Genomic DNA, 52,075 nt, shown 5'->3' on the forward strand with positions numbered 1-52,075 from the left:
GAACGAAGGAGCCCTGCCCGGTGGACGCCGGGCAGGGCTCCTTCGTTCGTACCGGCCGGCTCAGGCCCTCGCGCCGGCCAGCCTCGCCCGGCCCGCCTCCAGCCAGAGGCCGGCCGGCGGACCGAGCCGCACCGCCTCGACCGTCGCCAGCCGGTAGGCCGTCGCCGGAACCGAGTGCGCCAGCATGCCCCGTACGCCGTGCAGTTGGAGCGAAAGCCGTGCGGCCTTCAGCGCGTGCTCCGCCGCCGCCGCGAGGATCTGCGGCGCCGCGGCGGGCGCCCCGGCGTCGCGGTCGTGCGCCCAGGCCGTCTCGTTGAGCAGCAGTTCCCAGCCGTCGGCGTCGCCGAGAAGCGTGGTGATGCGGTGGCTCACGGTCTGGAACTCGAGGAGCGGCTTGCCGAACTGGAGGCGCCGGCCCACATGGGCACGGGCCGTGTCCAGGGCCCGGCTCGCGATCCCGAGGAGCAGCGCGGCCTGCCGCACCCGCGCCGCGTCGACCGCCCGCCGCCGCTGCGCCTCCACGACCGGCACGGGCTGGCCGGCCGCCGCCTCGAACCGCCAGCGCGCCGCCGGAGCGCCGAGCAGCGTGGCCTCCTCACGGTGCACGGTCGCCCCGTCCGGCCGCACCAGGAGCCAGCGGTGGCCCCCGCCGTCGGTGGCGGCCCGTACCAGCGCCATGTCCCAGTCGGCCGCGGGCAGCGTCTCGCTGGTGCCCCACAGCAGCCCGTCACCGTCCAGGCGTACGGTCGTCGGTCCGTGCAGACCGATGCTGACGGCGGTACCCACGCCCTCGTGGATGCGGGACAGCACGTCCCCCAGTCCGTCGACCCCGGCGTCCGCGAGGAGTTCCAGGCACAGTACGGTCTCGCGCAGCTCCGGCACGGTCTCCAGGGCGCGGCCGAGTTCCCGGTTGACCGCGATGTCCGCGGTCAGGCCGAGCCCCATGCCGCCGAGGGGGACCGGCAGCCCGATGGCCGGCACGCCGACCGCGGCCAGTTCGCGCCGCGCCTCCCCGGTATGGGTGAGGGCGAGGGCGACGGCGTCGGCGATCCGGCTCTGGATCGGATCCTGATGCAGGTCCATGGTCAGCGCTGCCTCCTGCCGGCATGGGCGTGATCGTGGTCGGACTCGTGATGCAGGCGGGCGCCTGCCACGATTTCCAGCAGCACCTCGGAGGCGCCGCCGGAGATGGTCATGCCGGCCGCCTCGCGGTAGGCCGCCTCCAGTACCTCGGTGGGCGAGGACTGCGGTCCGCCCGCCGCGACCGGCAGACCCAGGCGCTCCAGGGACCACCACGCGATCTTCTGCGCGGTGTCGGAGTTGTGCCATTTGGCCAGCGACGCCTCGGCGATGTCCGGCTCCCGCTCCTGCAGGCGCTGCAGCGCACGGCTGGTGAGCAGCCGCCCGGCGTCGAGCCGCGCCCAGTGCCGGGCCAGACCCGAAGCCTCGTCCTCACCCGCCTGCCGGCCGCCCACGGCCAGCTGCTCCTCGGCCAGCCGCAGCCAGTGCAGGCCGCGGGCGTAGTAGTCGACACCGCTGCGCTCCGCCGAGAACATCCCGGTGATCAGGGACCACCCCTCGCCCGGCGCACCCAGTACGGCGTCCTCGTCGAGCCGGACCCCGTCCAGGGAGACGTCGTGGAACTGCTCGTCGGCCAGGCTGGGCAGCGGACGGACCGTCACCCCAGGTGCGGAGAGCGGGGCGAGGAACAGGCTGATGCCCTCGTACTGGCTGACCGAGTCGTCGGTGCGGGCGGCGATCAGCGCCACATCCGCGTAGGCGGTCTTGAGGTTGAACTTCTTGCGCCCGTTCACCGTCCACTCGCCGGTACGGGCGTCCTGCTCGGCGCGCGTGACGACGCCCGCGAGGTCGGAGCCGTTGTCCGGCTCGGTGAACAGGATGCACGCCGCGAGGTCACCCGAGGCGAGCCGGGGCAGCAGAGCGAGCTTCTGCTCCTCCGTACCGGACTGCAGGATGAGCGACCCTACAATCTGAACGGAGATGAAGTAGAGACTCTGTGGAACACCACGCTGGACAAGCTCCTCCATCAGGACGACGGTCTCGGTGAAATCACCGTCCCTTCCGCCGTACTCGGAGGGCCACGCCGGGGCGAGCACCCCGTGTTTGCCCAAGTGCCGATAGAGCTCACGGGCATCGCCGTCCATCCCGTCCGCCCGCGCCGCGACCGCATTGACCAGGTCGTCGACGGCAGGCGAGTACAGCACCTCGCGCAGCTCACGGCGAAACTCGTCTGTTGTCCGCAGAATGCTGAAGTCCATGGCCTCACCCTTGTCGAGACTTTCCTCACCGTACTACAGTCAACATAATCAACGAAGACTGTTGATGGAAGTCGACATGTAACCCGAGTTGGGGGAAGGCCGCGATGACACAAGAGAGCGAGCTCCTGCGCCGGCTGCGAAGTCTGCCCGCCGAGCGACGAGAGCAGTTCCTTCAGGGAATCGGCAATGTGGACCGCGGAACCAGGGTGTCGCCCCTCACCTTCCGCCAGGAGCAGCTGTGGGTCTTCGACAAGGTGTCACCAGGCGACAGCCGGTACGCCCTTGCCTTCGCCTACACGCTGCACGGCGACCTGGACCAGGACGCGCTGTCCGCCGCGCTCGACGAGACATTCGACCGGCACACGGTGCTCCGGTCGGTGTTCCCGCACGACCACCCCTCCGGCGAGCAGATCGTACGGGGGAGGCCGGGTGGCCGGCTCACCGCCGAGACGGTCGGCGAGGAGCGGCTGCCCGAGCGCTGTGAAGCCCTGGCCCGTGAGGAACTGCGCCACGGTTTCGACCTGGACGGCGGGCCGCTGGTCCGGCTGCGGCTGCTGAAGGTCGCCGAGGACCGGCACGTCCTGCTGTGGTTCTCCCACCACCTGGTCTTCGACCCCCGGTCCGCCGACGTCGTCCTGCGCGACCTCGCCGCCGCCTACGCAGTGCGCACCGGCGGATCCCCCGCCGGCCGCACCGCACCGCACGAGGACCGGTCGGACCGGCCCCAGTTCGGCGCCTACGCCGCCTGGCAGCGGGAGTGGGCGGCCTCCGAGGAGGCGTCCGACCACTGGAACTGGTGGCGCGGTGCCCTCTCCGGCTGGGAGAGCACCGAGATCGCCCCCGACCGGCCGCGCGGACTCGTCCTCGACCTCACCGCGGGCACCGTGCAGCGCACCCTGGACGAACCGCTCTCCCGCTCCGTCGCCGCACTGGCCGGCCGGCTCGGGGTCCCGGACCAGGACGTGCTGCTCGCCGCCTACTTCGCGCTGGTCGGCCGCCTGACCTCGCGTACCGACCTGCTCATCGGGGTGCCCGGTGACGTCTTCGGCGCCTTCGACCCCGACCTGCTGGTCGGCGACTGCGGCCAGCTGCTGCCCGTCCGTGTCGACACCGACGGCGCCACCGGCTTCTCCGATCTGGTCCGCCTCACGCACGAGGCCCGGATCGCCGCCGACGACCACGGCGGTCTTCCCTTCAAGGAGCTGCTGTCCGCAGCCGGAGTCGAACCGGACCAGGGCAGGCTGCCGCTCGTCCAGATCGGCTTCGAGATCACGCCGCCCGCCCAGCGGCAGGCCGACGCCGGGGACCTCACCATCACCCTGGAGCAGCTCGACACCGGCAGCTCGCCCTTCGAGTTCGCCCTCTCCGCGGAACTCGGCTCCGGTGCACCTGCTCTGAGGGTCCGTTACGCCACCAGCCTCTATGCCCCCGAGACGGCCAGACTCTTCCTCGACCGCTACCTCGGCCAGCTGCGCACCCTCTGCGCCGACCCCGAGGCGTCGTTCACCCGCGCCCCGCTGGCCACCGAGGACGAGCGGCGCGCCATCCTGACCCGCTGGAACGTCCCTGCCGGCGACTCGGACACCTCGGACCCGGACGAGGCGGAGACCGTGCACGGGGTGTTCGCCCGCACGGCCGCCGCCCACCCCGACCGCATCGCGGTCACCGGTCCGCACGGCACGCTCACGTACGGCCAACTGGACCGCCGGGCCAACGCCCTGGCCCACCGGCTCGCCGAACTCGGCGCCGCCCCCGGCGAGCTCATCGGCGTCGCCATGCGCCGCACCCCGCGACTCGCGGAGGCCGTCCTCGCCGTCCTCAAGTCCGGTGCCGCCTACGTGCCGCTCGACCTGGGCAACCCGGCCGCCCGCAACGAGGCCGTCCTCACGGACGCCGGGGTACGCGTGGTCCTCGGGGACGCCACGACCGCGGGTGAACTGCCCGACGGCTCCTGGCAGCTGATCGATCTCGAGGCCCTCGACGCGGAGGAGCGGGATGCCGCACCGGAGGTCCTGACCGACCCGGCCGACCTGGCCTACTCGATCTTCACCTCCGGCTCCACGGGCCGTCCCAAGGGCGTCCTCGTCGAGCACCGCAACGTCACCAACTTCGTCCGCACCACGCAGGAGATGTTCGGTCTCACCGCCGACGACCGCTTCCTCGCGTTCGCCTCCACCGGCTTCGACGTCTCCGTCTTCGAGCTCTTCGGGGCGCTCCTCACCGGCGCGAGCGTCTACCTCGCCGACGAGGACGAACGCCGGGACATCTCCGTACTCGACCGGATCCTCGCCGAGCAGCGCATCACCGTGATCGACCTCCCCCCGGCGATCATGGATCTGCTCGCCCCGGAGAACTACCCCGAGCTGCGGGTCTGCTTCGTCGGCGGCGAGGCCTTCAGCGGCGAGCTCACCACCCGCTGGGCGGCCGGCGGCCGGGCCTTCTGGAACGGCTACGGCCCGACGGAGACCACGGTCACCGTCATCGCCAAGCGGTGCGAGGGCACCTGGCACGCCTCTCCGCCGATCGGCCGCGCGATGCGGAACCACCGGGCGTACGTCCTCGACGAGAAGCTCGACCTGCTGCCCCCGTCGGCCTGCGGCGAGCTCGCCGTCGCCGGCGCCGGCCTCGGCCGCGGCTATCTCGGCCGGCCCGACCAGACGGCCGAGCGCTTCCGGCCCGACCCCTACGGGCCGCCCGGGTCCCGGATGTACCTCACCGGCGACCTCGCCGGCTGGCAGAGCGACGGCGACATCGTCTTCCGCGGGCGGGTCGACCGTCAGGTCAAGGTCCGCGGCGTACGCATCGAGCTCGGTGAGGTCGAGGCCGCGCTGCTCGCCGTCCCCGAGATCGGACAGGCCGTCGCCCATGTGGTGACCGGCCCGCGCGGCGACAACCTCCTGGTCGCGTACGTCGTCGGAGCGCCGGGCGGCCCGCTGCACCTGGACTCCGTACGGACCAACCTGGCGGACCGGCTGCCGCCGACCATGGTCCCCACGTTCCTGGTGCCGCTCGACGACATCCCGCTCACCGCCAGCGGCAAGGTGGACCGCAAGGCGCTGCCCGCCGTCGAGTTCGCGCCGCTGGACGACGACACGGACGACAGCGAGCGCACGGAGACCGAACGGCTCCTCGCCGAGGAGGTGTTCAAGCCGCTCCTCGCCACACCCCGGGTCGGCAACCACGACAACTTCTTCGCCCTCGGCGGCACCAGCCTCCAGGCGATCCGCATCGCACCGAAGGTCAAGGCCGTGTTCGGCGTCGAACTGCCCATCGCCGACTTCTTCCGCAACCCGACCGTGTCCGGTACCGCCCTGGCGGTGGACGCCCTTCTGGAGCGAACCCGCAGCCGTCGGCAGAGCGTCCTCGACGTGCTCGCGATGGTGGAGAACCGCGACGACGAGGAGGTCGCCGCGCTGCTGGCGGACGACGGTTCCGGAGCGAAGACGAAGGGAGTGACCCCGTGAGCGACCAAGGAACGGCGTTCCCGGCCGACGCCAGGACGGCGGTGGACCCCGCGCTCGAGAGGTTCCGCACCGTCGCGCGGACCTCGTGGGTACGCAGGCTCGCCCTGCGCCTCGAACCGCCCGCGCACATCGGCGAGGAGCGGCTCGACGCGGCGCTGCACACGCTGGCCGCGGAGTACCCGGACAGTTTCGCGGCGACCCTGCGGCGGCCCGACGGGTCCCTCGTGGTCGACCCCGACGCGGCGGGGATCACGGTCCGCCGGGTGCACGTACCGGAGGACGCCGCCACGCTCCTCCTGGACCGGTTCGAGAGCGAGCCCGGAGAGCACGAGGACCCCGGCGGCAGCGGCCCCACGCTGGCGCGCGCCCTGATCGCCACCACCCCGTCCGGCCTCCGCCTCTCCCTGGTCCTCGACCGCATGCTCGTCGACCACGCGGACGCGGGCCTCCTCCTGTCCCGGCTCGCCGACCTGTGCGGGCCGGCCCCGGCGGCGGGCCGCGCGTCCGCTCCGGCAGCGGGCCCCGATTCCGTTCCGGCGGGCGAGTACGGGCGGCCGACAGGCGATCAGCTCGCGCGGCTGCGCGAGGAGCTGCTCGGCGTGCCGTTCGACAACGCGCTCCCGCGCCTCCCCGCCCCTGGCGACCACGCCCGCCCCCCGGCCTGGTCGCGCCACCGCTTCGTCCTTCCCGACGACCTCCTCGCCGCGGCCGCCGCGCTCGGCGGTGGCCAGGTCGGCGCCGTGCCCGGGGGCGAGGTGCTCGTGGCCGCGTGGACGCTGGCGCTGCATCGATGGTCGCGGTCGGGCGAGTTGGTGGTCGGGGTGGAGACCGACCGGGTACGGCCGGGGCGCCGGCCCCGGGGGGCCGTGGCCGAGGTACTCCCCGTGGTGACCTACACAGGTGGGCTGCGGGCGGTCGCCGGTCAGGTGGCGGAGGGCGTGCGACGCGGGCTGGGCGAGGCGACGCTGCCCGTCCCGCTGCTCGCCCAGCTCGCCGGGCGACTGGTCTCCGAACAGAGCCCGAGCCCGTACGCCTCCGTCGTCGCCCTGCGCCCGGCGCTGCCGGCCGAGTGGAACGCGACGGAGGCCACCGACCCGGCCACGGAGGCCGAGCTCGAGCTGGTGATCACACCCGGCGGCGCCGCCGAGATCCGCTACCGCTCCGACGTGTTCGCCCGGCGCACGATCACCGCGCTGGCCCGCCACTTCCCCCGGCTGCTGCGCTCCGGACTCGACGCCCCGGACGCTCCGCACCACCGGCTCGTCATGCTGGACGAGCAGGACACCCACGAGCTGCTCCACGAGTTCAGCGACGTCCCCGACCGCTGGGAGCCGCAGGCCGCGCTGCACACGCTCGTGGAGCAGCACGCCCGGCGTTCGCCCGGCACCCTCGCCGTGGTCCGCGGCGCCGAGCGGATCACGTACGGCGAACTGAACGCCCGCGCCAACCGGCTGGCCCACCACCTGACCGCCCGAGGTCTGCGCCGCGGCGACGTCGTCGCCCTCAGCCTGCCTCGCTCGGCCGAGTGGGTCGAGGCACTCCTCGCCGTGCACAAGGCGGGCGGCGTGGTCCTCCCGATCGACCCGGCGGCACCGGCCGCCCGACTGGAGAGCGTCTTCGTCAAGGTGCCGCCCCGGCTGGTGGTCACGGCCGCCGCCACCCCCGCCGCCGGGGTCCTGCCGGACCGCACCCTGCTCAGGGACACCCTCGACGGCGAACTGGCCGCCCTGCCCGACCTGGACCCGGGCCTGGACGTCCGCCCCGACGACCTCGCCTACATCATGCAGACGTCCGGCTCCACCGGCGAACCCAAGGCCGTCTACGGCCAGCACCGGGTGATCGTCCACGCCGGCGCCTCGTTCGCCGACGCGACGCTCCTCGGGCCGGGGGACCGCGGCAGCTGGACGACCCCCACCGGGTTCGGCACCACCATGGCCGAGGTCGCCCGGATGCTCGTCGTCGGAGCCACCGTCCACGTCGCCGAGCCCGGCACCCTCGCCGACCCGCCCGCCTTCCGGGACTGGGTCGTGGCGAGCGGCATCCACTCCGTGTTCGTCGTCACCTCCATCGGGGACAGCCTCCAGCGGCTCCCCTGGCCGCCGGACACACCCGTACGGGTCCTCATCATGGGCGGCGAGAAGCTGCACCGATGGGGCCCCTCCGACCTGCCGTTCGAGGTGGCCGTCGGCTACGGCTGCCACGAGGCGCTGTTCGTCGCCAGCCCGCTGCAGCCCTGGGAGAAGCGCCTGACCGCCTCCACCGCGACGGCGCAGGACCGGCTCGCCCCGCCGCCCATCGGGCGGGCCAACCCCGGGGTCCGGATGCGGATCCTCGGCGACGAGGGCGAACTCCTGCCGGTCGGCGCCCTCGGCGAGATCTGGTTCGGCAGCCCGGAGGCCGCCCTGGGCTACTGGGGGGACCCGGCGCTCACCGCGGACCGGTTCCGGCCCGACGCGCACGGCCCCGCGGGCAGCCGGCTCTACCGGTCCGGCGACCTCGGCCGCTACCGCGCCGACGGACTGCTGGAACACCACGGCAGGACCGACGACATGGTCAAGGTCCGCGGCTGCCGGGTCGAACTCGGCGACGTCGAGGCCGCGTTGCTCTCCCACCCGGGCACCGCGGAGGCCGCCGTCGTACCCGTCCGCTCCGCGGCCGGTGACACCCAGCTGGTCGCCTGCCTGGTGGCCAGGCCGGGCCACGACGGGCTCGCGGGCACCGCGCTGCGGGACTTCCTCGCCGAGCGGCTGCCCGACTACATGATCCCGATCGCCTTCGTCCACCTCGCGGAACTTCCCCGTAACGCCAACAAGAAGATCGACCGCCGCGCCCTGCCTCCCGAGGACTGGACGCAGTGGCGGGTCCGCGCTCCGTACCGGAACCCCGCGGAGGGACTGGAGACGACGATCGCCGAACTGTGGGCCGAGGTCCTCGGCGAGATCCGCTACGGCGCCGACGACGACTTCATGGACCTCGGCGGCGGCTCCCTCGACGCCGGGCGCATGCTGGTGCGGCTGAGGCAGCGGGTGCCGCTGGAGGTGTCCCTGCAGGACCTGTTCCTGTTCCCCACGCCCGCGGCGCTCGCACGGCTCCTTTCGGGCCGCAAGCCGGCCGCCGTCCCGGCCCTGCCGGCCATCACCCGAAGGCGGGCCTCATGACCACGCTCGTCCCCGCACCCGGCGTTCCCGCACCGCCCGTGTTCACCGCCGAATCGCCCTGGGTGCGCCGCGCCGCGCGCCCGGGGCGCCCCCGGCTGCGGCTGCTGTGCTTCCCGTACGCCGGAATGGGCGCCTCCCTCTACCGCTCCTGGCCCGGACTGCTGCCCGAGGACATCGAGATCGTCGCCGTCCAGCCGCCCGGCCGCGAGGACCGCGCGCGCGACGCGCTGCCCTCCGGCGTCGGACCGCTCGCCCGCGCGTGCGCGCTCGCCCTGCGCCCGTACACCACCGTGCCGTACGCGGTGTACGGGCACTGCGCGGGCGCCGTACTGGGCGCGGAGACCGCCCGGGAACTGGTGCGCCGCGGCGCCGAGCCGCCCCGGCTGCTGATCGCAGCCGGACACCGGGCCCCGCACCTGCCGGCCCGCGCGCAGCCGCTGCACACCCTGGACGACGATGCGTTCCTCGACGGGGTCCGCGCGCTCGGCGGCCTCCCCGAACGGCTGCTCGCCAACGCCTCCTTCATGGAGTTCCTGCTGCCGCTGCTGCGCGCCGACTTCGCCCTGTGGGAGACCCATCAGGGCGATCCCGACGCCGCCCCGCTGCCGTTCCCCGTCCTGCCGGTGCGGGGCGACGCGGACACCGTCGTCAGCGAGGCCGACGCCGCCGCCTGGGGCGAGCGCACCACCGCGCCGCCACGGGACGTCGTCCACGTGCCCGGGGGCCACTACTTCGTCAACGACATGACGCCGGAGGCCGTGGCGGCCGTGGTCTCGGCACTGGAGACCGCCCGGCCGCCCCTCGCGCCCACCGACCTGGAGGAAGCCTCATGACCCAAGCCCCGCCGCGGCCCGCTCTGGCCGTGGGACCCGAACCCGTGGTGCCGCCCGGCGCCGCGCGCACCCTCCAGGAGGCGCTCCTCCAGGCGGCCGCGTCCGCCGGCGGACGCGGAACGGTCTACGTACGCGCCGACGGGACGGACGAGCGGCAGACCTACGCCGAACTCCTCGACGAGGGCCTGCGCGTCCTGGGCGGCCTCCAGGAACTCGGTCTGCGGCCCGGGGACTCCGTGCTGCTCCAGTGCCGCGACAACCGCGCCTTCGTCACCGGCTTCTGGGCCTGCGTACTCGGCGGCTTCCTGCCCACACCGGTGGGCGAGGCACGCGACTACACGCGCGAGAACGCCGTCACCCGCAAGCTGCACGCCGCATGGACGCTGCTCGACCGGCCCCTCGTCCTCACCGACCGCGCCCTGCGCGAGCCGGTCCGCTCGCTCGCCGCCCAGTGGGACGAACCGGAGATCCGCGTCCACGCCGTCGAGGAGCTGATGGCCTCCGCGCCGGGACGCGTCGAACCGGTCACCCCCGACCAGGACGTGCTGAACCTGCTCACCTCGGGAAGCACCGGCATCCCCAAGTGCGTCCGTCACGCCAACCGCTCCCTGGTCGCCCGCACCTACGCGGCCATCGACGCCAACGGCTTCACCGAGCACGACGTCGCGCTCAACTGGATGCCCCTCGACCACGTCGGCGGCATCGTCATGTTCAACGTCCGGGACGTCTTCCTGCGCTGCGAGCACATCAACGCCCGCACCGAGAGCGTCGTCGGCCGGCCGCTGACCTGGCTGGACCTGGTCGACCGGTGGAAGGCCAGCAACACCTGGGCGCCGAACTTCGCCTTCTCCCTGGTGAACGAGCACGCCGACGCCATCGAGCAGGGCAGCTGGGACCTGTCGTCCCTGCGCAACATCTGCAACGCGGGCGAGGCCGTCGTCGCCCGCACCGCCCGCCGCTTCGTCCGGCTGCTCCGCCCCCACGGGCTGCCCGCCGACGCCATGGTGCCCTGCTGGGGCATGTCGGAGACCTCCTCGGGAGTCACTTACTCCCGGCTCGACCCCGACGACCCCGCCGTCGGCACCTTCAGCGTCGACTCCGCCACCCTCGACACCCACCTCGTCGAGGTGCCGTACGACTCCGAGCGGGCGGTCACCTTCACCGACGTCGGCGCGCCCGTCGCCGGAGTCGCCCTGCGCATCGTCGACCAGGACGGCCGGGTACTGCCCGAGGGCCACGTCGGACAGCTGCACATCTCCGGCACGACCCTGCTGCGCGAGTACCACGGCAACCCCGCCGCCAACGCGTCCTCCTTCACCGGGGACGGCTGGTTCGACACCGGGGACCTGGGCTTCCTGCTGAACGGCCGGCTGGCCCTCACCGGCCGGAGCAAGGACATGCTCATCGTCAACGGCGCCAACTACCCCTCCCACGAGGTCGAGGCAGTCGTCGAGTCCGTCCCGGGCGTCCGCGCCACCTGGGCCGCGGCCTGCCCCGTACGGGACGGCGACACGGACGGCGTGGTCGTCTTCCACGTACCGGCCGAGCACGCGCCGGACACCCTCGAACAGGACATCGCCACCACCCTCGCCCGGGACATCGGCCTGAACCCGCGCGCCGTGATCGCCCTCTCCGAGGACGAGTTCCCGAAGACCGCCAGCGGCAAGATCCAGCGCGCCGAACTCGCCACGGCGTACGCGGAGGGACGCTACGACACCACCCCGGAGGACGAGGCCGACGGCAGCTGGCTCCTCGAACCCGTCTGGGTGCCCGTCCGGCAGGACCGGCACGAGGGCGGCACGGAACAGGTCGTCGCCGCCCGGCCCCCGGCGGAGGCCCTGCTCGTCTACGCCCCCGAAGGCAGCGCCCTGCCGGTCGCCCTCGCCGACGACATGACGGGACCGGGATGTTCGATCGCCGTCGTCCGGCCGGGCGCGCCCGGCTCCCCGTTCCTCACCGACGGAGCGCTCGGCGTCACCATCGACCCGCTCGACCCCGGCCAGCACGCCCGCGCGCTCGACCACATCGCCGCCGGTCTCGGAGGCGTACCCGAGCACGTCCTGCACGCCTGGGAGTACACCGCCGACCTCTCCGGGACCCCCGATCCGCAACGCGTCGCGACCGGCGTCCTGTTCGCGCTGCGCGCCCTGGCGGCCGGCTCCCCGCGCGCCAAGGTCACCGTACTGACCCGCCACGCCGCCGCCGTCACCGACGGCGACACCGTCGACCCGGGCCGGGCCGCGCTCAGCGCCCTGGTGCGCACCGCACGCGCCGAGCAGACCGTCGGCGCCGTACGCCTGGTCGACATCGCCGCCGACGCCGACGACGCGGCGGCCGTCGCCGCCGTCCGCGGCGCGCCCGGGGAGGACGTCAGCGCCGTACGGGCCGACGGCGTCGCCCATGTGCAGCGGCTGCGGCCCGTGCCCGAGCCCGGCACCCTCACCGTCCCCCGCGAGATCCTGCCTCCCGGCGGCACCGCGCTCGTCACCGGCGGTCTCGGCGGGATCGGGCGCGAGGTCGCCGGCTACCTGCTGTCCGCGCTCGGCGCCCGGCTGCTGCTCACCGGCCGCACCCCGGAGTCGGAGCTCACCGGCGAACGCCGGGCGGCACTGGAGGAGTTCAGGGAACTGGGAGAGGTCGCGTACGCGGCCGTGGACGCGGCCGACGACGCCGCGCTGGAGGCCGCGGTGGCGGCTGCCGAGCGGCGCTGGGGCCGGCCGGTGGACGCCGCGCTGCACCTGGCCGGAGCCGATGTGCGCGACCACTGGGAGGCGCTCGACGCCCATACGCTGGCCGCGGAGACGACGGACGGGCTCGCCGCGATGATGCGGCCCAAGGCGGGCGGCGCCCAGGCCCTCGAGCGGCTCCTCGCCGGACGGCCCGACACGGCGGTGGTGCTCTTCTCCTCCGTCAACGGCTTCTTCGGGGGCAGCTCCTTCGGCGCGTACGCGGCGGCCAACGCGGCCCTCGACGGCTACGCCGAACGCTGGACCGCCCAGGGCCGGACCGTCCGCTGCATCGCCTGGAGCATGTGGGACCGCACCGGCATGAACGAGGGCAGTCCGCTGGCGGCAGCCGCGCGCCACCGGGGGCTGCGCGGCATCGACCCGGCGCGGGGCGTGCAGCTTCTGCTGGCCGCCCTCGCGCAGCCGGCGACCTGTCTGCTCGCCGGACCCGACCCGGCCAACGAGTACATCGCGCCCTACGTCACCGGCGTACGCAGGCGCGGTCCCGCGGGCCCCGTGCGGGCCGAGTACAGCGCCCCCGAGGGCGAACTCGAACGTGAGATCGCCGCGGTCTGGGCGGACGTCCTGGGCGTCGAGCGCGTCGGCCGCGACGACACGTTCTTCGTCCTGGGCGGCGACTCGCTGCGCGTCATGCGGATGATCGGCCGCCTGAACGAACGCTTCGCGGCGACCCTTCCGGTCTCCGCCGTCTACGACCACCCGACGGTCCGCGCCCTGGCGAGCGCCCTGACCTGACCCGACCCGTTTCGCTCCTGCGACGGCGGCACCGATGCCCGGTGCCGCCGTCGTCGTCTGTCGGTGGGGCGACACGCCGATGCCCCCGGCAGCAGGGCTGCCGGGGGCATCGGGTGCGGTGCGGTGCCGCGTCGTCAGGAGACGCGCAGGCGCCGTTCCCACAGGTGCTCGTAGTGCGGGAGGTGGTGCCGGTAGAACGGGCCGAGCAGCGGATGGCCCGGGACGTCCAGCGGCGGACGGCTGGTGACGGCGGCGCTGATCGTGTCGCTGCCGCTCGCGTCGCGGTGCCAGCGGGCGGTCTTCTCCCAGCCGGGCAGCCCGCCCGGACGCCACGACAGGGCATGTTCCAGGAACGGGACGCCGATCGCGGCACAGTATGCCCGCAGCGTGTCCGCCGGCGCCGCGACGAGGTCCGCCGCGTCGACGACGGCCGGCGCGGCGCCCGTCGCCCCGACGACCCGGTCGTGGATCTCGCGGAGCCACGCGAAGCCGATCTCGTCCCGCCCGAGCTCGGGGTTGAGCCCGTAGTGGGAGGCGATCGCCTCCCGCGGGTCGCGCACGATGAAGGTGTGCTGCGCCTCGCTCAGGAAGCGGGCGTCCGCCAGCACGCCCGGGTAGCGGAAGTCGGTCGTGTCCTTGACGAACACCGGCCGCTCCCGGCCCAGTTCGAGCAGCCGCGCGATCAGCTCCGCCTCCGTGCGGCACACCACGCCCTCGATCTCCTCCCGGCCGAAGTCCGTGAGGTGCGAGAACGGCTCGTGCAGGACGAGGAAGTCACCGCGCTCGGCGATGCTGCGCGAGAACACGGTGGACCGGCAGCGCGGCGCGCTCCACAGAATGACCAGCCGACCGTCGCCGTTCACCTTCCCACCCCCTGCAGCAGCTCGTGCACCGCGGACACGATCCGCGTCCGGTGTTCGGTGAGGAAGAAGTGACCGCCGGAGAGCACCTCCAGCGTGAACGGCCCCGACGTCTCCAGTCCCCAACGCGCCATGAGCTCCGGCGGCACCTCCGGGTCCCGGTCGCCGCACCAGGCCGTCACCGGGCAGGCCAGCGGGGGCGGCGAACCGATCTCGGGCTCGTACCGGTAGTTCTCGATGAGGTGGAAGTCCGCGCGGATCATCGGCAGCAGCACGTCGAGGAGTTCGTCGTGGCCCAGGACCTCCTCCGGCGCCGCGCCGTAGTCCCGCAGCATGTCCACGAACCGCTCGCGCGGCAGGTCGCTCACCGGCGACGGCGGGCGGACCACGGTCGGGCAGGGCCGCCCGGACACGAACAGATGCTGTACGGGATATCCACGGCGCTCCAGCCGGCGCGCCGTCTCGAACGCCAGGATGGCGCCCATGCTGTGGCCGAACAGGGCGGCCGGGACGGGCGAGCGGGCGATCGCCGCCGCCGCCAGGTCGGCGGCCACGGCCATGCTCGGAACCGGCTCCTCGGCCATCAGCGCGCCGCGGCCCGGCAGTTGCACCGGCACCAGCTCCACGTCGGACCCGAACTCCTCGGCCCAGGCGTGGTAGTACGTGGCGGAGCCACCCGCGAACGGGAAGCAGTACAGCGCCACCCGAGGCGGCGCACCGGCCGTTCGGCGCCGGCGTTCCAGCCAGCTCGCCGACGTGGGGGAGGGGACGGCGACGCTCATGCGACCGCCCCCGCGCCCGCCGCGGCGAAGGAGCGTGCCGGAGCCGTCCCGGCGCGCGGTGTCAGCCGTACCGGCATGTGCTTGAAGCCGGCCACGAAGTTCGACGCGAGGTGCACCGGTTCGCCGACGAGCTCGACCGACTCGACCCGCTCGGCGAACTCGTCGAGGAACAGCCGCAGTGCGAGGCGGGCGAGGCCGGAGCCGATGCAGTAGTGCGGTCCGACCCCGAACGCGATGTGCCGGTTGGGCCGACGGGCGATGTCGAAGGTGAACGGGTCCTTGAAGACGCGCTCGTCACGATTGGCCGAGCCCAGCCAGACGCTGACCGGGTCGCCCGCCCGGATCGTCCGCCCGCCGAGTTCCACGTCGGCCGTCGCGTACCGCATGAAGTGGCTGGCGGGCGACGACCAGCGCAGCAGCTCCTCCATGGCCGTGCCGCGCAGCTGCGGGTTCTCCCTCAGGGCCCGCAACTGCTCGGGGTGCTCGGCCATGGCCAGGGCCGTCGTGGAGACCACGTGCGGCGTGGTCACGTTGGCACCGAGGAGCAGGCTGTAGCAGTTGAGCATGATCTGGCGCTCGGTGAGCGGCTCGCCCTCCAGGTTCATCCGCAGCAGGATGCCGATCAGGTCGTCGCCGGGGTCCGTACGGTCCCGGCGGGCGATCTCGTCGCTGAAGAAGGAGAACAGCTCGTGGTGCGCCTGGCGCAGGGTGGGCTTGGGCGCCTTCTCCATGTACTCGGGGTCGTCGTAGGCGATGGTCATCGTGGTCAGCCGGGACATGCGGTCCCAGGTCTCGCGGGGCAGGCCCATCATGGAGCCGGTGAAGGCCATGGGGAACATCAGCGCGGCCTGCGCCAGGTCGAACACCTCGCCGTCCAGGGCGGGTTCGAGCATGTCGCGGACGATGCCGCGGATGGTCTCCTCCTGGGCGGCGACGGCCCTGGGCGTCATCACCCGGTTGAGCGGGTCGCGCAGCTGGCCGTGCCGGGGCGGGTCGGTGTCGGGCATCATCTGGTCGGAGGCGATGTCCGGCATGGACAGGTCGATGATGCAGAGCATGGTCCCGCGCCGGGAGGAGAAGACCGAGTGGTCCTTGAGCACCCGGCTGACGTCCGCGTGCCGGGTGACCACCCAGAAGGGCTCCCGGCCGTCGGACGGTGTGAAGTGATGGACCGGGTCGTGGGCCCGCAGGTGGGTCCACAGCGCGTGCGGGTCGCCCTCGGTGTAGTACGTCGAGGCGAGGAAGTCCACGGCCGTCACATCGGTGTCCGCCGGGGCGAACGGCGGTGTCGAAAGGCGCATCTGTTGTCTCCTCCGGGAGGGGCCGGGCGGCCGGTTCAGGCCGAGGCTTCGGACAGCTGATCGAGGGTGGCGGCGAGTTCGGCGACGGACGTGCCGCGGTAGAAGTCGCGGACGGGCAGCTGAACTCCGCGCTCCTGCTCGATCAGCGCGATCAGGTCCATCGCCGAGAGCGAGGTCCCGCCCAGGACGAAGAAGTCGTCGTCGGGGCCGGGGGCGGTGACGCCCAACAGCCGGGCGAACAGGGCGGCGACGTAGTCCTGCGACGCCTGGCCGGCGGACGTGGTCTGCGTGCTCATGAGGGCCTGCCTTCCGATGGGTTTCCGGTCGTGATCGGTGAGTCGGACGGGTACGAGCCGGGACGGGCCCGGGCCGGGTTCAGGGCCGGTCCCGGCGGCCGGGGGCCTGGCGGGCGGCGCCGGGCGGGGCCAGGGCCAGCGCGCGCAGCGCGGCGCCGTGGACGGTCTCCGCGCTCACCCCCGTCGCGGCGAGCAGCCCGGCGTGGTCGTCGACGAGCGTGGGCAACGGGCCCGTCACCGCGACCCGCAGCACGGGCCGGGGGGCGTGGGCCGCGACGACCTGCGCGACCGCGTCGCCGAGACCGCCCTGCGGCCGGTGCTCCTCGACCGTGACGAGCCCGGCGGTCTCGGCGGCCGCGGTCGCGACCGCCGCCTCGTCGAACGGGGCCAGGGTGTGGATCTGCAGCACCCGGGCCGCTATCCCGTCCTCGGCGAGCCGGTCGGCCGCGACCAGCGCGAAGTGCACCGGGAGCGGACCGCACGCGACCAGCGTGACGTCGTTCCCGGCGCGCAGGGTCACGGCTTCGCCGAGCCGGAACGGCGGGACGGCCTCGCCGTGCACCGGGGGAGTCGCCGACCGCCCGAGCCGGAGGTACGAGGGCCCGTCCAGCTCGTGCAGCGCCGCCAGGGCGGGGCCGATCTCCCGGGCGTCGGCGGGAACGACCACCGTCAGTCCGTGCAACGCCCGGGTGACGGCCAGGTCCTCCAGGCAGTAGTGCGTGCTGCCGAAGTGCGCGGCCGAAAGGCCGGCATGGGTGGCCACCACCCGTACGGGCAGGCCCGTACCGACGATGTCGAGCTTCAGCTGCTCGGCGGCCCGGGTCGCGGCGAACGTGGCCATGGTGTGGGCGTAGGGGCGCAGCCCACGTGCGGCGAGCCCCGCCGACACGGTGAACAGGTTCGCCTCGGCGATACCGGTGCTGATGTAGCGCTCCGGGAACCGGGCGCCGAAGGAGGTGTCCAGGCCGCCCAGGTCGGAGTCCAGGCAGAGCACCCGCTCGTCGTCCGCGGCGAGCGTGGTCAGAGCCTCCCGGTACACCTCCCGGGGACCGGCGGGCGCGGGCCGCTGCTGTGCGGGTGCGGCTGCGGACGTGGGCGTGGGCGCGGTCACCGGGCCACCTGCCCCGCGGCGCGGAGCGCCGCAAGTGCCCGCCGGTGCAGTGCCGGGCTCAGCGTCGCGTAGTGGCTCGCCACCCGGCTCTCCAGGAACGGGATGCCGCGCCCCTTGACGGTACGGGCCACCACGGCGACCGGCCGGCCGCTTTCGGAGGGGGTGGCGAGCGCCGTGCGCAGCGGACCGTGGTCGTGGCCGTCGATCTCCCGTACCTCCCAGCCGAAGGACCGGAGCCGGTCGCCGAGCGGCTCCAGGGACAGCGAGCCCTCCGTGGAGGCGGACTGCTGCAGGCCGTTGCGGTCGACGATCGCGGTGAGCCGGGACAGCTTGCGGTGGCCGGCGAACATCAGGGACTCCCACACGGAACCCTCCTGCAGCTCGCCGTCCCCCATCAGGACGAAGACCCGTTCCTCGGCGCCGACTCGGAGCTGCCCGGCGAGCGCCAGACCGCAGCCGAGCGCCAGACCGTGCCCGAGCGAGCCGGTCGCGAACTCCACACCGGGCAGTCCGCGGGACGGATGTCCGAACAGCCGGCTGCCGGGCGAGGCGTACCCGTCCAGTTCGGCCTCGTCGAGCAGTCCGCGGGCGGCGAGCGCCGCGTACAGGGCCGGGGCGGCATGGCCCTTGCTCAGCACGAACGAGTCACCGGGCAGACTCAGTACGTCGAAGTAGAGGACGGCCAGGATGTCCGCGCAGGACAGGCTGCCGCCCAGGTGCGCGCCCTGCCGGCCGGCGGCCATGCCGACGATGCTGCGGCGGATGCGCAGCGCGGCTTCCTCGGTGGACTCCGACGAAGCCTCTTCCGTGGAGGACGGCAGCGGCTCGGTGGTGGTGGGGACGGTCATGCGGCGCTCACCTCCTGCCGGCCGCGGGCGGCCGGGGCCGAGCGCACCATCCGGCGGATCAGGTCGAGGTGCTGCCACACCTTCTCGAAGCCGTCGGCGTACGCGGCGAGCACCGGACCGGAGTCGGGGTCGAGGTGGCGCCGCTGCAGGCACAGGGAGTCGGTGAGCACGGCGTGGGCCACCGGGAACCGCGCGCCGGCCGGGACGTACGGAGCGAAGGCGGGATGCGCCGGCAGCGGCGCCTCCTGGTAACGCGACACCGGTACGCCCTCGGCGCGCAGCGCCCGGTGCAGTGCCCGGCGCAGCGCGGCGGCGTCCTCGTCCGCCAGTCCCAGGGCCTGCGGGTCCAGCCGGAACCGCAGGATGTGCCAGGCGTGTACGGAACCCTCGGGAACCACCGGGACCCGTAGTCCGGGCAGCGCGGCGAGCCGGTCGAGGAAGGCCAGGATCCCGGGCGCCCTGCGGCGGCCGTACTCGTCGAGGCGGGTGAGCTGACTGCGCGCGAACGCCGCCTCCACGGGGCCGATGCGGTGGTTCCACCCGGCGGTGTGGGACACATAGCTGCGGGTACGCCGGGGGTGCGGGTCCTCGCCGAACTGCCGCAGCCGCAGGACGCGTTCGTGAATCTCCGGGTCGTCGGTGGTGAGCAGGCCGCCTTCGCCGCAGGTGGGCAGGTTCTTGCTGGGGTGCAGACTGAAGCAGCCCACCGTCCCCAGTGCGCCGGTGCGCCGGCCCCGGTGGGCGGCTCCGTGCGACTGGGCGGCGTCCTCCACGACCGCGGCGCCGAGCTCGGCGGCGATCGTCCGCAGCGCGTCCATGTCGGCGGGCAGCCCGTGCAGATGGACCGGGAGCAGCGCCTTGGTGCGCGGACCCGCCACGGCGCGCACGGCGTCCGCGTCCATGGTGTACGTCTGCGGGTCGATGTCCGCGAAGACCGGCCGCGCGCCCTGCTGGACCACGGCAAGGGCGGTGGCGTTCATCGAGACTGCGGGCACGACCACCTCGTCGCCCGGGCCCACGCCGATCGCGGCGAGGGCCAGTTGGAGCGCCGCGGTGCCGGAGCCCACGGCCGCGCAGTGCGCGGTGCCGGTGTAGGCGGCCCACTCCCGTTCCAGGCCCGGCACCTCCTCCTCGCCCTCGGCCGTGGCGGTCAGCCGCCCGCCGGCCAGGACCCGGGCCACGGCCTCCTCGTCGTCCCGCGTGACCACCGGCCACCGGGGCGCGGCTGTCTCCGGCGGAACCGCGCGGGGTCCGCCGAGCATCGCGAGCTGGTGCGGTCGCTCCGTCATGCCTGTCGTTCCGTCTCTCTCGGGTCCGTCGGTCGTGGGCGTGTGCGTGGCGCGTTCGGCGGTCACGGCCGGTCCAGCGCGGACTCGACCGCGTGCAGGGCCGCTTCGTAGCTGCGCAGCAGGGTGCGGCCGTGTTCGACGACCTGGCGGGCGGCCTCTTCGGGGTTCTCCTCGCCATGGGCCGCGCTGATGCGAACGCCGGTCCAGGAGTGGGAGACCAGCTCCACGGCGCGGCCCGCCTCGGCGAGACGGAAGCGGCCCAGGCGCCGGGCTGCCTCGGCGAGGAACCGGGCGTGCAGCCCGGCCTCGGCCTGCGCGGGCCAGCCGATGCGGTACGTCCGCAGCAGCGGGGCCGCGCCATCGGCGGCGACGGCGCCGGGCAGGGCGTCGAAGTAGGCGGCGAGGGCCGGCAGGCCGTCCCCCTCCGCGCCGCGCAGCGACTCGACGTTGGTCTTGAGCGCGGTGCGCAGCCATGACCAGGTCGGTTCCGGCTGCGGCCCCTCGAGGCGGACCTCCAGCCAGCGCCTGGCGGGCCCGGACCCGGCGAAGAAGGGATCGCTGCCGTCGTCCGGGTTGGCGGAGGAGCGGCTGCGCTCGAGGACCTCGCGGGGCAGCGGCCCTCGGTAGGCGGGCGGCATCGGGTCGAGGACCCGGTAGGTGCGGGTGTCCGGGTCGTACCCGGTCACCATCAGGAGGTGTCCGGCGTGCACGTCGTGGTAGGCCGGGCGGAACGGCAGATGGTAGTTGTCCACCGAGACGATGGGGACGACTCCGTCGGCGAGTGCGGCGGCCACCTGGTCGTGGGCCTCGGCGTCGTCACCGGGCCGGTGCCACCGCAGGGTCAGCGGGTGGTAGATCCCGAAGGAGGAGGCCAGGTCGTCCCCCGCGGGGTGGAAGAACTCGACGGGCTCGCAGTCCTCGGGCACGGCCCGCAGCCGCCAGCCGCTGCCGAGAGCCTGGAGCGGGTCCCAGCCGCCGAGCCGCAGCACGTGCACCAGGTCGACCTGGAGGCAGCTGCAGAGGTCGTCGTACCAGGCAGGGGAGGAGGTCACGGGCACCGCGCCCGCGTACGGGCCGGTGGGGGTGATGCTGACGGGGCCTTGGATGCCCTCTGTGACGGGGCCTGGAGTGCCCAGGACGGTCATCGGACTCCCTCCACGGTGATGGCGAAGAGGTGCAGGGCGGCGTTGTCGGGCAGCCGCACACTGCGCAGGGGTTCCCGGCGTACGGCCGGGACGCGCACCGACCAGACCTGACCGCCGAGATCGTGCTGGATGTGGTGCGGATAGTGCATGCCGGCCGAGCGGGCCGCGAGCACCTCGCCGAAGTGCCCGGTGGCGGGCCAGAAGTCGGAGACGCGGATCCACTCGGGGTCCACGGCTCCGGAGGCGTAGTGCAGATGAACGGTCTCCTCGCAGCGCCGCTCGGAGGTGACGAGCAGGTGCAGCCAGTCGGCGGCGGTGCCGTCCGGAAGGTGCACGAGCTGGCCGGTGCAGCGCACGTTGTCGGGCGCGACGCCGTCGGGCGCGGAGACGTCGAACTCGACGCCGGAGACCCGGATCCGGCCGGTGGGCAGGGTGCCGATGGGCAGGCTGTTGCCCCATACGTTGAGCCGGCCGTTGCCCAAGGTGTCCGGACCGGTGAAGGCGACGTTGTTGAACAGTTCGGTGAGTCGCAGCGGCAGTTGTATGTGCTCCCTCGCCTCCCTGTTTCTCGCGCCGGTCGGTTCGATGACTTGAAGAGTCACTTCGGTCCCCCTCCACGCACAGAGTGATGCTGACCCCTGAAGTCTACATAGAGTCTCGCTTGACTTTGAAGAGTCTGTAGCTTTTAGATTGAGTCAGTCGCCCGGAGCGGGCAAGATACTTCAAGACTCGATATGGAGTGTGTGATGTCTCTGGACACCATGACCGAACGAGCGGCCTGCCCCGACTGCGGTGCGGGCGTCGATCTGGCCGCGGACACCGAGGTCACCGAGATCGTCGTGTGCACCGGCTGCGCAGTGGAACTGGAGGTCGTCGCGGTGGGGCCCGTCACTCTCGCGCTGGCCCCCGAGATCGAAGAGGACTGGGGTGAGTGACCTGAGCAGGACCGGGGCGGAGGCCGGTACCGGTGGCGGCCGGCCTGTCGCGCTGATCGCCTCCCGGGTGCGCTTCGAGGAGAAGCTGCTGCTCGAAGCGTTCCGGAGGCGCGGCGTGGCGGTCGACGTGATCGACGACCGGACGCTCAGCTACCGGGTCGGCGACCCGGCACCGGCGTGGCGGGTGGCGTGCAACCGCTCCCTCGCCGGCACCCGGCGCCTCGAAGTGAGCCGTATGTGCGAGGCGTTCGGCATTCCGGTGGTCAACTCGGCGTCGACCGTGGCCGTCTGCGACAGCAAGATCCACTGCACGCTGGTTCTGCACGCCGCGGGCCTCCCCGTCCCGGCCACGGCCGTGGCCCTCACCCCGGCCGCTGGTGAGGAGGCGCTGCGCCGGGTCGGGCTGCCCGCGGTGGTCAAGCCCGTCAACGGCTCCTGGGGCCGGGGACTGTGCAAGATCAACGACGCCGACGCCGCCGAGGGCGTACTCGCTCTCAAGGAGTCCCTCCCCTCACCGCAGCAACAGCTCATCTACGCCCAGGAGTTCGTCCGCACGCCCCAGCGCGACATCCGGGTCGTCGTCGCGGGCGACCGCGCCGTGACCGCCGTCCACCGGACGGGAGAGCACTGGATCGGCAACGTCGCACGGGGCGCCCGCACCAGCCGCTGCCCGCTCACCCCCGAGCTCGAGGACCTCGCCCTGCGGGCCGCCAAGGCCGTCGGCGGCGGACTGCTCGGGGTCGACCTGCTGGAGAGCGACGACGGGCGGCTGCTCGTCAACGAGGTCAACAGCGGCGTCGAGTTCCGGGGCGCGGCGGTCGGCGACGAGGCCACCGCCCTCGCCATCGCCGAGGCCTTCGCCGACCACGTGCTGAGCGAGGCCCCGCTGAGCAAGGCCCTGCTGAGCAAGGCCCTGCTGAGCGAGGCCCTCACCGCCGGACCCGTACCGAGTCAGGAGAGCGACAACCCATGAGAGCCAGCATCCTCGGGGGCGCCGGCTACGTCGGAGGCGAACTGGCCCGGCTGCTGCTCGGCCACCCCACCTTCGACCTGGTCCAGGCGACGTCCCGGCGCCACACCGGCAAGCCCCTGCACACCGCCCACCCCAACCTCCGGGGCACGGACGAGCTCGCCTTCACCGACCCCGCTCGCCTTGAGCGCGTCGACGTCCTGTTCAGCGCACTGCCGCACGGTGAGTTCGCCGCCCGGCTCGACGAACTGAGCGAGCGGGCCGAGCTCCTGGTCGACCTCAGCCCCGACTTCCGGATCCACGACCCCGAGGCGGCCCGGCGGCACTACGGCGCGGGCTCCTCCGCCCGAGCCGCGGGCGCCACCGCGTTCGTCCCCGGCCTTCCCGAGCTCTACCGCGACCGGCTGCGGACCGCGGACCGGATCGCGGTGCCCGGCTGCATGGCGACCGCGGCCATCCTCGCCCTGCGCCCCCTCGCGGACGCGGCACTCGTGGACGGCGACGTCCTGGTCGACGCCCGCACCGGCTCCAGCGGCTCAGGCAACACCCCCGGCCTCGCCGGTCACCACCCCGAACGGGCCTCCGCCCTGCGCGTCTACGGGCCCGTCGGCCACCGCCACGAGCCGGAGATCACCCAGCACACCGGCGTACGCGCCCGGATGACCGTCACGGCCGTACCCGCCGTGCGCGGCGTCCAGGTCGTCGCCCAGGTCCGCCCGGGCCGTGCCGTCACCCGCACCGAGGTCTGGGCCGCCTACCGGAAGGCGTACACCGACGAGCCGTTCGTACGGCTCGTCGCGCAGCGCCAGGGCCTGCACCGACTGCCGGAGCCGCGGATGCTGCTCGGCTCCAACCACTGCGACATCGGCTTCGACCTCGACGACGACCGGATCGTCGCGGTCGCGGCACTCGACAACCTCGTCAAGGGCGCGGCAGGCGGAGCCGTACAGAGCGCCAATCTCGCCGCCGGTCTGCCGGAGCGGTCCGGGCTGGCATTCCCCGGCCTGCACCCCATGTGAACCGGCCCATGTGAACGACCCGACGTGAACCACTCCATGTGAAGGGAGGGACAGGATGACACTCGTAGTGAAACTGGGCAGTGACATCGACAGGGACGCCGTCCTCGACGACATCGCCGCGCTCACCGCGCAGGGCACGCGTGTCGTGCTCGTCCACGGCGGCGGAGCGGAGGCCGACCGGCTGAGCGGTCAGCTCGGCCGCACCGTGGAACACCTGCGGTCCGCCGACGGCACCAGCGCCCGGCGCACCGACGCGGCGGCGCTCGACGCGCTGACCATGGCCCTGCTCGGGCGGGTGAAGCCCGCTCTGCTGAGCGGACTGCGCCGACGCGGCATCGCCGCCACCGGGCTGTCCGGCGCGGACGGCGGCACGCTGACCGCGGTACGCAAGACCGCGCTGCGCGTGTACGACGGCGGCGGCCGGGTGCGGATCGTCCGCGACGACCTCAGCGGCCGCGTCGACCGCGTCGACCCCGGCCTGCTGCGCACCCTGCTCGCCACGGGCGAACTGCCGGTGCTGTCACCGCCCGCCGCGACCGAGGACGGCACGCTGCTCAACGTCGACGCCGACCGCGCCGCGGCCGCCGTCGCCACCGCCCTGGACGCCACCGCCCTCGTCCTGCTCACCCGCGCCCCCGGCGTCCTGGGCGACCCCGACAGCCCCGACACCGTGCTCCCCGACCTGGAGGTGGGCCCGGCCGTGGAACTCCCGCCGTCCGTACGCGGCCGGATGCGCCACAAACTGCGCGCCGCGGCGGACGCACTGGCCGGCGGCGTGGACCTGGTCGCCGTCGCCCCCGGCCACGGCCCGGCTCCCGTCCGCGCGGCGCTGCACTCCCACGCCGGCACCCGCCTGCGCCTCCCCGTCACCACCTACCGGAGACCCGCGTGACCACCCCCGAGCCCTGCGTCCCCGTCACCCACGGCGCGGACCACGCCGCCCGCGCGCCGCGGACCCGCCCGCGCGTACCGCGCCGGGGCCCGGGAGGCCATGAGAGGAGGGGGACCGCGTGAACGGGGGCGACGACTATCCGGCGCGGCTGCTGCGCGGACTCGTGGGGATTCCGTCCGTCTCCGGACGGGAGCAGCGGGCCTCCGCGTACCTGGTCGGGCAGATGGAACGGCTCGGCATGCGGGCCAGGGTCGACGCCGTCGGCAATGCCGTCGGGGAGATCGGCGCCGCCGACGGGCCCACCGTGCTGCTCCTCGGACACATCGACACCGTCCCCGGCGACATCGCGGTCTGCCAGGTCGGTGATCTGCTCTACGGCCGCGGCACGGTCGACGCCAAGGGACCGCTCGCCGCCATGACCTGCGCCGCCGTCCGCGCCGCAGCCGCGGAGCCGCGGCTGCGGGTCATCGTGGCGGGCGCCGTCGGTGAGGAGGTGCCCGGCTCACGGGGCGCGCGGCACCTCCTGCGTACCCTGCCCGCGCCCGACGCCGTCGTCATCGGCGAGCCCAGCGGCTGGGACGGGGTGTGCCTCGGCTACAAGGGCCGGGTCGGCGTCGAGTACGAGGTCAGCCGCCCGCCCATGCACACCTCCAGCCCCGAGGAGACCGCCGTCGAGGCGGCCGCCGCGTTCTGGCGGGGGGTCGACGCCTACATGCGCCGGGCCTCCGGCCCGCACGAGGGCGTGTCCTTCGACGCGGCCGCCGCCACGCTGGTGCGGCTCGACGGCGACATCCGGGACGCCGCCGCGTCCATCACCTGCCGGGTACCGGCCGGGTTCGACTTCGACGACTTCCAGCGGTTCGTCGACGACACGGCCGTGCACGCCGCGGCGCGCCTGGACGAACGCGTCCCGGCCGTACGCCGTGGCGTCTCCGACCCGGTGGCCCGCGCCCTGCGCAACGCGATCCGGCTGCACGGCGGACGCCCGGTGCTGCGTCTGAAGGCCGGCACCTCGGACATGAACGTCATCGAACACCAGTGGCCGGTCCCGATGGTCGCCTACGGCCCGGGCGACGCCCACCTCGACCACACCGACGACGAACACATCGACCTCGGCGACCTCCACCGGTCCGTCGCCGTCCTGACCCGGGCACTGACCGATCTGGCCGGCGTACTGCGCCGCACACCGGCCACCACCCTCATCCACGCCTAGCGGACATCCACGCCGAGCGGACCGAATGCGAAGGAGCGCGTCGCCATGGGGCGAGCCGACAACAAGACCGTCATGATCACCGGTGCGGCCCGTGCCCTGGGCCGCTCGCACGCCCTGCTGTTCGCCGAGGAGGGGGCGGACCTGGTGCTCGTCGACCTCGGCCGCGAGAGCGGAGGGCCGTACGCGATGCCGGGCCGCAAGCTTCTGGAGGAGACGGCGCGCGACTGCCGCCGCCTCGGCAGCCGGGTGGTCACCGCGGTCGCCGACGTCCGGGACCAGACACAGGTCGACGCGGCCGTGGCCGCCGGAATCGACGAGTTCGGATCCATCGACGTCCTCGTCAACAACGCCGGACTGCTCGCCCCCGGCGGCGTCATGTCGCACGAACTCTCCGAGGAGGACTGGCAGCTCGTCATCGACGTCAACCTCAACGGCACCTGGCGCTGCGCCCGCGCCGTGCTCCCGCACATGGCCGAGCGGCGCAGCGGCGCCATCGTGAACACCGCCTCCACCGGAGGGCTCGTCGCCTTCGAGATGTTCTCCAGCTACGTCGCCTCCAAGCACGCGGTCGTCGGCCTGACCAAGGCACTGGCCCTGGAGTACGGACGGCTCGGTATCCGCGTCAACGCCGTCTGCCCGACCACCGTCGAGGCCGACCCGGCGCTGCGTACGGAGAGCACCGCGGCCGTCGCCGCGTCCATCGGCAGCTCGCTGGAGGACTACGAGCGCAGCTCCGCCTCGTACCACGCACTGCGCCGCCTGGTCACCGCCCGGGAGGTGTCCGAAGCCGTCCTCTGGCTCGCCGCCGACACCGCCGGCGGCGTCACCGGAACCTGCCTCGTCGTCGACGGCGGCTTCACCGCCCGCTGACCGCTGCCCCCGCACCCACCTCGAAGACCCGGTTCACCCGATGGAGTCCGCCATGACAGACCTGGCCCTGACACTGGACGACGACGTCGCGCGACGGCTCGCCGCCCTCGATCCGCGACGACGTGACCTTGCCCTCCGGCTGCTCGCCGAGGGCGCCGGGGAGGGCCCGCCGCAGGAGCGGGGGATCGGGCGGCGGCCCGCCGGAGCCGCCGGGCTGGCGCTCTCCTACGAGCAGGAACGTCTCTGGTTCATGGACCGACTGGTGCCGTTCCGCGAGGTCTTCCACGTGCCGACGGCTCTTCGGCTGCACGGGCCGCTCGACCCCGACGCCCTGCGCCGCGCCCTGCAGCGCACCGCGCAGCGGCACGAGGCGCTGCGGACCGTGTTCACCGAGACTCCGCAGGGCCCCGTGCAGACCGTGCTCGACCAGGTCCACATCCCGATGACCGTCGACGACCTGACCGAGCACCCCGACGCCCGCCGGCAGGCGGAACAACGCGCCGCCGACGCCGTCCTCGAACCCTTCGACCTGGAGCGCGGGCCGCTCCTGCGCGTCCGCCTCTACCGCACCGCCGCGCAGGAGTGGCTGCTGCTGATCGTGCAGCACCACATCGTCTCCGACTACTGGTCCCTCGGCATCCTGCTCAACGAGATCGGCGCCCTGTACGCCTCGGAGCGCGACGGCACCCCCGCCCCCGCCGCCCCGTCCCTCCACTACCCGGACTTCGCGCACTGGCAGCGGGAGACGCTCACCGGCGAGAACCTGCAGCGCGAACTGGACTTCTGGCGGGACACCCTGGCCGACGCCCCCGAACTCCTCGAACTGCCCCTCGACCGCCCCCGCACCGCGGAGCGCCGCACCCGCGGCCGCTTCCACCCGGTCCGCTTCGCCCCCGCCCTCACCCGCTCCGTACGCGACCTCGCCGGCGCCGAGGGAGCCACCCTCCACCAGGCCTTCCTCGCCGGTTACTTCGCCGCGTTGTCCCGGCACATACGCCAGGACGACATCGTGGTCGGCGTCCCCGTCGCCGGACGCAGCCGCCCCGAAGTGCAGTCGATGATCGGGTACTTCCTCAACTGGCTGCCCATCCGCGTCCAGGTCGGCGACCGCCCCTCGTTCCGCGAGCTGCTGCGTCGGGTCACCCAGGCGTCGAACGAGGCCTTCGCCCACCAGGACCTGCCGTTCGAGATGCTGGTGCAGGCCCTCAACACCCGCCGCAGCCCCGGCTCCACGCCCGTCTTCCAGACCTCCTTCAGCCTGCGCGACGCCCCGCCCGTGCCACCGGCCATACCGGGCACCACCGTGGAGTACGCCGACCTCGGCGGCGGCGCGACGCACTACGACATGATGGCCGAGCTGTGGGCCGAGGACGGCACCGTCACCGGGTATCTCCCGTACAACGACGAGCTGTTCGACGACAGCACCCTCGGATCGTTCTTCGACCGGATGCACCGCCTGCTCGAAGACGCCGTCCGGCGCCCCGACACCCCCGTCGCCGACCTCGACCTCCTCGGCGCCCAGGAACGCGTCCGACTCCTCGGCACGCCCGCCGTCCCACCGGCCGGCGCCGACACCACCCTCCACGAGCGGTTCGCCGCCACAGCGGCGAAGTACGCCACCCGCACCGCCGTCACCTTCGAGGACGAACAGCAGGACTACGCGGCCCTGGACCGCCGCTCCAACCGCTTCGCCCACGCGCTGCGCGCCCTCGGCGCGGGCCCCGGCCGTAACGTCGGCGTCCACCTCGACCGGTGCGCCGACCTGCCGGCCGCCCTCCTCGGCGTGCTCAAGACCGGTGCCGCGTACGTCCCCGTCGACGCCGACAACCCGCCCGAGCGCACCGCCGTCCAGTTCGCCGACGCGAGCTGCGCCGCCGTCGTCACCACCTCCGACCTGGCGGCCCGCTACCCCGACTCCGCCCCGCCCGTCCTGCTGCTCGATGAAGGCCCCGACGAGAGCGGCGACCCCCTCGCCGCCTTCCCCGACACACCCGTGGCCGCCCCCGCGGTGAACTCCGGCGCACCGGCGTACATCATCTACACCTCCGGCTCCACCGGCGTACCCAAGGGCGTCGTCGTCAGCCACGCCAACGCGCTGCGTCTCTTCACCTCCGCCGAGGAGCACTTCGACTTCGGCCCCGACGACGTCTGGACGATGTTCCACTCCCATGCGTTCGACTTCTCCGTCTGGGAGCTGTGGGGCGCCCTGCTGCACGGCGGCCGGCTCGTCGTCGTACCGCACTGGGTGACCCGCGCCGCCGACGAGTTCGCCGCACTCCTCGCCGAGGAACGCGTCACCGTCCTCAACCAGACGCCGTCCTCCTTCGCCCAGGTCAGCCGGATCGTCCTGGAGCGAAGGCCGGAACTCGCCCTGAGGTGCGTGGTGTTCGGCGGCGAGGCCCTCGACCCGACCGCCCTCACCGACTGGTTCGCCGCGTACGGTGACAGCACGCCGCTCCTCGTCAACATGTACGGCATCACCGAGACCACCGTCCATGTCACCCACCGGCGCATCACCGCGGCCGACGCGGCCGGGATCGACTCGGTCATCGGCGACCCCCTGCGCGACCTCGCTCTGTACGTCCTCGACGAGGGCCTGAACCCCGTTCCGCCCGGCGTCCCGGGGGAGCTCTTCGTCGGCGGGGCCGGCGTGGCCCTCGGCTACCTCGGCCGGCCCGACCTCACCGCCGACCGGATGCTCCCCGACCCCTTCGGCACCGAACCCGGCGCCCGGATGTACCGCAGCGGCGACCTCGCCCGGCGGCTGCCCGGCGGTGAACTGTGCTACCTCGGACGCGCCGACGGCCAGGTCAAGATCCGCGGCCACCGGATCGAACTCGGCGAGATCCGCTCGGCCCTCCTCGCGCTCCCCGACATCGTCGACGCCGTCGTCGTCACCCGGGCCGACACCACCGGCAGCGAGCGGCTGATCGCCTACGTCGTCCCGGCCGAAGGGGCGGAGGTCACCGGCCGCGAGCTGCGCAGGGCCCTCGGCCGCGGGCTGCCCGAGTGGATGGTCCCCACCGTCTACGAGACCCTGGACGCGATCCCCCTCACCCGCAACGGCAAGGTCGACCGGCGCGCCCTGCCCGAACCCGGAGCCGGCCCCGACGCCCGGGCCCGGGTCCATGTGCCGCCGGAGACCGACACCGAGAAGGCGCTCGCCGCCATCTGGCAGGAACTCCTCGGTGTACCCCAAGTCGGCCTGGACGACGACTTCTTCCACATCGGCGGGCACTCCCTGATGGTCGTTCAGCTGGTCTCCCGCATCCGCGAACGGCTCGGCCGCGAGGTGCCCATCGCCGGTCTCTTCCAGCACCCAGGCCTGCGCGAGATGGCCACCGAGATCGACACGGGCATCGGCTCCTACGCGGCGGGCGCCGGACTGGCCGCGGACAGCGAGACCGCCCTCGCCGGGATGAGCGAGGCCGAGATCGACGCGATGCTCGCCGCGCTCGACGACGAGTGAGTCCCGGACCACACGACCACGGACCAAGGAGAACCCCCGAGATGCACCCCGTACACGAGCAGTTGCCGCTCACCCCTGTCCAGGCCCAGCTCTGGTTCGCCGAGACCATGGAGGCGGGCCGGACGCTCTACACCGAGTCCGGCGGGCTGCGGCTGACCGGCCCCGTCGACCGCGAGGCGCTGGGCCGGGCGCTGCTCGCCGCCGTCGCGCGCCACGAGGCGCTGCGCACGGTGGTCCCCGCGTCGGACGGCATTCCGGTGATGCGGGTGCTGCCTCCGCCCGACAAGGCCCCGCTGACGTTCGCCAGTGTGCTCGGCATCCCGCCCGAGCACCGGGAGGAGGCCACGCGGGCCGCGGCCACCGACTTCGTGGAGCGGCCCGTCGACCTCGCCGAGGGCCCGCTGCTGCGAGCCATGCTCATCGACGCCGACGACGGGACGTCGGTGTTCGTCCTCGCCTGCCACCACGTGGTGTGCGACGCCGCCTCCGCCGCTCTCGTCCTCGACGAGATCGTCCGCGACTACGAGGCGTTCACCGAGGGGCGGATCTCCGCCGTCCCCGAACCCGCCCTGCAGTTCGGCGACTTCGCCGTCTGGGAGCGCGACACCCGCGACACGGTCGAGAGCGCGGAGCTGGCCCACTGGCAGCAGACCCTGCTGAACGTGCCGGACGTCCTCGACCTGCGTGCGGGCCGCCCACGACCCGCGCGGAAGGGCACCACGGGCGCCCGTGTGGAGTTCCACCTCGGCGACGACCTCGCCGACCGGCTGCTCGCCCTCGCCAGGAGGCACCGTACCTCCGGCTACGTCACGGCGCTCGCCGCCTTCGCCGGGCTCGTCGCCCGCCGCACCGGCCGCGACGACTTCCTCCTCGGCACCATGGTCCCGGGCCGGGACCTGCCCGAACTCGAGCAGGTCGTCGGCCAGTTCGCCAACACCGTACCCGTCCGTCTGGACGCCTCCGCGGACCCCGGCTTCGAGGAGCTCATCGGCCGCACCGGCCGTGCCGTCTCCGCCGCGGCCGGCAACGGCCGGATCAGCCTCGGCCGGATCGTCGAGACCGTACTCCCCGGCGGCGGCCGCTCCGACAGCCGCAACGCCCTCCTCCAGCACCTCTTCCTGCCCCGCATCTCCCCTGTGTCCACGCCACGCTTCGGTGCCGCGGCCGCCGAGCCCTTCGAGGTGGACCGCACCCGCGGCCGACTCGACACCATCACCGAGATCGATCTGGGCCCCGGCCGGCTGCGCGCCTGGGTCGAGTACGACACCGAGCTGTTCACCGCGGACGAGATCGCCCTCCTCTTCACCGAGTACGCGGCCGTGCTGCGCGCCTGGTCCGAGGACCCCGGCCTTCGGCTCTCCGCCCTCCCCGTCACCGCCGTCGAACTCCCCGACGAGGACGACACTCACCGGGACGAGGAGGAGACCGGCCGGGTGCCGGAGGCCGACTCCGTGCTGCTCTCCCTGATCCGCGAGGTCTGGGCGCAGGAGCTGGACGTGCCGGACGTCGGCCCGGACGACGACTTCTTCGTCATGGGCGGACACTCCATGCTGTCCGCGAAGCTCGTCGGCCGGATCGGCGAGACCTTCGCGATACGACTGCCCCTGCGCACCCTCTTCGAGAACCCCACACCCGCGCTGCTGACCGCCGAGATCCAGCGCATGTACCCGGAGATCGACGAACTCGTCCGCAGCGTCGCCCAGTTGACCGACAGCCTGGCCGACACGGAGCCCGCACCGGACGACGCCCGGACGGCTGCCCCACAGCCTCCCGTCGCCGACACCGAGCGGCTCGTCCCGCTCGCCGCCTCCCAGCTCCAGATCTGGCTGTCCGAGCAGAAGAACCCCGGAACACTCACCCACACCGTGCCGATGCTCCTCACCCTGCACGGCCCGCTCGACACCGCCGCGCTCCAAGGAGCGGTCGCGGACGTCGTGGCCCGGCAGGAGGCCCTGCGCAGCACCTTCGTCGAGGTCGACGCCGAACCCCGCCAGCGCATCGTGCCGCAGCTGGACGTGCCCGTCCCGCTGATCGACCTGTCCGGAACGGAATCGCAGGAGGAACGTGCCCGGGAAGCCGCCCGGCTGCGCGAGGAGACCGCCCACACCCCCCTCGACCTGGAGCGCGGCCCGCTGCTGCAGGTCCGCCTGGTCCGGCTGGGCGAGGAGGAGCACGTACTGCACCTGCTGTTCCACCACCTTGTCACCGACGAGGTGTCGATGACGCTGTTCATGCAGGAGCTGTCCGAGTTCTACCGGGCCCGCGTCGAAGGACGCGCCCACCGGCTGCCGCCGCTCACCACCGGGATCGCCGACCTCGTCGCGGACGAGCGCGCCATGCTCGCCGGACCGGAGGGCGAACGCCTGCGCCGCTACTGGGTGCGGCGGCTGACCGGAGCCCGCGAACTGCACCTCGACACCGACCGGCCGCGGACTGTGGACATCGGTCAGGTGGGGGAGTTCCTCCAGGGCTGGGCACCCGGGGAACTGTTCTCCGGCATGTCGGAAGCGGCCAGGAACCGGCAGACCACGGTCTTCACGGTGTTCCTCACCGCCGTCCTCACCGTGCTGCACCGGCTCAGCGGCGAGAACGACATCGTGATCGGCGTCCCCTGCGAGAACCGCACCCAGCCCGGCGCCGACCGGCTCATGGGCTGCTTCCTCAACGTGCTGCCCTTGCGCGTCGACTGCTCGGGAGACCCGTCGTTCGCCGACTTCCAGCGACGCGTCAGCGACCAGCTCCTCGACGCGTACGACCACCAGCGGCTCCCCATCGCCGACATGGTGGACGCCCTGCGGCCGGAACGATCGGGAAGCCGGCAGCCCCTGTTCCAGGTCACCTGCGAACTCCAGCTGGCCATGTGGATGCCGCTGGACCTGCCGGACATCACGGCGGAGTACGAACTCGTCTCGCACGGCACCGCCCGCTACGAGATGTCCTTCCACGGCCAGGCCCGGCCCGACCGCCTGAGCGTGGCCCTCGAACTCAACACCGGTCTGTGGCACCGAGAGACGGGACTCGCACGCATCGAGGACGTCCTGACAGTGCTGCGGCAGGCGACGGCCGAGGACGGCGGCAGCACCCCGCTGTCGGCCTTCATGCCGGGCCGACCCCTGGCCCGCTGACCGCCCAGGTCCGAGACGGGCGGCCCCGCGTCACCGCGCTGGGGCCGCCGGAGGACCCGAAAACGGCGGCGGGGAGGAAGCGGCGATCCCGCGTCCTCCCCGCCGCCGTTCACTCCGGGGCGAGCTTCAGACCGTCCGTACCGACATCGCGTACGACCGGCCGTTGCACGCCTCCAGGTGCCCGATCTCGGCCTCGAGCGCATCCTTCGGCACCTTGGGGCTCTCGGAGAACAACTGCACGTCCACGGCCCCGTCGGTGATCTCCCACACCCCGGCGACCCGTCCCTGGTACACCACGACGGGCGTGATCCAGCCGGACGTACGGCTCACCGCCTTGCGCCGCTCCGCCCGCAGAATGCGCGTGTCGGAGGTGCCCGGCCCCAGCACGTACTGGTCGAACCCGGCCAGCAGCCGTACGTCCTTCGACGGCTTGGCCGCCGCCAGCGCGTCCACGTCCTCGGCACGCATGTAGCACGCCGTCCCGTCCACCTCCACCTTCGCCAGCTCCTCGCCGAGCGAGGCGAACCAGCCGCGCACCGCGGCCTTGCGGTGCGCGTTGCGCGTCAGCCAGGCATCGAAGGTCTCCGGTGTCGCCGGCCCGTGCGCCCCCAGGTACGCGGGGATCACGGTGCGGGCCGCCTCCTCCGGCTCGATCGTCCCGGACCAGCCAGGCACCCGGTCGCGCGGCGAGGCGAAGGTGATGCGGTTGCCCTGGTTCGGGCCGTGACACAGCTTCCCCGTCCAGGCCAGCGGCTTGAGCACCGTCCCCCAGCCGGACGTCAGCTGCGCCTCGAGGGAGGCGAACCTGCCCTGGGCGACCAGGGCATCGGTGAGCTCCTGGCGGGTGAGAGTCCGGCCGGCGAGGATGTCGTCGACGGCCTCGCCGAGGGCCGTCATCTGCGTCGGCGTGACCCCGAACGTCCGCTGCCAGGCGGGCTTCTCCCAGGTCCGTGCCGCCGCCATCAGCGACAGATAGGCCGCCATGTGCTCGGCCGCCACGAGATGCAGCGTGCCCCGCATGACCCAGGTCTTGACCACCTCGCGCGTGTCGAGCGCCTTCTCCACGGCGTCGGCCTTCGGTTTCAGCTGCCGGGTGGCGAGGGCGAGCTCCGCGGACGAGGCCACCTGTGCCTGCACCCCCGCGAGCTCCCGCACCAGCCGCGCGACAGAAGACGTCCGCCGCGGGGCAAGGCTCTGCTGCCGCAGCCGCCAGGCGAGTACCTGGTCCTGAGTCACCTGCATGAGCGCTCCTCGGTATAGGTCGCAGATCGCCTGCCATCCTGCCCGAAGGCCATGCCGGAACGCGTCCCATCCGCTGGAGAACGGCTGGAGTCCCGCCGCCTCAGGGGGTGGCCAGGACGGGGGTGTCGAACGGGTCGTGATGGATGCGGTCCGGCGACGTGCCGCCGTCCGTGAGGGTCTGCCTGGCTGACGTGACCATCGGGGCCGGACCACTGAGGAAGACGTCGTGCTGGTACCACGGTCCGTACTCGGCCAGGACCTCCGGCAGGGACCCCCGGATCCCGGGGATGTACTCGTCGGAGACCGCACCCCTGACCGTCAGCCAGTGATGCCGCTGGGCCATGCGCAGCATGTCGTCCACCCCGTACAGCTCGGCACCGGTGCGGGCGCCGAGGAAGAGGTTCACCTCGTGCCGGCCGCCGCGTCGAGCGACCTCTTCGATGAGCGCGCGGATGGGGGCGAGGCCGGTACCGCCGGCCACGCACAGCAAGTCGCTGTGGATGGCGGCGTCCAGCACCATGTCGCCCATCGGCGCGCCCAGGTGGACGACGTCGCCCACCGCGGCCCGGTGCACCAGAGCGTTGCTGACCGAGCCACCGGGCACGGCCCGTACGTGGAAGGTGAGGGTGCCGTCCTCGCGGGGTGCGTTGGCGGGGGAGTAATAGCGCCACTGCTTGGGATACCAGGGGGTCTCGATACTGGCGTACTGACCGGCGGCATGCTCGTAGGGCAGGTGGGGCTGCAGGGTGACCTCGGCGATGCCGGGCCCGCGGGGGACGAGGTGCACGATCGTGGCGGGCCAGACGGCAGGCCGTTCCTCCGCGTCCTGCTCGGCAGCGCTGATCATGACGTCGGCGACGGTTCCGTACGCCTTGGTCCACGCGGCGGCGATCTCCTCGGTCCAGGCGGGACCGGCGTAGCGGGCCAGTGAGGCGAGGAGGCATTCGCCCACGGCGGGGAAGTGTGCCCGGAGCGCACCGAATTTGCGATGGTCACGCCCGAGATGTCCGCAGAAGCGGACCAGGTTCTCCGGATCGTCGACCAGATCGACGATGCGCAGCAGCGCGCGCAACAGGCGGCCACGCTGGGTGTCCATCCCCGGCGGGAACATCGGCCGTACCTCGGGATGGCGGGTGAAGAGGATCGCGTAGAAATACACCGTCATGTCTGCGGCGAGTGGCTCGACCACCGAGACGGAGGCGCGTATCAGCTCGATCTCGTGGGCCGACAACGGCGCCTCGGCGACCTCTGGCGGGGCGACGGGCTCGGCCGGGGTGGGTGCCGGATCCTCCGGGTACGGGACCGCGGGCGTGTCGCCTGGGCGTCTGATCCGGAATCTCAAGGGACCAGAGCTCCGCCGCCCGGTATTCGAGACGGTCGGAAGCGGGCGGAACGCAGGGTGGCCGCGGCGACGGAGCGACGCCCCAGGTGGGCACTGCGGGCGGGGATTGCACGGGCAGGCATGGGTCCTCGAGACGGGGCGGGAGCATCGAAGCGGACTGAGCAGCTCCGGACGGTACCCGATCACTTGGGTGACTCAGAAGTAGCCTTCGCGAGGGCAACGCGGCCGGCCGCGGCGGCAGCGGTCGCTGTGGCCTTCGCCCCGCTCTAGCGTGGAAGGAGGGGTATCGGTTGCGCTGTACCGAGAGGAGTGGTCGCCATGGCGGGCCGGAGCCGGAGCGAGGTCGAGGCGGAGATCAAGGAAACGTTGGGTCTCGTGCCGCATTTCTTCTCCCGAATCCCCGATGACCTGCTGGACGCCGAGTGGGAGATCTTCAAGAAGATCGAGCTCGGGGAGACGCTCATCCCGAACAAGTACAAGGAACTGATCGGGATCGCGTTGCACTCGGAGACGAAGTGCCGTTACTGCACGCTCTTCCACACCGAGGCCGCGAAGCTGTTCGGGGCCACCGACGAGGAGATCCAGGAAGCCGTCCACTACGCGAAGAACAGCCTCGGCTGGAGCGCCTACCTCAACGGCATTCGCGAGGACTACGACGGCTTCGCTCAGGAACTCGGTCAGATCAAGGACTACCTGGCGTCGAAGGGATGACCATGCAACTCGAGTGGGCCCGGCCAGGCGTCCTGCGCGCGACCGCGCACGCCCTCGAGTTCGCGGCCCTGGTCGCCGCCGCACGGTACGTGGCCGAGTCCGCTCCCTCCGATCTCCCCGAGGAGGCGCTGGAAGAGCTCAGACGAGTCCTCGACGACTACGACACCCAGGCGCGGCGTCTGCATGAAGCCCCGCCCCGCCCTGGCGGCGCCTAGGGCCTGTCCGGCGGATCATGGCCGGGGCCGCGTCGCCCGCCCGAGGCGGTCGGCCAGTCGGCGGGCGGCCGGCCGCGGTCTGCGGGAGCGGGGGGCGGACCAGTTGTTGCTGCGCGATCTCGCCAGGGAGGTCGGCGTCAGTCATGCCGCGCCGGCACTTTCCGGACCGCCAGGCCCTGCTCGACGCCCTGGCCGAGGGCGGGTTCGCCCAGCTGGACTCGGTACTGCGCACCGCTCTGGCGGGCGCGGACGACTTCCATGCGCGCGCACGGGCCGCCATGACGGCCTACACCCGCTTCGCCACCGAGAACCCGGCCCTGCTGGAGCTGATGTACACCAGCAAGCACCGGCCGGGTGCGACCGCGATCGTCAAGGCTGCCGAAGCGCCGTTCGCGCTGTTGAGCGTTGGAGACCGCGGCCGAACAGTTCCTGCGCGGTGCCCGCCCGCTGTCGTAGGAGGACACGCGCCGTGACGGGGCCCCGGACTCAGCCGACGTGGACGCGGGGGCGGCGGTCCCGGTCGGGCTCCGCCTCCCGCAGCACCTCGCGGGTGACGGGGGCGACCTCGCCCTGGCCGAGGAGGAAGAAGCGGAGGAAGTTGGCGAACGGGTTGCCCTCGGTCCACTCGAAGTAGACGTGGGGGCGGGTGCCGGTGGTGTCGCGGGCGTAGAGGAGCAGGGCGGCCAACGCGTTGGGGACGGAGGAGGACTCGACGGTCAGCACGCGGTAGCGGTCGTGCATGACCTCGCCGCGGACGGTCAGACCGGCCTCGAACTCGGAGGGATCGGTGACCGTGACCTCGATGAAGACGAAGTCCTCGGTGGTCGGCAAGTCGTTGTCGGTGCGGATCTGCTCGATCTTCTCGCGGTATTCGGCGACGTCCCGCTGGTCCGGCTCGTTCGCGATGAACCGAGGCGTGCGGTGGGAGATGTCGCGGATGAACCGCTCCGCCATGTCGTCGAGTTCGACATGCGTGACGCGCAGCTCGAACGCGCGGCCGAGCCGGGAGAGGAGCGAGATCAGGATGATGCCGGCGATGAAGCAGGCACCGATCTTCACACCGTCGGGACGCTCGATGACGTTCACGACGGTCGTGTAGAGGAACACGACAGAGATGACGCCGAAGCCGATGGTCCAGCCGCGCTGGCCGGCCTTGCGCGCCGCGATCGTCACCGCGATGGCCGCCGAGCAGATCAGGACCAGGACACCGGTCGCGTACGCCCCGCCCTGCGCGTCCACGTCGGCGTCGAAGATCCACGTCACCAGGAACCCGACCAGGGTGAAGACGATGACCATGGGTCGCACGGCACGGGCCCAGTGCGGGGCCATGCCGTACTTCGGCAGGTAGCGGGGCATGAGGTTGAGCAGACCCGCCATCGCGGAGGCGCCCGCGAACCAAAGGATGAGGATGGTCGAGACGTCGTAGACGGTGCCGAAGGTGTTGCCGAGGTACTCGTGCGCGAGGTAGGCGAGCGCGCGGCCGTTGGCGTCACCGCCGGGCTCGAACTCCTCGTGGGGGATGAGGACGGTGGTGATGAAGCTGGTGGTGATCAGGAAGACGCTCATGATCAGCGCAGCGGTCGTGAGCAGCTTCTTCGTGCCCCGAATGCGTCCGGCGGGCTTCTCCTCCGTGTCGCCCGGCTCGCCCTCGACGTGCGGCATGACCGCCACGCCGGTCTCGAACCCGGACAGGCCGAGCGCGAGCTTCGGGAAGACGAGCAGGGCGACACCGATCATGGCGAAGACGTTGCCGTGCTCGGTCGTGAGGGCGGCGGTCCAGTCCGTGACCACGTGGCCCTCGGTCGCGACGTGCCACAGGCCGGTCACGACGACGACCGCGTTGAGCGCGAGGTAGACGGCGACGAGGGCGACGGCGACGCCGATCGCCTCCAGGAAGCCCTTGAGGAACACCGCGCCGAGGAGCGCGATCAGGACCATGGTGATCAGGACCTGCTTGTCGTGCAGGGCCGATTCCAGATGAGGGTTCTCCACCAGGTGGGTGGAGGCGTCGGCGGCCGACAGGGTGATGGTGATCAGGAAGTCGGTCGCCGCGAAGCCCAGCAGGGTCAGGACGAACAGCTTGCCCTTCCAGAAGGACAGCAGCCGCGACAGCATCGCGATCGAGCCCTCGCCGCGCGGGCTCTCCTCGGCCACCCGCCGGTACACCGGCAGCGCACCCGCCAGCGTCACGATCACCAGCACGATCGTCGCCACGGGGGAGAGCAGCCCGGCGGCCAGGGCCGCGATACCGGGCTGGTAGCCGAGGGTGGAGAAGTAGTCGACACCGGTCAGACACATCACCCGCCACCAGCGCTGCCCCTTGTGCACGGGCTCCAGCTCCGGCTTCGGGACGGACGGCCGGCCCTTGCCCATGTCGGAAAGACCCTCCAGCATCCACGCGCGCAGTCGGCTGGTGCGCGTTGTGGTCGTGGTCGCCATCGGGTGTCCCTCGGTGCTGGTAGGGGTCTGCTTTCGGCCGTCATGCGGACAGCCGAGCAAGCCTAAGCAGAGGGCGGGTCACCAGCCCGGGGTCACGCGTCAGGAAAGCGTCAAGATCCCCCTCCTGGCCGTCGAGTGCGTCACACCGGGCGCGGCGCTCCTGGGCCACTGCCGGACGACCACGTCGCCCGGCGCGTACTAGTCCAGGCCGGACACCTTGAAGACGGAGCGGGTCGTCTCTGTCTCGATGTGCTGGGTGAGTCGAGCGAGTCCGGCGGTTCCGCGGTCCAGGGTGCCGCGCTCCCGGGCGATCCGTGCGTCGGCTTCGAGTCGAAGCCACAGCGCCGGGTTCGAGACGAGGACGCGCAGGTCGACCTCGGCCCGTACGCCGTCCGTGTCCGTCAGGACCACGCGTTGTGCGATGCCGACCGGCCAGTCGACCGCCGTGAGCCGGTCGGTCCTTACCGTCCTGGTGACCCACAGTCCCTGGACCGTGAGGCGGCCCGGTCCGGCGCTGACCCGCACGGGCAGCAGGATCACCAGCAGGGCTGCCGCCAGGGTGATCCACCCTGCCGTACGAAGCAGGGTCAGGCCGTGCGCGCCCGCGTCGATGAGCAGCGATGCCCCGAGCAGGAGGGCGGCGCACCCGATCGCGTACCGGGCCTCCCCGGGCCATCCCACGTCGTACAGGGTGTCGTGGGGCGCTCCCGTCGGGGGTCGCGGAGTACAGGACGGCTGCATGACACCGACGCTAGGCTCTCCGCCCGTCCGGGCATCGGAGTGGCAACGGGGTGTTTACGCCGCCGCCCGCAGATTTGACGCGCTGCTGACGCCGACGGGTCCGGTCGTGTGATGGACGTACTCGCGGACCAGGCGGAAGCCGGCCGTCCAGGCGATCAGTCGGCTTGCGCGGTTGTCGCGGGAACAACTCCAGGTGGCGGTCCGGCCGCGGGCGGCGATGTCGGAGGTCAGGCCCTGGACGCAGGCGAGGGCGAGATGCTGTCGCCGCTCACCGGGGTCGGTGGCGCAGGCCACGTCCTCGTACCGGGTCCCGGCGAAGCGCGAGCAGGCCACGGCGAGCACACGGCTCTTACGGAATGCCGCCCAGCCGTGCCCCGAGTCGGCGAGGGCCGCGGGACCATCCCAGGTGGCGTGGATCCACGCCATCGCGGGGTCGGCCGCGGCGATGGCCGGGCCGTCCTCGGGGCGGAGCCGGCGCACCGTCACCCCGCGCGGTACACGCGGCGGTACCCCGGCCGCACGGTGGATGTAGAGCATGCGGTCCCAGGGGTGGAGGCGATCGAACGCGGCGCCGAGGAGCGGCAGGAAGCGGTCCGGGGCCTCGACACAGTGACCTGCCAGCGGGGCGAGCGCGGCCGGAATGAGGGCGGTGGGGTCGCCGGCCACGAGGGCGTGGTCGCCGCACGTGACCGCGACCACGCGGGGGCGTTCCGCGCGGTCGGTCCACCACGTGCCGTGGCCGGTGGCGAGTACGTGCTCGGCGAGGGTCGCGGTGCCGGGCGCGCCGGAGGGGAAGGCACGGGCGGCGGCCGGCGGCTGCTGGGCGGGGTGCGGGATCACAGGAACCTCCGGGAAGGGGAAGGGGGGCGGCCCGGGGCTCGGGCCGCCCCCCCCAGTGGGTCAGCGCTGGCCGGCCTTGCGGCCGTGGTTCGCCTTCTTCTTGCGGCGGGCCTTCTTCTTGCGTGCGCGCTTGGACATGAGTGGTGCGGTTCCTTTCAGGCGCTGTGGCCGACGAGGAGGTCGGCGAGCTTGGTGAGGCGCCTGACCGTGCGCTTCTCCAGGGCGGCAGGGGCGGGGGCGACGCGCTGGTCGCGGTCGTAGTAGGCGCCGTTGACGATCTCGACGGCCGGGTCGCAGAGCCGTACGAGATGGGCCGCGCCCTCGGCCGGGGCGACGCCCTCGTGGGCGTACAACGGCAGGAGGCTGGTGGCGCAGATGCCGGGGTGGACGGAGACGGCCGTGACGCGCGGGTCGGCGGCGAAGACCGTGAGTGCCAGCTGGGACTGGGCGTAGGCGGCGAGCCGGGAGTAACGACGGGTGCGGTTGGGGTCGCTCCACTGGATCGAGCCGGTCCGGTGGAGCGCGGAGGAGACGTTGACGACCCGACCTCCCTGCCCGCTGGTCAGGGCGGGTTCGAGCAGGTCGGTGAGGAGGTAGTGGGCGAGGAAGTTGACCTGGAAGGCGATCTCGTTGCCGTCGGCGGAGACGGTGTGCCGCTCCGGGGCCGCCATGCCCGCGTTGTTCACCAGCACGTCGAGGTGCGGGTGCTCCGCCAGGACCCGGGCGGCCAGCTGCTCGACCTCCTCGAGCCGGGAGAAGTCCGCCCCGTGCGCGCAGAGCCGGTCGGCGGGCACGTCGGGCAGGGTGACGAGCCGGTCGACGGCGGCGTGCGCTTCCTCGGTGGTGCGGCCGTGCAGCAGGACCGTGGCGCCGCGCTCGGCGAGCAACCGCGCGGTCTGGTGGCCGATGCCGGTCGTCGCTCCGGTGACGAGAACGGTGCGTCCGGACAGGGAAGAAGACATGGTTCGTCCAGGGAGAGGTGAAGTGGTACGTGAAAGGGGCGCCGGACCGGTACGGTCACGGCGCCCCGAGGACGGCGGAGTGCACGTCAGCGCGAGGCGGACGGCTCCGGACAGCGGGGCGCGCGACACGGCATCGCCTGATGAGGCGGCCGGTCGAGCAGGAGCCACGCGCTGTTCATGTCGTCCATCGAACCCCGCCCCGCATTCGCGGACAAGCTCGGCGGGCTTTCTCTGACGCCGCCCTGACGGATGTTCACCCCAGGCCGGGGACCGTGGAGACGAGGAGGTCGATCAGCTTGATGCCGACGAACGGCAGGACGAGGCCCCCGAGCCCGTACACGGTCAGGTTGCGGCGCAGCAGGTCGTGCGCGGACGCCGGGGTGTAGCGCACGCCGCGCAGCGCCAGGGGGATCAGGGCGACGATGATCAGGGCGTTGAAGATGATCGCCGAGGTGATGGCCGAGGTCGGGCTGTGCAGTCCCATGATGTTCAGCGCTTCGAGCCCCGGATACGCGCCCGTGAACATCGCCGGGATGATCGCGAAGTACTTCGCCACGTCGTTCGTGATCGAGAAGGTCGTCAACGCGCCGCGTGTGATGAGGAGTTGCTTGCCGATCTCGACGATCTCGATGAGCTTGGTCGGATTGGAGTCGAGGTCGACCATGTTGCCGGCCTCCTTCGCGGCCGAGGTGCCCGTGTTCATCGCGACGCCCACATCGGCCTGGGCGAGGGCGGGCGCGTCGTTGGTGCCGTCGCCCGTCATCGCGACCAGCTTGCCGCCTTCCTGCTCGCGTGTGATGAGGGCGAGCTTGTCCTCGGGAGTGGCCTCGGCGAGGAAGTCGTCGACGCCCGCCTCCTGAGCGATCGCCCGCGCGGTCAGCGGGTTGTCGCCGGTCACCATGACCGTTCGGATGCCCATGCGGCGCAGCTCGGCGAACCGCTCCCGGATCCCCTCCTTCACCACGTCCTTGAGATGGACGATGCCGAGGACCCGGGGGCCGTCCGCGTCGTGGACGGCGACGAGCAGCGGCGTACCACCCGCGTCCGCGATCGCGTCGGACCAGGTGCGGGCCTCGGCCGGCACCGTACCCCCGTACATCTCCACCCAGGCGACGACCTGCGCCGTGGCTCCCTTGCGGATGTGGCAGGCGCCGCCGTCCCAGCGCAGGTCGATGCCGCTCATCCGGGTCTGCGCGCTGAACTCCACGAACCGGGGGTTCGCCAACTCGCCCTCGGCCGGGGCGCTCAGCCCGTACTGCTTCGTCGCGAGGGCGATCACCGATCGGCCCTCGGGGGTCTCGTCGGCGAGCGAGGAGAGCTGGGCGGCGTCGGCGAGGAGCGGTTCCTCCACTCCGGGGAGCGGGATGAAGACGGCGGCCTCGCGGTTGCCGAGGGTGATGGTGCCGGTCTTGTCGAGGAGCAGGGTGTTCACGTCACCGGCCGCCTCGACGGCCCGGCCGGACATGGCGAGGACGTTGCGCTGCACGAGCCGGTCCATCCCGGCGATGCCGATCGCCGAGAGCAGCGCTCCGATCGTCGTGGGGATGAGGGTGACGAGCAGCGCGACGAGCACGGTCGTCGACGGGGCGGCGCCGGCGAACCCGGCCATCGGCTCGAGGGCGACGACGACCAGGACGAAGACGACGGTCAGGGCGGCGAGCAGGATGTTGAGGGCGATCTCGTTCGGGGTCTTCTGGCGTTGCGCGCCCTCGATCAGGGCGATCATCCGGTCCATGAAGGAGTGACCGGGCCGAGAGGTGACCCGTACGACGATCCGGTCGGACAGGACCGTTGTTCCGCCCGTGACTCCGGAGCGGTCGCCGCCCGCCTCACGGATCACCGGCGCGGACTCGCCGGTCACCGCGGACTCGTCGACGGAGGCGATCCCGTCGACGACGTCGCCGTCCGCCGGGATCAGCTCGCCGGCCTCGACGAGCACGAAGTCGAACTGCCTCAGGTCGGTCGCCGCGACGGCCTCCGTCGCGGCCCGGTCGACATCCACGCCGTACCGCCAGTGGCGCAGGCGTAGAGCGACCGTGTCCGTACGCGCCCTGCGCAGCGACTCGGCCTGCGCGCGGCCCCGGCCCTCGGCGACGGCCTCCGCGAGGTTCGCGAAGACCACGGTCAGCCAGAGCCAGACGCTGATGGTCCAGGTGAACACGGACGGGTCGAGCAGGGCGGAGAGCGTGGTGAGCAACGAGCCGACGCCCACCACGAACAGCACCGGTTTTCGGACGAGCGCGCGGGGATGCAGCTTGCGCAGCGCGTCCGGGAAGGACTTCACCATCTGCACCGGGTCGAGCAGGCCGCCCTGCACCGACCGTCGGCGGTGGCGCCGGAATCGGGGGGCCGGGTGGCGGGGCGGAGCGGGCGGTGCGGCAGGCGAGGGGGCCTGTCGGGGCGCGGCGGAATGCATCGCGGAGACCTTCTGGGAAGCCCGGCCGTCCGCACGGCGGAGGCCGGAGGAGGAACGGCTGGGGGCACCTCCCGGGACGAAGTCCCAGGGGGAGGGCCGCCGCCCCACGGCCCGTCGGTGCGCGGGACATGTGTCCCGGCGCCCACGAGCGCGGCTGTGGACGGACAGCGCGATCGCGGTGCGAGGGCGCGGACGCCGGATGGGAGGGGCGGTCCGCGCCCTCGCGGGCCGTGAACGGTCAGGCCACTGACGTCCACGGTCCGGTGAGCGACCGAAGGCGAATCTAGACGCTCGACGGCCGGATGACGGCAGGGAGACCACCGCTTTGACGAGCCTCTGACGAGGCGTCGCATCGTGTCGTCAAGGAGCCGTCAAAGCGGATTGATGAAGCGTCAGGAGAGCGTCAGGACAGTGCCCACGAAGCTCGTCGACGGGTCGGAGCGTGGCGGTCCCGGCCCGCGGCAATTCCTCCGGGCTTGTGAACCGCCCGTACAGGACGCGTCAAGGCATCGCCAGAATCTCCCGCCCGCGCGACAGGGCGACATCAAGGTGGGGGAGTGGCCGTTCCGCGCCCGCTTTCGTGGGGCACGGCCACCGCGCCGCCGCATCCGCTCGTATTCCAAGGGGAGTTGATCGTCCATGAGCGTCGAGAACGTCGTCGGTCTCGTCGTCGCCCTGAGCATCGTCGGCTATCTGGTGGCCGCACTCATCCGCCCGGAGAAGTTCTGAACCCCGACGGACGCCCGGGCCGGCTCACGGTGTTCGTCCTGGTCGCGGGCGTCGTCGCGGCGGTCGTCGACCGGTCACTGCGGCTGTCGAGACGCGCGGCCCGGGCCACCGCCGAAGCGGAGACCCTCTCCGCGCTCGCCGGTTCCGTCGTACGCGGCGAACACACCGTCCCCGCCCTGCTCACCCGCACCCGGGAGACCTTCGGCGCCGACGCCGTCGAACTGCTCGACCATCCCGTGGACGACCCCACCGCGAGCCAGGTCGCCGTGGGAGAAGGCGACTTCCTCGTCCTGCGCGGACGCACCCTCCAAGCCGCCGAACGCCGCGTACGGACCGCGTTCGCCGCCCACGTCGCCGCCGCGGTCGAACGGGCACACCTCGCCGAGGTGGCGGCCGCGGCGGAACCTGTGAAGGCCGCCGACCGGATGCGCACCGCCCTCCTCGCCGCCGTCAGCCACGACCTGCGGACCCCGCTCGCGGCCGGCTGGGCCGCCGTCGCCTCGCTGCGCAGCCCCGACGTGGAGTTCACGGCCGAGGAACGGGACGAACTGCTCGCCACCGCCGACGAGTCCATGGCCCGGCTCAGCAGACTCGTCGAGAACCTGCTCGACATGAGCCGCCTCCAGGCCGGGGCGCTCACCCTCGATCTGCGCCCCACCGCCTGGGACGAGGTTCTCCCCACGGCCCTGGAAGGGCTGCCGGAAGGGTGTCCGGTGAGGCTCCAGGGTGTGGAGGAGGCGCCGCTCCTCCTCGCCGACCCGCCGCTGCTCGAAAGGGTGGTCGCCAACCTCGTCGCCAACGCGGTCCGGCACTCCCCGCCCGGTCTGCCGGTCCTCGTCGGCGCCGGCACGCTGGCCGGCCGGGTCGAGCTGCGTGTCGTCGACCGCGGACCCGGGCTGCCGGCCGCGGACCGCGACCGCGTCTTCGAGCCCTTCCAACGGCTCGGCGACACGGACAACACCGCGGGCGTCGGACTCGGGCTCGCGCTGGCCCGCGGCCTGACCGAGGCCATGGGCGGAACACTCACCCCGGAGGACACCCCCGGCGGCGGCCTGACCATGGTGGTCTCCCTGCCCTGCGCGGCCACGTCCCCGAGCGGATCGATCCGCACGGACGACCGGACGTGCTCCGCGTCGCCGGATCACTGAACGTCAGGCGCAGCAGTCGCATCCGGGGCGGCAGCCGCACGCGTCCGACTCGATGCCGACAGGCAGAACCGGCGGGCCGGCCGGGGCCGCGCAGCATCCTCTGCCCTGCCATGCCTCGCGGCCTTCCTTGACCGCGACGGCGGCGATGACCAGGGCGGCGACGGGGTCGGCCCAGGACCAGCCGAGGGTGGCGTTGAGGACCAGGCCGAGCAGGAGCACGGCCGACAGGTACGTGCACAGCAGGGTCTGCTTGGAGTCGGCGACCGCGCTGGCGGAGCCGAGTTCGCGTCCCGCCTTGCGCTGGGCGGCGGACAGGAAGGGCATGACCGCGAGGGAGAGCGCGGCGATGACGATGCCGGGAATGGAGCGTTCGGCCTCGCCGGCGCCGGCCAGCGCCCGGGCGGCATCGACGGCGACGTACGCGGCGAGTGCGAAGAACGACACGGCGATGATCCGCAGCGTGGTCTTCTCGCGGGCCTCGCGCGCCGCGTGCTCGCGGGCGGAGAACTGCCAGGCGACCGCGGCGGCGGAGGAGACCTCGATGACCGAGTCCAGGCCGAAGCCGATCAGCGCGGTGGAGGAGGCGATCGTCCCCGCGGTGATCGCGACAGCGGCCTCGATGACGTTGTACGTGATGGTCGCCGCGACCAGCAGCCGTATGCGGCGCGTCAGCGCGTCGCGGCGGGTCGGGGCGGGGCCGAGGGACACCGCCGTCATCAGCAGCACCCCTTGGCCTCGGCGTCGGTGCAGGTGCGGTCGGTCTCGACGGCCACCACAGCGGTGCGCAGGTCGTCCAGGGCGTGGCCGAGGCGTTCGTCGGCGAGCTCGTAGCGCGTGCGGCGGCCGTCCGGCACGGTGACGACCAGGCCGCAGTCGCGCAGGCAGGCCAGGTGGTTCGACAGCCGGGTGCGGGAGATGCCGAGCGCGTCCGCGAGGTCGGCGGGGTAGGCGGGGGCTTCGCCCAGGGCGAGCAGGATGCGGCAGCGGATCGGGTCGGCGAGCGCGCGGCCGAACCGGGCCAGCACCTCGATGTCGGAGGCAACAGTCAGCACACCGTGAAAGTACACGAAGTCCTGAATTCAGGAAAGCGTGGATCGTCGCGGTGGGCTGCCGGGCCGCGTAGGGGATGCGTCAAGAGGGGCGTCAAGGCTGTTAGGGGGGCGTCAACGGCGGCGGTGGATGGCTGAAACAGCGCTTTGCTCATCTCGTCCGAGAATCCGTTCTTCACTCAGGAGCTCACGATGGCCGACGTGGCCTTCGTCGTCACCACGATCGCGGTCTTCGCGCTGGTGGCTTTCATCGCCAAGGGGGTGGCGAAGCTGTGACTGCCGAGAACATCGTCGGTCTGATCGTGGCCGCCGCCCTGCTGGGCTATCTCGTCCTCGCCCTCGTCAAGCCGGAGAGGTTCTGAGTACGGATATGAGCCCCGTCCTTGCTGGTGTCCTCCAGCTCCTCGCGCTGATCGCCGCGCTCGGTCTTGCCTACAGGCCGCTCGGTGACCACATGGCCCGGGTCTACTCCTCCGACAAGCATCTGCGGGTCGAGAAGTGGATCTACAAGGGCATCGGTGCCAACCCGAACACGGAGATGCGCTGGCCCGCGTACCTGCGCGGCGTCCTCGCCTTCTCCGCGGTGAGCGTCCTCTTCCTCTACCTGCTCCAGCGGGTGCAGGGATCGCTGCCCGGCTCGCTCGGCTTCGCCTCGATCGACCCGGACCAGGCGTTCAACACGGCCGCGTCCTTCGTGGCCAACACCAACTGGCAGTCGTACTACGGCGAGCAGGCCATGGGCCATGTCGTCCAGACCGGCGGCCTCGCGGTGCAGAACTTCGTCTCGGCGGCGGTGGGCATCGCGGTCGCGGTCGCCCTCGTGCGCGGCTTCGCCAGGTTCCGTACCGGTGAGCTCGGCAACTTCTGGGCCGACCTGGTGCGCGGCACCGTGCGCATCCTGCTCCCGATCTCCGTCGTGGGCGCCCTGGTCCTCGTCGCCTGCGGCGCCATCCAGAACTTCGCCGGAATCCACGAGGTCGGCCAGTTCATGGGCGGCACGCAGCAGTGGAACGGCGGCGCGGTCGCCTCCCAGGAGGTCATCAAGGAGCTGGGCACCAACGGTGGCGGTTACTTCAACGCCAACTCGGCCCACCCCTTCGAGAACCCGAACCCGCTCTCGAACCTCTTCGAGATCTTCCTGATCCTCGTCATCCCCTTCGCGCTGACCCGCACCTTCGGCCGCATGGTCGGCTCGCTCAAGCAGGGTTACGCGATCCTGGCGACGATGGCCACCATCTGGCTCGGCTTCACCGCCCTGATGATGTGGACCGAGTTCCACCACGGCGGACCGGCCTTCGACATCGCCGGCGGCGCCATGGAGGGCAAGGAGACCCGGTTCGGCATCGGCGGCTCGTCGATCTTCGCGGTGGCCACCACGCTCACCTCCACGGGCGCGGTCAACTCCTTCCACTCCTCCTTCACCGGCTTCGGCGGCGGCATCACCATGCTGGGCATGCAGCTCGGCGAGATCGCGCCCGGCGGTGTCGGATCCGGCCTCTACGGCATGCTGATCATGGCGATCATCGCGGTGTTCATCGCCGGTCTGATGGTCGGCCGCACGCCCGAGTACCTGGGCAAGAAGATCGGCACCCGCGAGATCAAGTTCGCGGCCTGCTACATCCTCGTCACCCCGGCGCTGGTGCTCGGCTTCACCGCCGCGGCGATGGCGCTGGACACCCCGGCGAACTCGATGACGAACAGCGGCGCGCACGGATTCTCCGAGATCCTCTACGCCTACACCTCCGGAGCCAACAACAACGGCTCCGCGTTCGCCGGCCTGAACGCCGACACCCAGTGGTTCAACTCGACCATCGGCATCGCGATGCTGCTCGGCCGGTTCCTGCCCATGGTGTTCGTCCTCGCGCTGGCCGGCTCACTCGCCGAGCAGAAGCCCGTCCCCGAGACCGCGGGCACGTTGCGGACCGAGAAGCCGCTGTTCACCGGCCTCCTGGTCGGCACGATCATGATCATCACCGGTCTGACCTACTTCCCGGCCCTGGCGCTGGGACCGCTCGCCGAAGGGCTCGCGGCATGACCATCGACGTAAAGAAGCAGCAGGACACCATGTCCACCGCACCCTCTCCCACGCAGGCCCCGCACAGCGACGTCCCCACCGGTCACAAGCCGACAGCGGGACGGGTCGGCGGCGGACTGTTCGACCCGAAGCAGCTGATCAAGTCCTTCCCGGACGCGATCAGGAAGCTCGACCCGCGCGTCATGATCAAGTCGCCGGTCATGTTCGTGGTCCTCATCGGCTCGGTGGTCACCACCGTGCTGGCGATCAAGGAGCCGGGCGACTGGTTCGGCTGGGCGATCACCGCCTGGCTGTGGCTGACCACGATCTTCGCCAACCTGGCGGAGGCGGTGGCCGAGGGCCGCGGCAAGGCACAGGCCGACACGCTCCGCAAGGCCAAGACCGACACGGTCGCGCGCCGGATCGTCGGCACGAGCGAGGAGCGGGTCCCGGGCACGGAGCTGCGCATCGGCGACCTGGTGGTCTGCGAGGCCGGCGACATCATCCCCGGCGACGGTGACGTCGTCGAAGGCGTCGCCAGCGTCGACGAGTCCGCCATCACCGGCGAGTCCGCGCCCGTCATCCGCGAGTCCGGCGGCGACCGGTCGGCCGTCACCGGCGGTACGAAGGTCCTGTCCGACCGGATCGTCATCAAGATCACGACCAAGCCCGGCGAGACCTTCATCGACCGGATGATCAACCTGGTCGAGGGCGCCGCCCGCCAGAAGACCCCGAACGAGATCGCCCTCAACATCCTGCTGGCGTCCCTCACCATCGTCTTCCTGCTCGCCGTCGTCACGCTGAAGCCGTTCGCCATCTACGCGGGCGCCGACAAGCAGACCTCGATGATCGTCCTGACCGCGCTCCTGGTCTGCCTCATCCCGACCACCATCGGCGCACTGCTCTCCGCGATCGGCATCGCAGGCATGGACCGCCTGGTTCAGCGCAACGTCCTGGCGATGTCGGGCCGCGCGGTCGAGGCCGCCGGCGACGTCTCCACGCTGCTCCTGGACAAGACCGGCACCATCACGCTGGGCAACCGGCAGGCCGCCGAGTTCGTCCCGGTCAAGGGCACCACCGAGGCCGAACTGGCCGACGCAGCCCAGCTCTCCTCGCTCGCCGACGAGACGCCCGAGGGCCGCTCCATCGTGGTTCTCGCGAAGGAGAAGTACGGGCTTCGCGAGCGCCACCAGGGCGAGTTGTCCCACGCCGAGTGGATCGCGTTCACCGCCCAGACCCGTATGTCGGGTGTGGACGTCGACGGCCGCAAGGTCCGCAAGGGCGCCACCGGTTCGGTCGTCGCCTGGGTGAAGGAGCGGGGCGGAAAGGTCTCCGAGGACGCCCAGACCCTCACGGACGCGATCTCCCAGGCCGGCGGCACGCCGCTGCTGGTGGCCGCGGAGGACGACAAGGGCGCCCGCGTCCTCGGCGTCATCCACCTGAAGGACGTCGTCAAGGAGGGCATGCGGGAGCGGTTCGACGAGCTGCGCCGCATGGGCATCAAGACGGTCATGATCACGGGTGACAACCCGCTGACCGCCAAGGCCATCGCCGAGGAGGCGGGCGTCGACGACTTCCTCGCCGAGGCCACCCCCGAGGACAAGATGGCCCTCATCAAGCGCGAGCAGGCCGGCGGCAAGCTCGTCGCGATGACCGGCGACGGTACGAACGACGCCCCGGCCCTCGCCCAGGCGGACGTCGGCGTGGCCATGAACACCGGTACCTCGGCCGCCAAGGAGGCCGGGAACATGGTGGACCTGGACTCCAACCCGACCAAGCTCATCGAGATCGTCGAGATCGGCAAGCAGCTCCTCATCACCCGGGGCGCGCTCACCACCTTCTCGATCGCCAACGACGTGGCCAAGTACTTCGCGATCATCCCCGCGATGTTCGCCGTGGCCTACCCGTCGCTCGACAAGCTCAACATCATGGGCCTCGCCTCGCCGGAGTCGGCGATCCTCTCCGCTGTCATCTTCAACGCGCTGATCATCATCGCGCTGGTCCCGCTCGCCCTCAAGGGCGTCCGCTACCGGCCCTCCAGCGCCGACTCGATGCTCCGCCGGAACCTCGGGATCTACGGTCTCGGCGGCCTGATCGCCCCGTTCATCGGCATCAAGATCATCGACCTGCTCCTCTCCCTCATCCCCGGAATCGGCTGACCACGATGAACAACTCAGCAGCGAACACCGGTCGCGTGCTCTGGGCGGGCCTGCGCGCCCTCCTCGTCCTCACCGTTCTCTGCGGCGTCCTCTACCCGCTCGCGGTCACCGGCATCGCCCAGCTCGCCTTCCCGGGCAAGGCCAACGGCTCCGAGATCGAGGGCGCGCGCGGGAAGGTCGTCGGGTCCGAACTCATCGGCCAGACCTACAACCTGCCGCTCAAGGACGGCGAGGAGACACCGGCGCCCGACCTGCGCTGGTTCCAGCCCCGCCCGTCCAACGGCCTCGGCTCCAACAGCGTCAACACCCAGTACAAGCTGATCCTGTCCGGTGCCACCAACCGCTCCGGCGACAACGTCGATCTGATCCAGTGGGTGAAGGACGCCAAGGCGGCAGTCGTCAAGGACAACTCGACCGCCGACTACACGGTCGAGCCCGAGGACGTGCCGGCCGAGGCCGTCACCTCCTCCGGCTCCGGCCTGGACCCGCACATCTCCCCGGAGTACGCCGAGCTCCAGGTCCACCGGGTCGCGGAGAAGAACCACCTCTCCGTCGCCCAGGTCGACAAACTCGTCGCCGACCACACCGACGACCGCATCCTCGGCTTCATCGGCGAGCCCCGCGTCAACGTCCTCCAACTCAACATCGCGCTCCAGGAATTGACCAAGGGCTGATGGCCTCACCACAGCGGCAGGAGAGCCGGCGGGCCCGGGAACGACCCGGGCCC

General features: G+C 72.4%; 41 protein-coding genes and 1 pseudogene. 22 read left to right on the forward strand and 20 right to left on the reverse strand.

Going from position 1 to position 52,075, the window contains the following annotated elements:
• Window positions 1–60: 60 nt before the first annotated feature.
• Together ACFV9D_RS35295 and ACFV9D_RS35300 are read right to left on the reverse strand one after the other, a co-directional pair.
• Window positions 61–1,083 (reverse strand): acyl-CoA dehydrogenase family protein, encoded by a 1,023-nt coding sequence (locus ACFV9D_RS35295; RefSeq protein WP_385155822.1) that lies wholly within the window; start codon window positions 1,081–1,083, stop codon window positions 61–63.
• A 2-nt stretch (window positions 1,084–1,085) separates the two neighbouring features.
• On the reverse strand, window positions 1,086–2,279 hold the full coding sequence (locus tag ACFV9D_RS35300; RefSeq protein ID WP_385155825.1) for an acyl-CoA dehydrogenase family protein: 1,194 nt from the start codon (window positions 2,277–2,279) through the stop codon (window positions 1,086–1,088).
• 104 nt (window positions 2,280–2,383) lie between these two features.
• Between ACFV9D_RS35300 and ACFV9D_RS35305 the strand changes: the two genes are divergently transcribed.
• Genes ACFV9D_RS35305 through ACFV9D_RS35320 form a run of 4 tightly spaced genes read left to right on the forward strand, consistent with a single transcriptional unit; the run spans window position 2,384 to window position 13,216 of the window.
• The gene (locus ACFV9D_RS35305) at window positions 2,384–5,743 is read left to right on the forward strand and encodes an amino acid adenylation domain-containing protein (RefSeq protein WP_385155827.1); all 3,360 of its coding nucleotides are present in this window, start codon (window positions 2,384–2,386) and stop codon (window positions 5,741–5,743) included.
• Window positions 5,740–8,901: an AMP-binding protein gene (locus tag ACFV9D_RS35310; protein ID WP_385155830.1), complete on the forward strand. Its 3,162-nt coding sequence runs from the start codon at window positions 5,740–5,742 to the stop codon at window positions 8,899–8,901. The genes ACFV9D_RS35305 and ACFV9D_RS35310 overlap by 4 nt, the downstream gene beginning before the upstream one ends.
• Entirely contained in the window at window positions 8,898–9,734 is an 837-nt protein-coding gene (locus ACFV9D_RS35315; RefSeq protein ID WP_385155833.1) for a thioesterase II family protein, read from the forward strand. The genes ACFV9D_RS35310 and ACFV9D_RS35315 overlap by 4 nt, the downstream gene beginning before the upstream one ends.
• Window positions 9,731–13,216 carry an SDR family NAD(P)-dependent oxidoreductase gene (locus ACFV9D_RS35320; RefSeq protein WP_385155836.1) on the forward strand — a complete coding sequence of 1,162 codons (3,486 nt, stop codon included), beginning with the start codon at window positions 9,731–9,733 and terminating at the stop codon, window positions 13,214–13,216. Before ACFV9D_RS35315 ends, ACFV9D_RS35320 begins: the two co-directional genes overlap by 4 nt.
• 134 nt (window positions 13,217–13,350) lie before the next feature.
• Here the strand turns inward: ACFV9D_RS35320 and ACFV9D_RS35325 are convergent, their stop codons facing one another.
• The 9 genes from ACFV9D_RS35325 to ACFV9D_RS35365 all read right to left on the reverse strand — a co-directional run bounded on the left by ACFV9D_RS35325 (window position 13,351) and on the right by ACFV9D_RS35365 (window position 21,450).
• Window positions 13,351–14,079 (reverse strand): sulfotransferase family protein, encoded by a 729-nt coding sequence (locus ACFV9D_RS35325; protein WP_385155839.1) that lies wholly within the window; start codon window positions 14,077–14,079, stop codon window positions 13,351–13,353.
• A complete protein-coding gene (locus ACFV9D_RS35330) occupies window positions 14,076–14,858 on the reverse strand; it encodes a thioesterase II family protein (protein ID WP_385155842.1) in 783 nt (260 codons plus the stop codon). Before ACFV9D_RS35330 ends, ACFV9D_RS35325 begins: the two co-directional genes overlap by 4 nt.
• Complete coding sequence (locus ACFV9D_RS35335) at window positions 14,855–16,159, reverse strand: cytochrome P450 (RefSeq protein WP_385155845.1); 1,305 nt, start codon at window positions 16,157–16,159, stop codon at window positions 14,855–14,857. Before ACFV9D_RS35335 ends, ACFV9D_RS35330 begins: the two co-directional genes overlap by 4 nt.
• 35 nt (window positions 16,160–16,194) lie before the next feature.
• Window positions 16,195–16,455 carry an acyl carrier protein gene (locus ACFV9D_RS35340; RefSeq protein WP_385155847.1) on the reverse strand — a complete coding sequence of 87 codons (261 nt, stop codon included), beginning with the start codon at window positions 16,453–16,455 and terminating at the stop codon, window positions 16,195–16,197.
• A 79-nt stretch (window positions 16,456–16,534) separates the two neighbouring features.
• Entirely contained in the window at window positions 16,535–17,566 is a 1,032-nt protein-coding gene (locus tag ACFV9D_RS35345; RefSeq protein WP_385155850.1) for a transketolase family protein, read from the reverse strand.
• Window positions 17,563–18,414: a transketolase gene (locus ACFV9D_RS35350; RefSeq protein ID WP_385155853.1), complete on the reverse strand. Its 852-nt coding sequence runs from the start codon at window positions 18,412–18,414 to the stop codon at window positions 17,563–17,565. The genes ACFV9D_RS35345 and ACFV9D_RS35350 overlap by 4 nt, the downstream gene beginning before the upstream one ends.
• Complete coding sequence (locus ACFV9D_RS35355) at window positions 18,411–19,703, reverse strand: DegT/DnrJ/EryC1/StrS family aminotransferase (protein ID WP_385155856.1); 1,293 nt, start codon at window positions 19,701–19,703, stop codon at window positions 18,411–18,413. The genes ACFV9D_RS35350 and ACFV9D_RS35355 overlap by 4 nt, the downstream gene beginning before the upstream one ends.
• 62 nt (window positions 19,704–19,765) lie before the next feature.
• Entirely contained in the window at window positions 19,766–20,848 is a 1,083-nt protein-coding gene (locus tag ACFV9D_RS35360; RefSeq protein WP_385155859.1) for a BtrH N-terminal domain-containing protein, read from the reverse strand.
• On the reverse strand, window positions 20,845–21,450 hold the full coding sequence (locus ACFV9D_RS35365) for a hypothetical protein (RefSeq protein WP_385155862.1): 606 nt from the start codon (window positions 21,448–21,450) through the stop codon (window positions 20,845–20,847). Before ACFV9D_RS35365 ends, ACFV9D_RS35360 begins: the two co-directional genes overlap by 4 nt.
• A gap of 144 nt (window positions 21,451–21,594) precedes the next feature.
• Here ACFV9D_RS35365 and lysW point away from each other — a divergent pair, with 144 nt between their 5' ends.
• The 8 genes from lysW to ACFV9D_RS35405 all read left to right on the forward strand — a co-directional run bounded on the left by lysW (window position 21,595) and on the right by ACFV9D_RS35405 (window position 33,341).
• Entirely contained in the window at window positions 21,595–21,783 is a 189-nt protein-coding gene (lysW, locus tag ACFV9D_RS35370; protein ID WP_385155865.1) for a lysine biosynthesis protein LysW, read from the forward strand.
• Window positions 21,776–22,756 (forward strand): RimK family alpha-L-glutamate ligase, encoded by a 981-nt coding sequence (locus ACFV9D_RS35375; RefSeq protein WP_385155868.1) that lies wholly within the window; start codon window positions 21,776–21,778, stop codon window positions 22,754–22,756. Before lysW ends, ACFV9D_RS35375 begins: the two co-directional genes overlap by 8 nt.
• On the forward strand, window positions 22,753–23,772 hold the full coding sequence (gene argC / locus ACFV9D_RS35380; protein ID WP_385155871.1) for an N-acetyl-gamma-glutamyl-phosphate reductase: 1,020 nt from the start codon (window positions 22,753–22,755) through the stop codon (window positions 23,770–23,772). Before ACFV9D_RS35375 ends, argC begins: the two co-directional genes overlap by 4 nt.
• 55 nt (window positions 23,773–23,827) lie before the next feature.
• Window positions 23,828–24,664: an acetylglutamate kinase gene (gene argB / locus ACFV9D_RS35385; RefSeq protein WP_385155874.1), complete on the forward strand. Its 837-nt coding sequence runs from the start codon at window positions 23,828–23,830 to the stop codon at window positions 24,662–24,664.
• Window positions 24,665–24,782: 118 nt separating this feature from the next.
• Window positions 24,783–25,877 carry a [LysW]-lysine hydrolase gene (locus tag ACFV9D_RS35390; RefSeq protein WP_385155877.1) on the forward strand — a complete coding sequence of 365 codons (1,095 nt, stop codon included), beginning with the start codon at window positions 24,783–24,785 and terminating at the stop codon, window positions 25,875–25,877.
• Between the two features lie 45 nt (window positions 25,878–25,922).
• The gene (locus ACFV9D_RS35395) at window positions 25,923–26,747 is read left to right on the forward strand and encodes an SDR family oxidoreductase (protein ID WP_385155880.1); all 825 of its coding nucleotides are present in this window, start codon (window positions 25,923–25,925) and stop codon (window positions 26,745–26,747) included.
• A 52-nt stretch (window positions 26,748–26,799) separates the two neighbouring features.
• On the forward strand, window positions 26,800–30,216 hold the full coding sequence (locus tag ACFV9D_RS35400; RefSeq protein ID WP_385155883.1) for an amino acid adenylation domain-containing protein: 3,417 nt from the start codon (window positions 26,800–26,802) through the stop codon (window positions 30,214–30,216).
• A 41-nt stretch (window positions 30,217–30,257) separates the two neighbouring features.
• Window positions 30,258–33,341 carry a condensation domain-containing protein gene (locus ACFV9D_RS35405; protein ID WP_385155886.1) on the forward strand — a complete coding sequence of 1,028 codons (3,084 nt, stop codon included), beginning with the start codon at window positions 30,258–30,260 and terminating at the stop codon, window positions 33,339–33,341.
• Window positions 33,342–33,467: 126 nt separating this feature from the next.
• On the opposite strand, the gene ACFV9D_RS35410 is transcribed toward ACFV9D_RS35405, so the two are convergent.
• Window positions 33,468–34,583 (reverse strand): winged helix DNA-binding domain-containing protein, encoded by a 1,116-nt coding sequence (locus tag ACFV9D_RS35410; RefSeq protein ID WP_385155889.1) that lies wholly within the window; start codon window positions 34,581–34,583, stop codon window positions 33,468–33,470.
• Window positions 34,584–34,683: 100 nt separating this feature from the next.
• Complete coding sequence (locus ACFV9D_RS35415; protein ID WP_385155892.1) at window positions 34,684–35,925, reverse strand: globin domain-containing protein; 1,242 nt, start codon at window positions 35,923–35,925, stop codon at window positions 34,684–34,686.
• A gap of 318 nt (window positions 35,926–36,243) precedes the next feature.
• On the opposite strand from ACFV9D_RS35415, the gene ACFV9D_RS35420 reads away from it, so the two are divergent.
• The 3 genes from ACFV9D_RS35420 (at window position 36,244) to ACFV9D_RS35430 (ending at window position 37,324) form a co-directional block, all read left to right on the forward strand.
• Window positions 36,244–36,636, forward strand: a complete 393-nt coding sequence (locus tag ACFV9D_RS35420; RefSeq protein ID WP_385155895.1) for a carboxymuconolactone decarboxylase family protein — start codon at window positions 36,244–36,246, stop codon at window positions 36,634–36,636.
• A 2-nt stretch (window positions 36,637–36,638) separates the two neighbouring features.
• Window positions 36,639–36,851: a hypothetical protein gene (locus ACFV9D_RS35425; protein WP_385155898.1), complete on the forward strand. Its 213-nt coding sequence runs from the start codon at window positions 36,639–36,641 to the stop codon at window positions 36,849–36,851.
• Between the two features lie 143 nt (window positions 36,852–36,994).
• Window positions 36,995–37,324 (forward strand): hypothetical protein, encoded by a 330-nt coding sequence (locus ACFV9D_RS35430; protein WP_385155901.1) that lies wholly within the window; start codon window positions 36,995–36,997, stop codon window positions 37,322–37,324.
• Window positions 37,325–37,337: 13 nt separating this feature from the next.
• Here ACFV9D_RS35430 and ACFV9D_RS35435 read toward each other — a convergent pair whose 3' ends face one another.
• The 5 genes from ACFV9D_RS35435 to kdpB (ACFV9D_RS35455) form a co-directional block, all read right to left on the reverse strand.
• Window positions 37,338–39,290, reverse strand: coding sequence for an amino acid transporter (locus ACFV9D_RS35435; protein WP_385155904.1), 1,953 nt, complete (start codon window positions 39,288–39,290; stop codon window positions 37,338–37,340).
• 198 nt (window positions 39,291–39,488) lie between these two features.
• Entirely contained in the window at window positions 39,489–39,971 is a 483-nt protein-coding gene (locus ACFV9D_RS35440; protein ID WP_385155907.1) for a hypothetical protein, read from the reverse strand.
• Window positions 39,972–40,085: 114 nt separating this feature from the next.
• Window positions 40,086–40,871: a GNAT family N-acetyltransferase gene (locus tag ACFV9D_RS35445; RefSeq protein WP_385155910.1), complete on the reverse strand. Its 786-nt coding sequence runs from the start codon at window positions 40,869–40,871 to the stop codon at window positions 40,086–40,088.
• Window positions 40,872–41,026: 155 nt separating this feature from the next.
• Window positions 41,027–41,833: an SDR family NAD(P)-dependent oxidoreductase gene (locus ACFV9D_RS35450; protein WP_385155913.1), complete on the reverse strand. Its 807-nt coding sequence runs from the start codon at window positions 41,831–41,833 to the stop codon at window positions 41,027–41,029.
• A gap of 253 nt (window positions 41,834–42,086) precedes the next feature.
• The gene (kdpB, locus tag ACFV9D_RS35455; RefSeq protein WP_385155916.1) at window positions 42,087–44,249 is read right to left on the reverse strand and encodes a potassium-transporting ATPase subunit KdpB; all 2,163 of its coding nucleotides are present in this window, start codon (window positions 44,247–44,249) and stop codon (window positions 42,087–42,089) included.
• A gap of 639 nt (window positions 44,250–44,888) precedes the next feature.
• Between kdpB (ACFV9D_RS35455) and kdpF (ACFV9D_RS35460) the strand changes: the two genes are divergently transcribed.
• Window positions 44,889–44,978, forward strand: a complete 90-nt coding sequence (gene kdpF / locus ACFV9D_RS35460; RefSeq protein WP_385155937.1) for a K(+)-transporting ATPase subunit F — start codon at window positions 44,889–44,891, stop codon at window positions 44,976–44,978.
• A gap of 23 nt (window positions 44,979–45,001) precedes the next feature.
• Window positions 45,002–46,126, forward strand: a pseudogene (locus tag ACFV9D_RS35465) (sensor histidine kinase); the annotation flags it as partial.
• Between the two features lie 3 nt (window positions 46,127–46,129).
• Here ACFV9D_RS35465 and ACFV9D_RS35470 read toward each other — a convergent pair.
• Window positions 46,130–46,843: a cation transporter gene (locus tag ACFV9D_RS35470; RefSeq protein ID WP_385155919.1), complete on the reverse strand. Its 714-nt coding sequence runs from the start codon at window positions 46,841–46,843 to the stop codon at window positions 46,130–46,132.
• Window positions 46,843–47,178 (reverse strand): ArsR/SmtB family transcription factor, encoded by a 336-nt coding sequence (locus ACFV9D_RS35475; RefSeq protein ID WP_385155922.1) that lies wholly within the window; start codon window positions 47,176–47,178, stop codon window positions 46,843–46,845. The genes ACFV9D_RS35470 and ACFV9D_RS35475 overlap by 1 nt, the downstream gene beginning before the upstream one ends.
• A 144-nt stretch (window positions 47,179–47,322) precedes the next feature.
• On the opposite strand from ACFV9D_RS35475, the gene ACFV9D_RS35480 reads away from it, so the two are divergent.
• The 5 genes from ACFV9D_RS35480 to ACFV9D_RS35500 are packed head-to-tail and all read left to right on the forward strand — an operon-like array spanning window position 47,323 to window position 52,022.
• Window positions 47,323–47,451 (forward strand): hypothetical protein, encoded by a 129-nt coding sequence (locus ACFV9D_RS35480; protein ID WP_385155925.1) that lies wholly within the window; start codon window positions 47,323–47,325, stop codon window positions 47,449–47,451.
• On the forward strand, window positions 47,448–47,537 hold the full coding sequence (gene kdpF, locus ACFV9D_RS35485; protein WP_290353327.1) for a K(+)-transporting ATPase subunit F: 90 nt from the start codon (window positions 47,448–47,450) through the stop codon (window positions 47,535–47,537). Before ACFV9D_RS35480 ends, kdpF (ACFV9D_RS35485) begins: the two co-directional genes overlap by 4 nt.
• An 8-nt stretch (window positions 47,538–47,545) precedes the next feature.
• Window positions 47,546–49,210: a potassium-transporting ATPase subunit KdpA gene (gene kdpA, locus ACFV9D_RS35490; protein WP_385155928.1), complete on the forward strand. Its 1,665-nt coding sequence runs from the start codon at window positions 47,546–47,548 to the stop codon at window positions 49,208–49,210.
• Complete coding sequence (kdpB, locus tag ACFV9D_RS35495) at window positions 49,207–51,348, forward strand: potassium-transporting ATPase subunit KdpB (RefSeq protein ID WP_385155931.1); 2,142 nt, start codon at window positions 49,207–49,209, stop codon at window positions 51,346–51,348. Before kdpA ends, kdpB (ACFV9D_RS35495) begins: the two co-directional genes overlap by 4 nt.
• Before the next feature lie 5 nt (window positions 51,349–51,353).
• Window positions 51,354–52,022 (forward strand): potassium-transporting ATPase subunit C, encoded by a 669-nt coding sequence (locus ACFV9D_RS35500; RefSeq protein ID WP_385155934.1) that lies wholly within the window; start codon window positions 51,354–51,356, stop codon window positions 52,020–52,022.
• Window positions 52,023–52,075 lie beyond the last annotated feature (53 nt).

The organism is Streptomyces sp. NPDC059875 (genome assembly GCF_042731085.1).
Lineage (GTDB): Bacteria > Actinomycetota > Actinomycetes > Streptomycetales > Streptomycetaceae > Streptomyces.

What these genes read in the sequence shown, in the direction of transcription:
- kdpB (WP_385155916.1), bottom strand. Translation starts at nt 44,249, where the DNA reads ATGCATTCCGCCGCGCCCCGACAGGCCCCCTCGCCTGCCGCACCGCCC.
- ACFV9D_RS35355 (WP_385155856.1), bottom strand. Translation starts at nt 19,703, where the DNA reads ATGACGGAGCGACCGCACCAGCTCGCGATGCTCGGCGGACCCCGCGCG.
- ACFV9D_RS35335 (WP_385155845.1), bottom strand. Translation starts at nt 16,159, where the DNA reads ATGCGCCTTTCGACACCGCCGTTCGCCCCGGCGGACACCGATGTGACG.
- ACFV9D_RS35395 (WP_385155880.1), top strand. Translation starts at nt 25,923, where the DNA reads ATGGGGCGAGCCGACAACAAGACCGTCATGATCACCGGTGCGGCCCGT.
- ACFV9D_RS35410 (WP_385155889.1), bottom strand. Translation starts at nt 34,583, where the DNA reads ATGCAGGTGACTCAGGACCAGGTACTCGCCTGGCGGCTGCGGCAGCAG.
- ACFV9D_RS35470 (WP_385155919.1), bottom strand. Translation starts at nt 46,843, where the DNA reads ATGACGGCGGTGTCCCTCGGCCCCGCCCCGACCCGCCGCGACGCGCTG.
- ACFV9D_RS35320 (WP_385155836.1), top strand. Translation starts at nt 9,731, where the DNA reads ATGACCCAAGCCCCGCCGCGGCCCGCTCTGGCCGTGGGACCCGAACCC.
- ACFV9D_RS35400 (WP_385155883.1), top strand. Translation starts at nt 26,800, where the DNA reads ATGACAGACCTGGCCCTGACACTGGACGACGACGTCGCGCGACGGCTC.
- ACFV9D_RS35425 (WP_385155898.1), top strand. Translation starts at nt 36,639, where the DNA reads ATGCAACTCGAGTGGGCCCGGCCAGGCGTCCTGCGCGCGACCGCGCAC.
- ACFV9D_RS35420 (WP_385155895.1), top strand. Translation starts at nt 36,244, where the DNA reads ATGGCGGGCCGGAGCCGGAGCGAGGTCGAGGCGGAGATCAAGGAAACG.
- ACFV9D_RS35315 (WP_385155833.1), top strand. Translation starts at nt 8,898, where the DNA reads ATGACCACGCTCGTCCCCGCACCCGGCGTTCCCGCACCGCCCGTGTTC.
- kdpB (WP_385155931.1), top strand. Translation starts at nt 49,207, where the DNA reads ATGACCATCGACGTAAAGAAGCAGCAGGACACCATGTCCACCGCACCC.
- kdpF (WP_385155937.1), top strand. Translation starts at nt 44,889, where the DNA reads ATGAGCGTCGAGAACGTCGTCGGTCTCGTCGTCGCCCTGAGCATCGTC.
- ACFV9D_RS35350 (WP_385155853.1), bottom strand. Translation starts at nt 18,414, where the DNA reads ATGACCGTCCCCACCACCACCGAGCCGCTGCCGTCCTCCACGGAAGAG.
- ACFV9D_RS35330 (WP_385155842.1), bottom strand. Translation starts at nt 14,858, where the DNA reads ATGAGCGTCGCCGTCCCCTCCCCCACGTCGGCGAGCTGGCTGGAACGC.
- kdpA (WP_385155928.1), top strand. Translation starts at nt 47,546, where the DNA reads ATGAGCCCCGTCCTTGCTGGTGTCCTCCAGCTCCTCGCGCTGATCGCC.
- ACFV9D_RS35340 (WP_385155847.1), bottom strand. Translation starts at nt 16,455, where the DNA reads ATGAGCACGCAGACCACGTCCGCCGGCCAGGCGTCGCAGGACTACGTC.
- ACFV9D_RS35300 (WP_385155825.1), bottom strand. Translation starts at nt 2,279, where the DNA reads ATGGACTTCAGCATTCTGCGGACAACAGACGAGTTTCGCCGTGAGCTG.
- argC (WP_385155871.1), top strand. Translation starts at nt 22,753, where the DNA reads ATGAGAGCCAGCATCCTCGGGGGCGCCGGCTACGTCGGAGGCGAACTG.
- ACFV9D_RS35360 (WP_385155859.1), bottom strand. Translation starts at nt 20,848, where the DNA reads ATGACCGTCCTGGGCACTCCAGGCCCCGTCACAGAGGGCATCCAAGGC.
- ACFV9D_RS35450 (WP_385155913.1), bottom strand. Translation starts at nt 41,833, where the DNA reads ATGTCTTCTTCCCTGTCCGGACGCACCGTTCTCGTCACCGGAGCGACG.
- ACFV9D_RS35295 (WP_385155822.1), bottom strand. Translation starts at nt 1,083, where the DNA reads ATGGACCTGCATCAGGATCCGATCCAGAGCCGGATCGCCGACGCCGTC.
- argB (WP_385155874.1), top strand. Translation starts at nt 23,828, where the DNA reads ATGACACTCGTAGTGAAACTGGGCAGTGACATCGACAGGGACGCCGTC.
- ACFV9D_RS35430 (WP_385155901.1), top strand. Translation starts at nt 36,995, where the DNA reads ATGCCGCGCCGGCACTTTCCGGACCGCCAGGCCCTGCTCGACGCCCTG.
- ACFV9D_RS35405 (WP_385155886.1), top strand. Translation starts at nt 30,258, where the DNA reads ATGCACCCCGTACACGAGCAGTTGCCGCTCACCCCTGTCCAGGCCCAG.
- ACFV9D_RS35305 (WP_385155827.1), top strand. Translation starts at nt 2,384, where the DNA reads ATGACACAAGAGAGCGAGCTCCTGCGCCGGCTGCGAAGTCTGCCCGCC.
- lysW (WP_385155865.1), top strand. Translation starts at nt 21,595, where the DNA reads ATGTCTCTGGACACCATGACCGAACGAGCGGCCTGCCCCGACTGCGGT.
- ACFV9D_RS35435 (WP_385155904.1), bottom strand. Translation starts at nt 39,290, where the DNA reads ATGGCGACCACGACCACAACGCGCACCAGCCGACTGCGCGCGTGGATG.
- ACFV9D_RS35500 (WP_385155934.1), top strand. Translation starts at nt 51,354, where the DNA reads ATGAACAACTCAGCAGCGAACACCGGTCGCGTGCTCTGGGCGGGCCTG.